This window comes from Nocardia neocaledoniensis, from assembly GCF_003182135.1.
Taxonomy (GTDB): Bacteria; Actinomycetota; Actinomycetes; order Mycobacteriales; family Mycobacteriaceae; genus Nocardia; species Nocardia neocaledoniensis.
Genome location: NZ_QGTL01000010.1, coordinates 170,656 through 224,629, shown reverse-complemented (window position 1 = coordinate 224,629; position 53,974 = coordinate 170,656). Strand labels below are relative to the sequence as shown.

Annotated in this window: 58 protein-coding genes and 1 pseudogene (2 of these 59 running past the window's edge); 35 read left to right on the top strand and 24 right to left on the bottom strand. The window is 70.8% G+C overall.

What is annotated here, in order from left to right; translation table 11 throughout:
- From DFR69_RS24960 to DFR69_RS24940, 5 genes are all read left to right on the top strand, one after another.
- Positions 1 to 640, top strand: the 3' end of a protein-coding gene (locus DFR69_RS24960; protein WP_110040047.1) for a styrene monooxygenase/indole monooxygenase family protein. Its footprint begins 746 nt before the window's first position; only the last 640 of its 1,386 coding nucleotides appear in the window; its start codon lies beyond the left edge, outside the window; the stop codon is at positions 638 to 640.
- Positions 641 to 835: 195 nt separating this feature from the next.
- Positions 836 to 1,366 carry a VOC family protein gene (locus DFR69_RS24955; protein WP_110040046.1) on the top strand — a complete coding sequence of 177 codons (531 nt, stop codon included), beginning with the start codon at positions 836 to 838 and terminating at the stop codon, positions 1,364 to 1,366.
- Positions 1,367 to 1,423: 57 nt separating this feature from the next.
- Positions 1,424 to 2,047: a class I SAM-dependent methyltransferase gene (locus DFR69_RS24950; RefSeq protein ID WP_110040112.1), complete on the top strand. Its 624-nt coding sequence runs from the start codon at positions 1,424 to 1,426 to the stop codon at positions 2,045 to 2,047.
- Positions 2,048 to 2,159: 112 nt separating this feature from the next.
- Positions 2,160 to 4,766: a rifamycin-inactivating phosphotransferase gene (gene rph, locus DFR69_RS24945; protein WP_110040045.1), complete on the top strand. Its 2,607-nt coding sequence runs from the start codon at positions 2,160 to 2,162 to the stop codon at positions 4,764 to 4,766.
- 147 nt (positions 4,767 to 4,913) lie between these two features.
- A complete protein-coding gene (locus tag DFR69_RS24940; protein WP_373867101.1) occupies positions 4,914 to 6,032 on the top strand; it encodes a metallophosphoesterase in 1,119 nt (372 codons plus the stop codon).
- Positions 6,033 to 6,035: 3 nt separating this feature from the next.
- Here the strand turns inward: DFR69_RS24940 and DFR69_RS24935 are convergent, their stop codons facing one another.
- Positions 6,036 to 7,103: an NAD-dependent epimerase/dehydratase family protein gene (locus tag DFR69_RS24935; protein WP_110040044.1), complete on the bottom strand. Its 1,068-nt coding sequence runs from the start codon at positions 7,101 to 7,103 to the stop codon at positions 6,036 to 6,038.
- 120 nt (positions 7,104 to 7,223) lie between these two features.
- Between DFR69_RS24935 and DFR69_RS24930 the strand changes: the two genes are divergently transcribed.
- On the top strand, positions 7,224 to 7,577 hold the full coding sequence (locus DFR69_RS24930; protein ID WP_110040110.1) for a hypothetical protein: 354 nt from the start codon (positions 7,224 to 7,226) through the stop codon (positions 7,575 to 7,577).
- A gap of 222 nt (positions 7,578 to 7,799) precedes the next feature.
- Here DFR69_RS24930 and DFR69_RS24920 read toward each other — a convergent pair whose 3' ends face one another.
- The 3 genes from DFR69_RS24920 to DFR69_RS24910 form a co-directional block, all read right to left on the bottom strand.
- On the bottom strand, positions 7,800 to 9,152 hold the full coding sequence (locus DFR69_RS24920; RefSeq protein WP_110040043.1) for a cytochrome P450: 1,353 nt from the start codon (positions 9,150 to 9,152) through the stop codon (positions 7,800 to 7,802).
- A 68-nt stretch (positions 9,153 to 9,220) separates the two neighbouring features.
- Complete coding sequence (locus DFR69_RS24915; protein WP_110040042.1) at positions 9,221 to 11,002, bottom strand: thiamine pyrophosphate-requiring protein; 1,782 nt, start codon at positions 11,000 to 11,002, stop codon at positions 9,221 to 9,223.
- A 75-nt stretch (positions 11,003 to 11,077) separates the two neighbouring features.
- Entirely contained in the window at positions 11,078 to 11,425 is a 348-nt protein-coding gene (locus DFR69_RS24910; protein WP_110040041.1) for a DUF6766 family protein, read from the bottom strand.
- Between the two features lie 123 nt (positions 11,426 to 11,548).
- Here DFR69_RS24910 and DFR69_RS24905 point away from each other — a divergent pair, with 123 nt between their 5' ends.
- The 6 genes from DFR69_RS24905 to DFR69_RS24885 all read left to right on the top strand — a co-directional run bounded on the left by DFR69_RS24905 (position 11,549) and on the right by DFR69_RS24885 (position 14,919).
- On the top strand, positions 11,549 to 11,779 hold the full coding sequence (locus DFR69_RS24905; protein ID WP_110040040.1) for a hypothetical protein: 231 nt from the start codon (positions 11,549 to 11,551) through the stop codon (positions 11,777 to 11,779).
- A gap of 74 nt (positions 11,780 to 11,853) precedes the next feature.
- The gene (locus DFR69_RS24900; RefSeq protein WP_482805363.1) at positions 11,854 to 12,675 is read left to right on the top strand and encodes a nucleotidyltransferase; all 822 of its coding nucleotides are present in this window, start codon (positions 11,854 to 11,856) and stop codon (positions 12,673 to 12,675) included.
- A 7-nt stretch (positions 12,676 to 12,682) separates the two neighbouring features.
- Positions 12,683 to 13,417 (top strand): metallophosphoesterase family protein, encoded by a 735-nt coding sequence (locus DFR69_RS24895; RefSeq protein ID WP_110040109.1) that lies wholly within the window; start codon positions 12,683 to 12,685, stop codon positions 13,415 to 13,417.
- Between the two features lie 105 nt (positions 13,418 to 13,522).
- On the top strand, positions 13,523 to 13,987 hold the full coding sequence (locus DFR69_RS24890) for an anti-sigma factor antagonist (RefSeq protein ID WP_167456391.1): 465 nt from the start codon (positions 13,523 to 13,525) through the stop codon (positions 13,985 to 13,987).
- Positions 13,980 to 14,156 carry a hypothetical protein gene (locus DFR69_RS34595; RefSeq protein ID WP_167456390.1) on the top strand — a complete coding sequence of 59 codons (177 nt, stop codon included), beginning with the start codon at positions 13,980 to 13,982 and terminating at the stop codon, positions 14,154 to 14,156. Before DFR69_RS24890 ends, DFR69_RS34595 begins: the two co-directional genes overlap by 8 nt.
- Before the next feature lie 76 nt (positions 14,157 to 14,232).
- The gene (locus tag DFR69_RS24885; RefSeq protein WP_110040037.1) at positions 14,233 to 14,919 is read left to right on the top strand and encodes a PAS and ANTAR domain-containing protein; all 687 of its coding nucleotides are present in this window, start codon (positions 14,233 to 14,235) and stop codon (positions 14,917 to 14,919) included.
- A gap of 12 nt (positions 14,920 to 14,931) precedes the next feature.
- On the opposite strand, the gene DFR69_RS24880 is transcribed toward DFR69_RS24885, so the two are convergent.
- From DFR69_RS24880 to DFR69_RS24865, 4 genes are read right to left on the bottom strand one after another with little or no spacing between them, the layout of a single operon-like run.
- Entirely contained in the window at positions 14,932 to 15,711 is a 780-nt protein-coding gene (locus tag DFR69_RS24880) for a GAF domain-containing protein (RefSeq protein WP_110040036.1), read from the bottom strand.
- A complete protein-coding gene (locus DFR69_RS24875; RefSeq protein ID WP_110040035.1) occupies positions 15,708 to 16,484 on the bottom strand; it encodes a GAF and ANTAR domain-containing protein in 777 nt (258 codons plus the stop codon). The genes DFR69_RS24880 and DFR69_RS24875 overlap by 4 nt, the downstream gene beginning before the upstream one ends.
- Before the next feature lie 52 nt (positions 16,485 to 16,536).
- On the bottom strand, positions 16,537 to 16,857 hold the full coding sequence (locus DFR69_RS24870) for a hypothetical protein (RefSeq protein ID WP_110040034.1): 321 nt from the start codon (positions 16,855 to 16,857) through the stop codon (positions 16,537 to 16,539).
- 26 nt (positions 16,858 to 16,883) lie between these two features.
- The gene (locus tag DFR69_RS24865; RefSeq protein ID WP_110040033.1) at positions 16,884 to 18,128 is read right to left on the bottom strand and encodes an oxygenase MpaB family protein; all 1,245 of its coding nucleotides are present in this window, start codon (positions 18,126 to 18,128) and stop codon (positions 16,884 to 16,886) included.
- 257 nt (positions 18,129 to 18,385) lie between these two features.
- Here DFR69_RS24865 and DFR69_RS24860 point away from each other — a divergent pair, with 257 nt between their 5' ends.
- Together DFR69_RS24860 and DFR69_RS24855 are read left to right on the top strand one after the other, a co-directional pair.
- Complete coding sequence (locus DFR69_RS24860; RefSeq protein WP_110040032.1) at positions 18,386 to 19,198, top strand: shikimate 5-dehydrogenase; 813 nt, start codon at positions 18,386 to 18,388, stop codon at positions 19,196 to 19,198.
- Positions 19,199 to 19,249: 51 nt separating this feature from the next.
- A complete protein-coding gene (locus DFR69_RS24855; RefSeq protein ID WP_110040031.1) occupies positions 19,250 to 20,068 on the top strand; it encodes a cyclase family protein in 819 nt (272 codons plus the stop codon).
- 7 nt (positions 20,069 to 20,075) lie between these two features.
- On the opposite strand, the gene DFR69_RS24850 is transcribed toward DFR69_RS24855, so the two are convergent.
- Positions 20,076 to 21,638, bottom strand: coding sequence for an FAD-binding oxidoreductase (locus DFR69_RS24850; RefSeq protein ID WP_110040030.1), 1,563 nt, complete (start codon positions 21,636 to 21,638; stop codon positions 20,076 to 20,078).
- Between the two features lie 160 nt (positions 21,639 to 21,798).
- Positions 21,799 to 22,974 carry an MFS transporter gene (locus DFR69_RS24845; protein ID WP_110040029.1) on the bottom strand — a complete coding sequence of 392 codons (1,176 nt, stop codon included), beginning with the start codon at positions 22,972 to 22,974 and terminating at the stop codon, positions 21,799 to 21,801.
- A 78-nt stretch (positions 22,975 to 23,052) separates the two neighbouring features.
- Between DFR69_RS24845 and DFR69_RS24840 the strand changes: the two genes are divergently transcribed.
- On the top strand, positions 23,053 to 23,496 hold the full coding sequence (locus DFR69_RS24840; protein WP_110040108.1) for a winged helix-turn-helix transcriptional regulator: 444 nt from the start codon (positions 23,053 to 23,055) through the stop codon (positions 23,494 to 23,496).
- A 67-nt stretch (positions 23,497 to 23,563) separates the two neighbouring features.
- Complete coding sequence (locus DFR69_RS24835) at positions 23,564 to 23,920, top strand: hypothetical protein (protein ID WP_110040028.1); 357 nt, start codon at positions 23,564 to 23,566, stop codon at positions 23,918 to 23,920.
- 27 nt (positions 23,921 to 23,947) lie between these two features.
- Here DFR69_RS24835 and DFR69_RS24830 read toward each other — a convergent pair whose 3' ends face one another.
- The 3 genes from DFR69_RS24830 to DFR69_RS24820 form a co-directional block, all read right to left on the bottom strand.
- A complete protein-coding gene (locus DFR69_RS24830; protein WP_110040027.1) occupies positions 23,948 to 25,567 on the bottom strand; it encodes an FAD-dependent monooxygenase in 1,620 nt (539 codons plus the stop codon).
- Positions 25,568 to 25,629: 62 nt separating this feature from the next.
- A complete protein-coding gene (locus DFR69_RS24825) occupies positions 25,630 to 26,283 on the bottom strand; it encodes a LuxR C-terminal-related transcriptional regulator (RefSeq protein ID WP_232998964.1) in 654 nt (217 codons plus the stop codon).
- Positions 26,280 to 27,680, bottom strand: coding sequence for a sensor histidine kinase (locus DFR69_RS24820; protein ID WP_110040026.1), 1,401 nt, complete (start codon positions 27,678 to 27,680; stop codon positions 26,280 to 26,282). The genes DFR69_RS24825 and DFR69_RS24820 overlap by 4 nt, the downstream gene beginning before the upstream one ends.
- A gap of 143 nt (positions 27,681 to 27,823) precedes the next feature.
- Between DFR69_RS24820 and DFR69_RS24815 the strand changes: the two genes are divergently transcribed.
- Positions 27,824 to 28,399, top strand: coding sequence for a hypothetical protein (locus DFR69_RS24815; RefSeq protein ID WP_208644041.1), 576 nt, complete (start codon positions 27,824 to 27,826; stop codon positions 28,397 to 28,399).
- On the opposite strand, the gene DFR69_RS24810 is transcribed toward DFR69_RS24815, so the two are convergent.
- Entirely contained in the window at positions 28,347 to 29,291 is a 945-nt protein-coding gene (locus tag DFR69_RS24810) for a LysR family transcriptional regulator (protein ID WP_110040025.1), read from the bottom strand. The two genes, DFR69_RS24815 and DFR69_RS24810, sit on opposite strands and share 53 nt — an antisense overlap.
- 111 nt (positions 29,292 to 29,402) lie before the next feature.
- On the opposite strand from DFR69_RS24810, the gene fdxA reads away from it, so the two are divergent.
- Together fdxA and DFR69_RS24800 are read left to right on the top strand one after the other, a co-directional pair.
- Positions 29,403 to 29,738 (top strand): ferredoxin, encoded by a 336-nt coding sequence (gene fdxA / locus DFR69_RS24805; RefSeq protein ID WP_110040024.1) that lies wholly within the window; start codon positions 29,403 to 29,405, stop codon positions 29,736 to 29,738.
- A gap of 54 nt (positions 29,739 to 29,792) precedes the next feature.
- Positions 29,793 to 30,398, top strand: coding sequence for a DUF1345 domain-containing protein (locus DFR69_RS24800; RefSeq protein WP_110040023.1), 606 nt, complete (start codon positions 29,793 to 29,795; stop codon positions 30,396 to 30,398).
- Positions 30,399 to 30,408: 10 nt separating this feature from the next.
- On the opposite strand, the gene DFR69_RS24795 is transcribed toward DFR69_RS24800, so the two are convergent.
- Entirely contained in the window at positions 30,409 to 31,203 is a 795-nt protein-coding gene (locus DFR69_RS24795) for a GTP pyrophosphokinase (RefSeq protein WP_425271606.1), read from the bottom strand.
- Positions 31,204 to 31,255: 52 nt separating this feature from the next.
- On the opposite strand from DFR69_RS24795, the gene DFR69_RS24790 reads away from it, so the two are divergent.
- Positions 31,256 to 31,879: a LysE family translocator gene (locus DFR69_RS24790; protein ID WP_110040106.1), complete on the top strand. Its 624-nt coding sequence runs from the start codon at positions 31,256 to 31,258 to the stop codon at positions 31,877 to 31,879.
- 10 nt (positions 31,880 to 31,889) lie between these two features.
- Here the strand turns inward: DFR69_RS24790 and DFR69_RS24785 are convergent, their stop codons facing one another.
- The 3 genes and pseudogenes from DFR69_RS24785 to DFR69_RS24775 all read right to left on the bottom strand — a co-directional run.
- Positions 31,890 to 32,363 carry a hypothetical protein gene (locus DFR69_RS24785; protein ID WP_110040021.1) on the bottom strand — a complete coding sequence of 158 codons (474 nt, stop codon included), beginning with the start codon at positions 32,361 to 32,363 and terminating at the stop codon, positions 31,890 to 31,892.
- A gap of 83 nt (positions 32,364 to 32,446) precedes the next feature.
- Positions 32,447 to 34,159 carry a glycoside hydrolase domain-containing protein gene (locus DFR69_RS24780; RefSeq protein ID WP_110040020.1) on the bottom strand — a complete coding sequence of 571 codons (1,713 nt, stop codon included), beginning with the start codon at positions 34,157 to 34,159 and terminating at the stop codon, positions 32,447 to 32,449.
- A gap of 481 nt (positions 34,160 to 34,640) precedes the next feature.
- Positions 34,641 to 35,621, bottom strand: a pseudogene (locus DFR69_RS24775) (NADH:flavin oxidoreductase/NADH oxidase family protein); the annotation flags it as partial.
- A 178-nt stretch (positions 35,622 to 35,799) separates the two neighbouring features.
- On the opposite strand from DFR69_RS24775, the gene DFR69_RS24770 reads away from it, so the two are divergent.
- Genes DFR69_RS24770 through DFR69_RS24760 form a run of 3 tightly spaced genes read left to right on the top strand, consistent with a single transcriptional unit; the run spans position 35,800 to position 37,684 of the window.
- Positions 35,800 to 36,756, top strand: a complete 957-nt coding sequence (locus DFR69_RS24770) for an acetoacetate decarboxylase family protein (protein WP_110040019.1) — start codon at positions 35,800 to 35,802, stop codon at positions 36,754 to 36,756.
- Complete coding sequence (locus DFR69_RS24765; protein WP_110040018.1) at positions 36,753 to 37,436, top strand: type 1 glutamine amidotransferase domain-containing protein; 684 nt, start codon at positions 36,753 to 36,755, stop codon at positions 37,434 to 37,436. The genes DFR69_RS24770 and DFR69_RS24765 overlap by 4 nt, the downstream gene beginning before the upstream one ends.
- Positions 37,437 to 37,474: 38 nt before the next feature.
- Positions 37,475 to 37,684 carry a hypothetical protein gene (locus tag DFR69_RS24760; RefSeq protein ID WP_110040105.1) on the top strand — a complete coding sequence of 70 codons (210 nt, stop codon included), beginning with the start codon at positions 37,475 to 37,477 and terminating at the stop codon, positions 37,682 to 37,684.
- Between the two features lie 265 nt (positions 37,685 to 37,949).
- Here the strand turns inward: DFR69_RS24760 and DFR69_RS24755 are convergent, their stop codons facing one another.
- On the bottom strand, positions 37,950 to 38,711 hold the full coding sequence (locus DFR69_RS24755; protein ID WP_110040017.1) for a uracil-DNA glycosylase: 762 nt from the start codon (positions 38,709 to 38,711) through the stop codon (positions 37,950 to 37,952).
- A gap of 79 nt (positions 38,712 to 38,790) precedes the next feature.
- Here DFR69_RS24755 and DFR69_RS24750 point away from each other — a divergent pair, with 79 nt between their 5' ends.
- Positions 38,791 to 40,323, top strand: coding sequence for a carboxylesterase/lipase family protein (locus DFR69_RS24750; protein WP_110040016.1), 1,533 nt, complete (start codon positions 38,791 to 38,793; stop codon positions 40,321 to 40,323).
- On the opposite strand, the gene DFR69_RS24745 is transcribed toward DFR69_RS24750, so the two are convergent.
- On the bottom strand, positions 40,205 to 41,677 hold the full coding sequence (locus tag DFR69_RS24745; protein WP_110040015.1) for an NAD(P)/FAD-dependent oxidoreductase: 1,473 nt from the start codon (positions 41,675 to 41,677) through the stop codon (positions 40,205 to 40,207). The two genes, DFR69_RS24750 and DFR69_RS24745, sit on opposite strands and share 119 nt — an antisense overlap.
- 109 nt (positions 41,678 to 41,786) lie before the next feature.
- Positions 41,787 to 42,347 carry a TetR family transcriptional regulator gene (locus tag DFR69_RS24740; protein ID WP_110040014.1) on the bottom strand — a complete coding sequence of 187 codons (561 nt, stop codon included), beginning with the start codon at positions 42,345 to 42,347 and terminating at the stop codon, positions 41,787 to 41,789.
- 93 nt (positions 42,348 to 42,440) lie between these two features.
- On the opposite strand from DFR69_RS24740, the gene DFR69_RS24735 reads away from it, so the two are divergent.
- The 3 genes from DFR69_RS24735 to DFR69_RS24725 are packed head-to-tail and all read left to right on the top strand — an operon-like array spanning position 42,441 to position 44,654.
- A complete protein-coding gene (locus tag DFR69_RS24735) occupies positions 42,441 to 42,911 on the top strand; it encodes a DUF4334 domain-containing protein (RefSeq protein ID WP_110040013.1) in 471 nt (156 codons plus the stop codon).
- A complete protein-coding gene (locus DFR69_RS24730; protein ID WP_110040012.1) occupies positions 42,911 to 43,999 on the top strand; it encodes an NAD(P)-dependent alcohol dehydrogenase in 1,089 nt (362 codons plus the stop codon). Before DFR69_RS24735 ends, DFR69_RS24730 begins: the two co-directional genes overlap by 1 nt.
- Positions 44,000 to 44,027: 28 nt before the next feature.
- Positions 44,028 to 44,654 carry a TetR/AcrR family transcriptional regulator gene (locus DFR69_RS24725; RefSeq protein WP_110040011.1) on the top strand — a complete coding sequence of 209 codons (627 nt, stop codon included), beginning with the start codon at positions 44,028 to 44,030 and terminating at the stop codon, positions 44,652 to 44,654.
- Between the two features lie 6 nt (positions 44,655 to 44,660).
- Here the strand turns inward: DFR69_RS24725 and DFR69_RS24720 are convergent, their stop codons facing one another.
- A complete protein-coding gene (locus tag DFR69_RS24720) occupies positions 44,661 to 45,311 on the bottom strand; it encodes a TetR/AcrR family transcriptional regulator (RefSeq protein WP_110040010.1) in 651 nt (216 codons plus the stop codon).
- A gap of 124 nt (positions 45,312 to 45,435) precedes the next feature.
- Here DFR69_RS24720 and DFR69_RS24715 point away from each other — a divergent pair, with 124 nt between their 5' ends.
- The 4 genes from DFR69_RS24715 (at position 45,436) to DFR69_RS24700 (ending at position 49,476) form a co-directional block, all read left to right on the top strand.
- Entirely contained in the window at positions 45,436 to 46,884 is a 1,449-nt protein-coding gene (locus DFR69_RS24715) for a flavin-containing monooxygenase (protein ID WP_110040009.1), read from the top strand.
- Positions 46,881 to 48,545, top strand: a complete 1,665-nt coding sequence (locus DFR69_RS24710) for a GMC oxidoreductase (protein WP_110040008.1) — start codon at positions 46,881 to 46,883, stop codon at positions 48,543 to 48,545. The genes DFR69_RS24715 and DFR69_RS24710 overlap by 4 nt, the downstream gene beginning before the upstream one ends.
- Positions 48,546 to 48,562: 17 nt before the next feature.
- Complete coding sequence (locus tag DFR69_RS24705; protein WP_110040104.1) at positions 48,563 to 49,096, top strand: DUF4334 domain-containing protein; 534 nt, start codon at positions 48,563 to 48,565, stop codon at positions 49,094 to 49,096.
- 77 nt (positions 49,097 to 49,173) lie between these two features.
- On the top strand, positions 49,174 to 49,476 hold the full coding sequence (locus DFR69_RS24700; protein ID WP_110040007.1) for a hypothetical protein: 303 nt from the start codon (positions 49,174 to 49,176) through the stop codon (positions 49,474 to 49,476).
- Here the strand turns inward: DFR69_RS24700 and DFR69_RS24695 are convergent.
- Positions 49,470 to 50,174: a TetR/AcrR family transcriptional regulator gene (locus DFR69_RS24695; RefSeq protein WP_110040103.1), complete on the bottom strand. Its 705-nt coding sequence runs from the start codon at positions 50,172 to 50,174 to the stop codon at positions 49,470 to 49,472. The genes DFR69_RS24700 and DFR69_RS24695 overlap by 7 nt on opposite strands.
- A 98-nt stretch (positions 50,175 to 50,272) precedes the next feature.
- Here DFR69_RS24695 and DFR69_RS24690 point away from each other — a divergent pair, with 98 nt between their 5' ends.
- The 4 genes from DFR69_RS24690 (at position 50,273) to DFR69_RS24675 (ending at position 53,710) form a co-directional block, all read left to right on the top strand.
- Positions 50,273 to 50,647 (top strand): nitroreductase family deazaflavin-dependent oxidoreductase, encoded by a 375-nt coding sequence (locus DFR69_RS24690; RefSeq protein WP_110040102.1) that lies wholly within the window; start codon positions 50,273 to 50,275, stop codon positions 50,645 to 50,647.
- 42 nt (positions 50,648 to 50,689) lie between these two features.
- Positions 50,690 to 51,937, top strand: a complete 1,248-nt coding sequence (locus DFR69_RS24685) for an MFS transporter (protein ID WP_110040006.1) — start codon at positions 50,690 to 50,692, stop codon at positions 51,935 to 51,937.
- A gap of 7 nt (positions 51,938 to 51,944) precedes the next feature.
- On the top strand, positions 51,945 to 52,139 hold the full coding sequence (locus DFR69_RS24680) for a hypothetical protein (RefSeq protein ID WP_110040005.1): 195 nt from the start codon (positions 51,945 to 51,947) through the stop codon (positions 52,137 to 52,139).
- A gap of 80 nt (positions 52,140 to 52,219) precedes the next feature.
- A complete protein-coding gene (locus DFR69_RS24675) occupies positions 52,220 to 53,710 on the top strand; it encodes a hypothetical protein (RefSeq protein WP_146229416.1) in 1,491 nt (496 codons plus the stop codon).
- 34 nt (positions 53,711 to 53,744) lie between these two features.
- Here the strand turns inward: DFR69_RS24675 and DFR69_RS24670 are convergent, their stop codons facing one another.
- Positions 53,745 to 53,974, bottom strand: the 3' end of a protein-coding gene (locus DFR69_RS24670) for a CPBP family glutamic-type intramembrane protease (RefSeq protein ID WP_110040003.1). Its footprint extends 427 nt past the window's final position; only the last 230 of its 657 coding nucleotides appear in the window; the start codon falls outside the window, past its right edge; the stop codon is at positions 53,745 to 53,747.

Here is a 53,974-nt window from a genome sequence, read left to right as displayed (position 1 = left end):
CGCCACCGCGGACTCGGCGGCCTCGGCCCACCGGGTGGTCACCGAGCTCTACCGCGACTACGCGGATTGGGATCTGCCGGAAGTGCTGGCCACCACGGTGATCGAGGACGACCCGCACTCGTGGCTGACCGGTGCCGTCCGCCCGGTGGTGCGCGCGGGCGTCGGCCGCACGGCGAGCGGTCATCCCGTCGCTTCGCTGGGCGATACCTCGGTGGCCTACGACCCGATCGCCGGGCAGGGCGCGCAGAGCGGCCTGATCCAGGCGCAGCGCTTGGTCGCGGCCGCCGCGGTGCACGACGGCCCCTTCGACGAGGCCTGGATCGCGGCGCGCTACGCCGAGTTCCTCGCCGCCCGCGGTGATGCCGCCGCCAAGGTGACCCGCCTGTTCCTCAGTGACCCGGCCTTCGCCGACATCGGCGGCCAGTTCTTCGCCGCCGCCGCGGTCGACGACCGGTTCGCCTCGGCGCTGGTCGGTCTGCTGCACCATCCGCAGTCCTTCCTCGGCATCGAGACCGCCGATCAGGCGGGGGCCTACATCGAGCAGGTCACCGGCGTGCCCGCCGCGGATCTGCTCGCCCGTTTCCAGCCGGCGGGACGGTTCGCGCGCTCCGCGTACGAGGGGGCGCTCACCCGCGCCTGACCCGATCACCCTGCACGGCAAGCGATCTCGCTGGTGGGCGTCGTCCGGGACCCTACGGTCACCGCGGCGGCGTCCACCCGCGGCGGTACGGACACGCAATCGAGGCTCCCACTCCGTGGTCACCGGTGTTCCGCCTCCGACGGCCGCGTGGGAGCGTGACGGGGGAGTGCTGTCGTTCGAGGAAGGTCGCCGTCGATGCGGGGAATCAATCACATCGTGTTGTTCGTGGCGGACCTGCCGCGCAGTATCGGCTTCTACGAGGACGTGCTGGGCTTCGAGCGGCTGCCCGAATCGTTTCCCGGTGGCGCGTTCCTGCGTCATCCCGGCTCGGCCAACGACCACGACCTCGGCCTGTTCCAGGCCGGACGGCCCGCGGCGCCAGGGGGTTCGGTGGGCCTCTACCACGTGGCGTGGGAGGTCGACACGCTCGCGGAACTGGCCGAGGTCCGGAATCGGCTCGCGGCGGCGCACGCGCTGACCGGAGCCGGTGACCACGGCTCGACCAAGGCCCTCTACGCCCGCGATCCCGACGGCATCGAGTTCGAGGTGTGCTGGCTGGTCCCCGACGAACACGTGGAAGACGCGCTGGCCCCCGGCACCGCCCTGACCGCGCCCCTGGACATCGCCGCCCAGATCGATCGCTACGGCGCCACGACCCCGGGCGGCCCGCGCACCGATCCGCAGGTCTGGGCACGCGTCGCGGCGCGGCGGGCGGCGACCTCCTGAGGCCCGCGCGGGCGCCGTGTCATGGTGGGTAGGGTGCCCGGTGACGAGGAGGTGCTGATGGGTACGGGAAACGAGCGGGTCCCCAGTCGCTGGGAAGAGCTCACGGCCGCGGATCCGGCGCATTCGACCTGGTACGTGGAGCGATTCCGGAATCTCGCCGCCCAGGGCGAGGACATCGTCGGCGAGGCTCGGATGGTCGACGCGATGCTCGGGCGCGGCAGCCGGGTGCTCGACGCCGGATGCGGAGCGGGCCGCACGGGCGGCTATCTCGCCGGGGCCGGGCACACCGTCGTCGGCGTCGATGTGGACCCGGTGCTGATCGACGCGGCACGGGCGGATCATCCGGGCCCGACGTGGCTGGTGGGCGACCTCGCCGAACTGGACCTCCCGGCCCGCGGCATCGCCGCCGATTTCGACCTCATCGTGTGCGCGGGCAATGTGATGACCTTCCTCGCGCCCACCACGCGGCGCTTGGTGCTCACGGGCTTCGCCCGGCATCTCAGCCCGCGCGGGCGGGTGGTGATCGGGTTCGGCGCCGAGCGCGGCTACCCGTTCCCGGAATTCCTCGCTGATGCCGAATCATGCGGTCTCGCAGCCGATCTGCTGCTCTCGACCTGGGATCTGCGACCCTTCACCGACGACGCCGACTTCCTGGTCGCGGTGCTGTCGCCCGCGCGCTGAACGCTGCCCTTCCCCCTTCTACTGTATACACGATTCCGGGCCCTCATGAGGCGCCGAATTGTCGTCCATAATCGCTCGCGAAAACCGAAACCACCAGGTGAGGAGTAGCGCGATGGCGTATGTGCTCGACTTCGGCGACATCGACCGGACCCAGGTCGAGACGGTCGGCGGCAAGGGCGCGAACCTCGGGGAACTCGCTCGCGTCGACGGCGTCGCGGTCCCCGACGGGTTCTGCGTGACGACCGAGGCCTTCGCCGCGACGGTGGCCGCCGCGCCGTCGTTCAATGAACTCCTCGACGAACTCTCCGGGCTCGCGCCTGACGACCGCGCGGGGATCGCCGCGCTGAGCGCCCGGCTGCGCCACACCGTCGAAGAACTGCCGGTCCCCGACGCGGTAGCCGCCGAGATCCGCGCCGCGCACGCCCGGCTCGGAGTCGACGACGCCTACGCGGTGCGCTCCAGCGCGACGGCCGAGGACCTGCCGACCGCGTCGTTCGCGGGCCAGCAGGACAGCTACCTGAACGTGGTGGGCGCGGCGTCGATCCTGGATCACGTCCGCCGCTGCTGGGGTTCGTTGTTCACCGAGCGGGCGATCACCTACCGGCTGCGCAACGGCTTCGACAGCGCGAAGATCCGGATGGCGGTGGTCGTTCAGCGGATGGTGTGCGCGCGGACCGCGGGCATCATGGTCACGGCCGACCCGGTGACCTCCGACCGCACGGTCGTGTCCATCGACGCCGGATTCGGGCTGGGGGAGGCGCTCGTCTCCGGGCTGGTGAACGCCGACGTCTACCGGGTGCGCGAGGACACCGTCCTCAGCGCGTCGATCGCCACCAAGAAGCTGGCGGTGCGTCCTGTTCCCGGCGGCGGCACCGAGGTGTGCGAGCTCGCCGACGAGTCCCGTACCGAGCGCGTGCTCACCGACGACGAGGTGCTGCGGCTGGCGCGGCTCGGACGACGGATCGAAGCGCACTTCGGCGCCCCGCAGGACATCGAATGGTGTTGCGACGATACCGGATTCCGCATCGTGCAGAGCAGGCCCATCACCACACTGTTCCCGATCCCCGTCGCCGGGGACACCGCGAACCGGGTCTACGTCTCGGTCGGGCACCAGCAGATGATGACCGACGCGATGAAGCCGCTCGGCCTCTCGGTCTGGCAGCTGACCAGCCCCGCCGTGATGCGGGACGCGGGCGGCCGGCTGTTCGTCGACGTCACCGCGGCCCTGTCCGCTCCGGCGACCCGCGCCGCCGTGGTCGACGGGCTCGGCAAGTCCGACCCGCTGATCGGCGACGCCCTGCGCACCGTCCTCGACCGCGACGGCTTCGTCCCCCTCGCACCACCCGCCGACCCGGCCACCGCACCGGCCGCGCCGACACCGGAACCCGTGCCGACCGATCCGGCGATCGTCGCCGAGCTGATCGCGCACTGCGAGAACTACGTGGCCGAGTTGCGGCGGACGATCGAACCGCTCGCCGGCCCGGAACTGCTGGACTTCATCGAGAACGACATCCAGCAGCTGCGGCGCACCCTGTTCCTTCCGCGCAGCCTCCAGGTGATCAACGCCGCCATCGACGCCACCTGGTGGCTCAACGACCGGCTGGGCGAATGGCTGGGGGAGAAGAACGCCGCCGACGTCCTCACCCAGTCGGTCCCCGGCAACGTGACCTCCGAGATGGGGCTGGCGCTGCTCGATGTCGCCGACGTGATCCGCCCGCTGCCCGCCGTCGTCGCCTACCTGGCCGAAGTCGAGCGGCGCGGCGCCGACACCGATTTCCTCGACGAGCTCGCCCGCCGCCCCGGCGGGAGCACGGCGCGCGCGGCGATCGAGGGCTTTCTCGAGCGGTACGGCATGCGGTGCGTCGGCGAGATCGACATCACCAGGCCCCGCTGGCGCGAACGGCCCGCCACCCTCGTGCCGACCATCCTCGGCAACGTGCGCACCTTCGCCCCCGGTGCCGGACAGCGGCGTTTCGAGGACGGGCTGCGCGCCGCCGAACAGGCGGAACACGAACTCCTGCAGCGTGTCCGGGCCCTGCCCGACGGCGCGCGCAAGGCCGAGGAGACCGCGGCGACGATCGCGCGGGTCCGCACCTTCGCCGGCTATCGGGAGTATCCGAAGTACGCGATGGTGAGCTGCTACTTCATCTACAAGCAGGCCCTGCTCCGCGAGGCCGGGCGCCTCGTCGCTGCGGATGTCCTCGACGATCCCGAGGACATCTACTACCTGCGTTTCGACGAACTCGCCGAGGTGGTGCGCACCCGGCGGGTGCGACCCGGGCTCCTCGACGACCGCAAGGACGCGTTCCGCTCCTATCAGTCGCTCACCGCGCCGCGCGTGCTCACCTCCGACGGCGAAGCGCTCAGCGGCGCGTACCGGCGCGAGGACCTGCCCGCGGGCGCGCTGCCCGGCATGGCCGTCTCGGCCGGGACGGTCGAGGGCCGGGCCCGGGTGCTCACCGACATCGGCCAGGCCGACCTCGCGCCGGGCGACATCCTGGTCACCGCCTACACCGATCCGAGCTGGACTCCGTTGTTCGTGGCGATCGCGGGGCTGGTGACCGAGGTCGGCGGCGTGATGACCCACGGCGCGGTGATCGCCCGCGAATACGGGCTGCCGGCCGTCGTCGGCGTGGAACACGCCACCGCGCTGATCCACGACGGCCAGCGCATCCGGGTGCACGGCACGGAGGGCTACGTGGAGATCCTCGCGGAGTGACCACGATTGCCGGCCGCGGGTGTGGTGCCGGTACCGTCGGGAACCGGCCCGCACGCGGTGCCGAACCCGGACCGCGCGGCCGGAATTCGCGCGAAACCAGGTGTCCGCACCCCGGACGTCGGTCGGTCTCGGAGAAGGAAACCTGTTGTGCTGCAGATGATCATCGTCGGCGCGTTGGCCGCGTCGGCGCACTGGCTGCTGTATCGGCGCCTGGTGATCGCCACCGGTGTGCCCGGCCCCGCCAAGGTCGCGGCGGGGATCGTGCTCGGCCTGCTGTGGGTCGCGGCGGTGATCGCCCTCGGCGCGGGCAGCGTGTACGCGCCAGGCCCGGTCCGGCCGGTGGTGTGGCTGGGCTACACCTGGTTCGTGGTGCTGCTCTATCTGCTGCTCGGGCTGCTGGTGATCGGACTGGTGTTGCTGGTCCTGCGGCTGGCCGGCTCGACACGGCGCACCACCTGGCTCCGGGCGCTGTCCGCCGTGGCGGTGGTGGTCTCTCTCGGCGCGGTCGGTGTGGGCGTGGTGCAGGCCGAGAACGTCCGCGTCGTCGAGACCGAGGGACGCTTCGCCGATCTGCCCCGGCAGTTCGACGGGTTGCGGGTGGCCGTGGTGTCGGACCTGCACGTCGGCGCCGCCCGGGGGCCCGGCCTCACCGCGCGGATCGTCGATCTGGTCAACGCGCAGCACCCCGACCTCATCGTGCTGCCCGGCGATCTGCTGGACGGTGCGGTCGACCTGGTCAGCGGCGACATCGCGCCGCTGGCGGAGTTGCGCGCCGGGTACGGCGTCATCGGCGTCGCGGGCAATCACGAGGGATACGTGGACGAGGTCGGCTCCTGGCTGGACCACTGGGAGACCCTCGGCATCGAGACCCTGCGCAACACCAGGACGGAGCTGTCGATCGACGGCGCCTCGATCGACATCGCCGGCGTCTACGACTACGCGGCCCCTGCGCCGTACGCCCCGGATCTGGACGCCGCGCTCGCCGGCACGGATCCGGCCCGCTTCACGCTGCTGCTCGCCCACCAGCCACGCCAGGCGCCCGCGGCGGGCGAACGCGACGTCGATCTGCAGCTGTCCGGCCACACCCACGGCGGCCAGCTGTGGCCGTTCGTCTATCCGGTGCGCTGGGCCAATCCGACGGTCTCGGGCTGGGACCGATTCGGCGACATGCGCATCTTCACCACGGTCGGCGCCGGGGCGTGGGGGCCGCCGGTCCGGCTCGGTGTGCAGCCGGAGGTCGTGATCCTCACCCTGCGCACCGCCTGAAACTCAGACGCGCAGATCGGCGTCCTCCCGGCTGCCCATCCCCGTGGTGAACTCGTGGACGCGCAGCGGTCCGCCCGCGTGCGGATCCAGCGGCGGGGTGTCCTTGCCCGCCCCCACGCGCAGACCGGCGAGCATGTGCGACAGCGCCTCGTCCGCGCCGAAGCGTGGCGTCCAGCCCAGCTCGGACCGTGCGCGGCCGGTGTCCATCAGCGGCAGGTGCAGCATCGCGTCGAACAGGTCCGGCGAGGCGGGGACCAGGCGCGCGTGCCACGCCGCCGCGAGGCCCGCCCGGACCGGCGCGCGCGGCACCGGCACGGTTCTGGCGTCGAGGACGTCGCCGAGCACGGCCCGATCCACCACCGGCTCGGCGGCCAGATTGAACGGCCCCTTGGCGTCGGTGGTGACGGCCAGCGCGTAGGCCCGGCCCACATCGCGGCTGTGCACGGCCTGGAACCGGAGCCCGCGCGGCACCGGCAGCACCGGCACCAGACCGGGCCGCAGCAACCCGTTCGGCGCGAGCGGGCCGAGGAACAGCCGCCGCTGCTGACTCGCCGACTCCCGCCGGAAGCTGAACGCGGGCCGCATCCGCACGACCCTGCGGTCGGGATGCTCCGCCTCGAACCGGTCGAGAAGCCGTTCGCAGTAGGCCTTTTCGCGCATGTAGCCGGCGGCGGGCCAGCCGTCGGTCGGCCAGCTCTCCGGCACGCGCCGGTCCTCGTCGCACGGTGAGTACGCCCCGACCGAGGAGGCGAAGATCAGCGCGGGCACCTGCGCGGCGGCGACCGCGCGCAGGACACGTTCGGTGCCGCCGACATTGGCCTGCCAGGTGGTGAGCGGCTGATGCGTCGGCTGGAACAGCCACGCCAGGTGCACCACCACGTCGGCGCCGTGGAACAGCGCCTCCAGGTCGTCGGTGCGGATGTCGGCGCGCTCCCACCGCACGCCGGGCGCGGCGTCGACGGGCATCCTGCGCGCCACACCGACGATCTCGTCGATGCCCGATTCCTCCGCCAGCGCCTCCAGCACGCTGGTTCCGATGTTTCCGGTCGCTCCGACGATCACGACACGCATGCCAACCACTCCTCCGCTCGGGTGTCGATCCCTGTCGCCTCGCGCCTACCCGCCCGGGGGTGGGCGAAACCGCTGTTTGGTCCGGGTGGGACCGGAAACCCGGACTGCGAGGTGATGGTGATGGTCGATGATGTGGAGAAGCGCTGGACGAACGGCCGGGCCGGCAGGCAGGCCGCCCGCTACCTGGTCGCGGTCGTCGTGGCGGCTGCGCTGGTGGCCGCCACGACCGCGATCTGGGCAGGCGGCAGGTCGGCCTGCGCGGACGCTCCGACGACACTGTGCGACGGACCGGCGAAGGCCGCCGTCCTGCTGGCTCCGGCCGTGATCCTGCTGCTCGGCGGTCTCGGCGCGTTCGTCCGCACCTACCTGGCCTGGCGGCGCGGTCAGAGCTGGCCGCTGTGGCAGGGCGCGGGCTGGTTCCTGTTCCTGCTGATGACCGTCTATCTCGGCGTCGGCGCCGGCGCGGCCGCCTGAGCGGTCGGCTGCGGCAGCGGCGGATCCGGGTCGGGGATCGGCGGGAACGGATCCGGCGGTGGCGCGGGTTCGGGAGGTCCCGGCGGCACCGGGTCGGGCCGGGGTGCGGGGGGAACGGGGTCGGGGCGGCCCGGTGTCGGCGGAATGGGTTCCGCCGGATCGGGGAGCGTGGGACGGGTGAGACGTGTCGTCATGATCGGCCCTCCTCGGGGATCGCGGTGTTCACGTGACGGTGGGAGTCGGCGCGCGCAGCGGGCTGACCGCGAAGTCGACGCCGAAGTTGTTGTAGGTCAACGGCAACGGCTCACCGGGTGCGAGCCGGGGCGTCGAACGCAGCTCGAAACGGGCGCCGCGCAGCAGGTGCGCCAGCAGCGTGCTCGTGACGAACAGGACGAGGTCACGCCCCGGGCACGCCGCCGGTCCCGCACTGAACGGCACCAGCTGGGGGTACTGCCGCGCGCGACCGTCGACCCAGGCGCTCGGGGTGAACTCGTGGGCGAAGGGCAACTGCTCCTCGTCGCGATGGAAGGCCACCGCCGCGATCAGCACCGCCGTGCCCGCGTCGACGGTGAAACTCCGCGCGCCCTCGCGCCAAACAGTGTCCTCGGTGGTGTCGCGCAGGATCAGCGGGGTGGTCGGCCACAGCCGCACCGACTCGAGCACGCAGGCGCGCAGGTAGGTGAGGGTGGACAACTCGGGGTGCAGCGTCGCCTCGGTGGACGCGGTGGCGAGCTGCTCGGGGTGGGACGCCAGCAGGGCGAGGGTGCGCGTGAGCGCCGTGCCCGCGGCGTCGAAGGCGAACAGCCAGTGCGGCACCTGGCCGAGCGGGTCGGTGGCGGCGACCGATGGCGTGGTGACCAGGGCGCCCAGCAGGCTGTCCTCGGCGGGGGACTCGGCGTAGCGGTAGAGCCGGTCGAAGAACCGCTCGCGCGTGCGCCGGCGCGCCGGCGCCAGGAACGACCAGTTGGCGGCCGACCGCAGCTGCCAGAGCTCGTCGGTGATCTCGTCGTCGTCGCGGGCGTCCGGCCCGAGCGTCAGCCGCCGGACCAATCGCCACCAGGAGGTGGTGAAACGCGCGGCGTCGAGGTGGCCTTCCCGAGCGGCGGCCCGGAGCAGCCGGTCGGCCTCCTCGGCCACGATCTCGGCGAACGGTCCGGCGAGCCGATGCAGCGGACGACCCGTGTCGAGCGCGACCTCGTTCACCGCGCGCCGCTGGGTCCGGATCCGCCCTTCCGGCACCAGCACACCGTGCGGCTGGAACTGCCCGAGGGCGGCCCGTTTCTCCCGGTTCGCCGGATCGAACGGCGAGGGCGCCCCGTCGAGCACGCGGCCGACGTCGGCGGGATCGGTCACGACGAGTACGCGCCGACCCGGCACCACGAGTTCGACCGGGCCGCTGCCGAATTCGCGGCGCAACGCGCGCATCCGGCGCACCGTGCGCGCGTCGGCCTGCGTCCGTTCGAGCAGACCCATCATCCGTCGCCGCCGCGCGATCACGCCCGCGGCGAATCCGGCAGCGCCCAGATCCGCGAGCGTGGCCGCCGCGCGCACCCCTGTCAGCCGATGACCCGACATCCGACCTCCTCTGTTGCTCGGTTCTCGTAGCGGCCATTCCACGGCGTCGCGCGCCCAAACGCCGGGGCTCAGCGGCGCAGCTCCTGGGCTTTGGTCTTCACGCCCTGGACCAGCAGGTGCCAGGCGCCCGGATCACCTTGCAGGACAGCGCGTCCCATGTCCTTGATCTGGTCGTAGGTCGCGTGCGGTGGGATGGGCGGGACCTCCGGGTCGCACCGGATGTCGAGCAGCACCGGCCGGTCGGCGGCCAGTGCGCGGTCCCACGCGAGGCCGATGGCGTCGGAGTCGTCGACCTCGATCGCGTCGAGGCCGAAGCAGGTCGCGGTGGCCGCGTAGGAGATGTCGGGCAGCGTCTGGGATTCCTCGAACTTCGGCGCGCCGCCCATGCCGCGCAGCTCCCAGGTGACCTGGTTGAGGTCGTTGTTGTGGAAGACGCACACGATGAGCCGCTGATCGGGCCACAGGTGCCGGTAGCGGTGGACGGTGATCAGCTCGGCGAGGCCGTTCATCTGCATCGCGCCGTCGCCGACGAGGGCGACGACCGGACGGTCGGGGTGGGCGAACTTCGCGCCGATCGCGTACGGCACCGCCGCGCCCATGGTGGCCAGGGTGCCCGACAGCGAGCCGCGCATGCCCGCGCGCATCCGCAGGCAGCGGGCGTACCAATTGGTGGACGACCCGGAATCCGCGGTGACGATCGCGTCGTCGGGGACGCGCTGGGAGAGCTCCCACACCACCCGCATCGGATTGGCCGGTTCGGCGTCGAGCATGGCCTGGCGTTCGAGGGTCTCCCACCAGTGCCGCACAGTGCCTTCCACGGTCTCGCGCCAGGAGCGGTCCGTGCGGGGCTCGAGCAGGGGGATCAGCGCCGCCAGGGTGGCTTTCGCGTCACCGACCAGGTTCACCTCGGTCGGGTAGCGCATGCCGATCAGCGCACCGTCGAGATCGATCTGCACCGCGCGGGCCTGATCGAGCTCGGGCAGGAACTGGCTGTACGGGAAGTTGGAGCCGACGATGAGCAGCGTGTCGCAGTCGCGCATCAGCTCGTAGCTCGCGCGGGTACCGAGCAGCCCGATCGCGCCGGTGACGAAGGGCAGTTCGTCGGTGAGCACGTCCTTGCCCAGCAACGCCTTGGCGATGCCCGCGCCGGTGAGCTCGGCGACCTGGAGGATCTCCTCGGTGGCGCCGCGCGCGCCCTGCCCCAGCAGGATCGCGACCTTGCTGCCCGCGTTGATCACCTCGGCGGCCCGCTCGATGTCGGCGAGCGCCGGTACCGAGGTGGTCGAGGGGACATCCGGCGGACTCGACGGCACCTCCTTGAATGCGTGCGCCGGCGGCTCGTAGGGCTCCTCCTGCAGGTCGGCGGGGATGATCACCGCGGTGGGCGCGCGGCGGGCCAGGGCGGTCCGCATCGCCCGGTCCAGCGCGTTGGGAAGCTGAGCGGCCACATTGACCTCGACGAGATAGTCCGAGGCCACGTCCTTGAACAGCGCCTGCAGGTCGACCTCCTGCTGATAGCTGCCGCCCATCGCGCTGCGGGCGGTCTGGCCGACCACCGCGACCACCGGCACATGGTCGAGTTTGGCGTCGTAGAGGCCGTTGAGCAGATGGATCGCGCCCGGCCCCGAGGTCGCCATGCACACGCCGACCTGCCCGCTGAACTTCGCGAACCCGGTGGCCTCGAACGCCGACATCTCCTCGTGTCTGCTCTGCACGAACCGCGGCGAGTTGTCGGCGCGCCCGAAGGCCGCGATCAGGCCGTTGATGCCGTCCCCGGGATAGCCGAAGACCTGCTCGACACCCCACTCCCTGAGCCGCCGCAGGACATAGTCGGCCACCTGTGTCGCCATGGTTCCTCCTTCGCCGTCGCACTGTCGTCTCCCGGCGCGCTACCCGCGATCGCCGCGTTCAATCGGGCCGCGCGTTCAGTCGCCCGGTACCTGCGTCCGATGCTCGGGCGGGACGAGATAGCCGCGCAGATCGTCGATCTTGGATTCGATCCGTTCGGAGTTCTCGGCGTCGACCCGGAAGATCCAGTGCTTGGCGCCCAGCAGCAGGACCGCCTGGAAGACGAGCTGGAACCACTCGCTCTGCCAGTTCTCGAACGTGCTCGCGAGAAACTCCGGCCAGTAGCCGGACCAGAGAAACGGCTGACCGAGCTGCTGCTGCGTGTTGCGGTATTCGATGAGCTGGGTGACGAACTGCGCGGCCCACGAGCCGAGGAACAGCAGCATGAGCAGGTAGACAGCTCCCCACCGCCGGAAATGTGCCATACCTGGCCGATACCCCGCAATCGGTCGCCGACACGGCCGCCGCGCCGCCGATTGAGCGGGTGCGAGGCGGGTAGGACCAGCGTGTGGCCGCGTTCGCGGCGACGGACCGAGAGGAGGAGGCAGATGGCCATCGATCAGGAGACCGGGCAGGTCACCGGGACCGCCGACAAGGACTACGACCTGATCTGGTTCACCGAAGCGGCGCTGAGCAACGCGTTGCGGATGGAGGAGTACTGCCGCGACGCCGACCGAGCGGGCGACACCGAACTGGCGGAGTTCTTCCGCCGTGCGCAAGCCGAGAGCCGCAAGGGCGCCGAACAGGCGAAGAAGCTGCTCGCCGCCCGCCTGAGCTGATCGGGCCGCGCCACGTGAGGACCGGGTCCGGCACCCCCTCGCCGGGCCCGGCTCGCCACCATCGGGAGGGAGCCGTGGAGATGACCGCCGATATCGACCAACTGCTGCACACGCTCACCCACGTCGTGAACACCCTGCAGGACAAGGGGATTCGCTTCGCGGTCGGCGGCGGATGCGCGGTGTACGCGCGAGGTGGACCGGAGTCGGAACACGACGTCGACATCTTCGTCCGGCCGCAGGACAGCGCGGCGGCGCGCACGGCGCTGGTCGCGGTGGGGATGCGGCCCGAGGACCCGGTGGAGAACTGGCTGACCAAGGTCTACGACGGGGACATCCTGGTGGACCTGATCTTCCGCACCAACCACCACACCGTCGACGACGCCCTGCTCGACCGCGCCGAGACGATGGGGATCGGTCCCGCGAGCGCGCCCGTCCTCACCGGCACCGACCTGCTGATCGACCGGCTCATGGTCCTCGACGCGCACCGCCTCGACTTCACCCGGCTGCTCGCCACCGCGCGCGCCCTGCGCGAGCAGATCGACTGGCCCGCGGTGCACCGCGAGGTGTCCCATTCGCCCTATGCGCGCGCCTTCCTCGGACTCACCGCCGATTTGGGACTGCACCCTTTCCCCTTCGCCAACGCGCGTGGCGAACCACCCCAGTACGTCGTCGCGAACCTGCGCCGCGCCTTCGCCGAGGATCCCCGCACCGCGACCTCGAGCGTGCGGGTCACGCTGCGCGGCGACGTCATCGTGCTCACGGGCGAGGTGTCCGACGAATCCAGCAGGGGCGCACTGGAAACCGTGCTGCGCGAACGGGTCGGTCAGTACCGGGTGCACAACGACGTCCGGGTGAGCCATCCCGCGGCGCCCGCGGAACCGGAACGGCTGCGGTGAGGTGACCATGCGTATCGCCGCTGTGGGAGACGTCCACCTCGGAGCCGATTCCGGCGGGCGGCTGCGGCCCGCGCTCGCCGATCTGCCCGAACACGCCGATGTGCTGTTGCTGGCCGGCGATCTCACCCGGGTGGGGACGATCGCCGAGGCGAAAGTGGTCGCCGCCGAGTTCGCCGATCTCGGCGTCCCCGTGGTCGCGGTCCTGGGCAACCACGATCATCACAGCGACCGCGCCGGAGAGATCACCCAGTTGCTGGCCGACCACGGCATCATCGTCCTCGAGGGCACGGCGACCGTGCTCACCGTCGACGGCGCCGCCCTCGGCATCGCCGGGACCAAGGGTTTCGGCGGCGGCTTCGCGGGCAAGTGCGCGAGCGCCTTCGGCGAACCGGAGATGCGCCGATTCGCCTCGCACACCGTCGAATTGGCGCACGGACTCGAATCCGCGCTCGCCGGGCTGCGCGCCGATGTCACGGTCGCACTCACCCATTACTCGCCGATCTCGGACACCCTGCACGGGGAACCGCCCGAGATCTACCCCTTCCTCGGGTCGTATCTGCTCGGCGAGGCCATCGATGCCAACGGCGCCGATCTCGCGATCCACGGGCACGCGCACGCGGGCATCGAACGCGGCACGACGCCGGGCGGAATCCGCGTGCGCAATGTCGCGCAGCCGGTGATCGGAACCGAATACGCGGTCTACGACCTGGCGCCGACGGGGCGGTTCGCGCCGAATCGGTGACAAACCGGGCAGAACGTGCTGAAATGGCTGTACCGGCTGTTCTTGAGAACCTAGGGACGGCCGGTGGCAGTGCGAGGCCTGCCGGTGCCGAGGAATCGAGTACTCGTGAACACCCCACTCAGCCACGATCGATCCCGCTCTTCCTCCGGTGCCGAGCCCGACGCCGATGACGTCCGCGCCCGCCTGCGCGCCGAGACCAGTACCGTCCGGCACGGAACACTGCTGCGGGTCCACGGCGAGATAGACGCCTACACCTTCGCGTACTGGCGACGCCTCTTCGACACCGCCCGCCTGGCCGCCCGGGACACCGGCCATCTCCTGGTGGATCTCGACGCCGTCGAGTTCATGTCCTGCCGGGCGATCGCGGAACTCGCGGACAGCGCCGAGCGCTCCCACCGCGAGGGACTCCGGGTGAGCGTCGTCAGTCCCTCCTCGGCGATCGTCCACATCGCCACCGTCGCCGGCCTGGCGCTACCGATCTACCCCGACGTGAACGCGGCGACCATCGAGCACGTGCGGTGCGCCGCGCGGTCCGGCAGCACAGATCTGAGGAATCGCAGTCATGCCTGAGTACGAGGATTTCGAGCAGTCCGACATCGACGCCCCCTTCGTTCGCTGGCCCGAACCCAGTCCACTGCAGGCCTGGTGGGCCGAGATCATGAGCGGCGCCACGCCACGCAGGGCGAACAAGACCGCGATTCCGCACCGTCCGATGGGGCCGCGGCTCCGCTCGGCCTGACGGTGCGCCGCCGGCGGACGAAGACGTCGTCCAAAGGTGACCGGCCGATGGTTCCCCAGGGTGAATAATCGCAGGTATGACAGACCGTGCGCAGACGTCCCGAGCCGAACGTGCTCTCGTGGAGCAAGTCGTGGGAGTGGGAGATTCGCTGCTTGTCGGACGTTTCCGGTATCACTTCGGTTCGCGCCGGTGGGAATGGTCGGACGAGGTGGCCGCGATGCACGGTTACCCTGCGGGCACCGAGCCGACCACCGAGCTGCTGCTCGCCCACAAGCACCCCGAAGACCGTGAGCGCGTCGCAGCCACGATCACCTCGGTCGAGGACGGCGGCGCGTTCTCGAGCAGGCACCGCATCGTCGACACCCACGGCCGGGTGCGCGACGTGCTGGTGGTGTCGGACCTGCTGGTCGACGACGACGGCACGGTGGTCGGCACCGAGGGCTACTACGTCGACGTCTCCGACACCGCGGACGGGTACCGCCGCGAGGCGATCGACAACACCCTGCCCCGGCTGCTGGAGGCCAGGGTCGTCATCGAGCAGGCCAAGGGCGCGTTGATGCTCGCCTACGGCATCACCGCCGACCAGGCCTTCCGGGTACTGCGCTGGCGTTCGCAAGAGACCAACATCAAGCTCAAGACGATCGCCGAACGCGTCGTCGCGGAGCTACCGACCCTGTCGGGTGACGAGGTCAGATTGCGCACCCGCCTCGATCACGTGCTGCTCACCGTGCACCAGAACATCGAGAGCGATCCGCTGCCCTGAGCCTGCCACGCGTCACCGGCCGATGGAGGTCGGTGGCGCCAGGTCCGGAGGCAGATGCAGGGCCGGTTCGGCGCCGGGATCGGCGGGGAAGACCTCCTGCGCGCGCACCACGGCAGCGGCCTGCGCGGTCGGTGTGCGCTGATGAGCCCGCGCCAGCCGGTGCAGTCGCAGTCGCGCGGCATCGACGTCGCGGTCGAAGTACTCGGCGAGAATGCCGACCGCGGTCGCGATCACGGCCGTCCCGTTGAGCACTGTGTCGACGGTGTCGGTGGCCGTCACCCGGCGGCCGCCCTGGCTCGTCGACAGGGCGATCGCGGTGAGGTCGGCCAGGATCTGCCCGAAGTCGTCGGGCCGCCGCGTACCCCACGGTTCGTCGGCGTGCACGACCACCGCGCCCAGGGGCACCGCCATGGCCCTGACCGGGAACGCCCGCACCGATCGCAGGCCCGCTTCCCTGGCCCGCGCACGATACTCGGGCCACCGGTCGTCACCGGCCGAATCGTCGAGGTCGGCGATCATCGCGACGGCACCGTCACGGGCGCTGGCCAGTCCCGGGCCGACCGTGTGAAGGCGAGGATCGGCGGGGGAGTCGTCGCGGGCGGCCGCGGCGACGATGTGCAGACCGGCGTTGCCCGCCGCGCGCCTGCCGTGCAGCACGATCGCAGCGCAGTGCGCGTCGAAACACCGCTGGGCGTGCAGAGCGACCGCGTGCAGCAGGGCCGGAACGTCGAATTCGGTGGCCAGGGTCGCGGTCAGGTCCGCGATGGCGAGCCGGGTCCGCGCGGTGTTCATCCGCCCTGTCCTCCGCGGATGTCGCGCTGATCTCGCAGGGAGAGTCTGCGTGCCACGATGTCGGCGGCCACCTCGCTGATCGGTCTGCCGTTGGCGAAACAGTACGCGCGCAGCCGCGCCAGCCCCTCGTCCGCCGACACCGCGAGCTGCACGGCGACCATGCCGGAGGCGTTGAAGACCAGTGCGCGGGAGAACTCGTCGTCGGCGCCGACGACGAGTCCCGGGTCGTCCAGCGCCGTCGCGACGGCCAGGCGATCGACATCGGATTCCAGGAGGCGGCCGATGGCGGTGGCACACGCCAGCCCGGATTCCTCTTCGGCGGTGCTCAGCCCGCCCGTGGTGAGACGGTGCAATTCGAGCACGCCGAGCGGGCTGCCGTTGCCGGGTATGGGAAAGGCGTAGATCGCGTGGACGCCCAGCGCGACGACCTCGGCGGTGAAGGCGGGCCAGCGCGTCGCGGTCCCCGGCGCGGACATGTCCGGCCACAAGTGGGGCCGGTCGGTGCGGTAGGCGTCCAGACACGGACCCTCGCCGACGACGAATTGCAGTTCGTCGACCTGCTGAGCGGTCGCGTCGGTGGCGTAGACGAGCTCGCGCGCCGAGGACCGCGCGCTGAGCAACGCGACCGCGCAGCCGTCGGTCGCGGTCAGCCGCACCGCCGTGGTGCAGACCAGGCCGACGCCCCCGACCAGCGAACCGCCTGCCTCGGCGCCACCGTGGTGCCGAGGTTCCTCCGGTCTGCGCTGGAACGCGTCTTCCACCGAGTCTCCCATCCTCCCTTCCACGCTACTCGGGGGCGGGACCCGACGGTCGGCAGCGACGCGCTCAGCCGGTGTACTCGCTCGCCGCCTGGTAGCGCGTCGTTCCCGACGAGCACGGGTCGGGCAGGGCCGACAGGGTGGCGAGGTCGCAGATCCCGCTGGTCAGCATGTGCAGGGGCGTGATACCAAGCAGGACGATCACCCCGATGATGTCGCCGTCGCGGGCCAACTGGACGATCGAGTTCGCCGCGGTCGAGCCCAGATCCACTGCGGCGGAACCGGTGTCGGCGACGGGCGCGGGCGCGGGGCCCGCCGTCGCGGTCGGCGCGGTGGCGACGAGTGCCGCCGCCGCGAGGCACGAGGCGAGGCCGAGGGTGTTTCGCATGAGGTCTTTCCTTCGTTCGGAGTGGGTCAGCGGTGCGGTTGGGACATGTCCCGGTTCATGGTCGGGATCTCGATGCTGATCGGCATCCGCAGCTCGGACAGGTAGATCAGCGCCGCCTTGCGCAGGAATTCGTCGAGCAGCCAGTACGGGTCGCCGAGCGGGGGCACGGCGCTGAGCAGTCCTTCGCGCACGGCGATGAACGGTCCCCAGCTGAAGCGCAGCAGCGGATCCCAGACCGGCTCCCGCGGAATGGACAGCCCGTCGGCGATCGTGTCGCCGAGCAGGAAGCGGGTGAACGCGCCGAGGACCGGCTTGCTGAGCAACGCGAAGTCGATGTTGGCGCCGAGACCCAGCAGCCGGTCGGCGAGCTTGGCGCCTTCGGGGGTGGCGGCGATGATGGGGTCGAGGACTTGCGCCGCTTGGGAATTCGCCGAGGCCCACGAGTTCGGGATGTACTCGTCGCGCACCCCGAGCAGGTGCGCGGCGACCTGCCACGAGTGCAGGAACGCCGCCGATTCGTGCGCGGGGATCGGCACCTTCCACGCGGTGAGGTGCTTCATGACCGTGGTGGGCAGGCTGTGCCAGGTGACCATGATGTCGTTCTGGCTGATCGGGACGTCCTCCTCGGCCGAATGGACCCAGTGCGGTGACTGCGGCAGCAGATGCCGCACGGCGGCGTGCACGAGGCGGGTTTTGACGCAGGTGACGACCATTTCCCCGTCGGGACCGTAGGCGTTGTTGCTGCCGATGTCGTAGCCGAGCTTGGCGGTCTTGGAGATGCGGTCCTTGAGGTCGTGGCCGCCCTTGGAGTAGTAGACCGCGCGTGCCTCCTTCGGGATGACGGTGCTCATCATGCCGCTGGCGAAGCCGTAGAGGACCCCGAGGTAGAGCCCGCGCTTCTTGTTGAACTGGATGGCGGTGTCCAGCTGCGCCGGATCGGCCCAGTGCGGCAACCGCCGGGCGTATTCCATGAAATCGCGGAGTTCCGAGGGCAATCCGTCCGGCAGCGCGTGACCGTTCCTGGTCCAGGTCCGCAGCAGTTCGTTCACCCGCGGGACCTCGCCGCGGTCGATCAGGCCGGCGACCACGCCGTCGGCCTCGGGGTCCCAGACAGTCATCGGGTCGGCGCCCGCGCCGGAACCGGCGACCGAGTCCCGGGGTGACCAGCTCCATGGTTCGGCCCGGACCGGGGTGGTGGTCAGTGTGAGGGCACCGAATGCCCCCAGCATTCCGCCGACCTTCAACGCGTCGCGCCTGTTGAGTCCATCCATCGCCGTCGTCTCCTCATTGAGTACGTGACACCTCCGACGCCGGTGAACAGACAGTTCCTGGCCGGTGGCGTGTTGGAATGGAGAGTAACTTAGCATCGATGTTCATCGACGAAAGCGGTTTCCGAAAACGTTATTGACCGGCCTATTCGGGCGAATGAACAGTAACTTAGCGCTCGGTTTGCGGCATCGGTTCACCCGGTTGCCGTGCGGGCCGGGACCGCGTCGGTAGATTCGGGCCGACGACGGAAGGAGCCCCCGTGCCGATCCTGAACAAGGACATGCAGTTGTGCGTCTCGTTCGCGGCGCGGCCGAGCAATATCGGCACGCGCTTCCACAACTACCTCTACGACGAACTCGGGCTGGACTACGTGTACAAGGCCTTCGCCCCGGTCGACATCGAGCAGGCGGTGGCCGGCGTACGCGGCCTGCCGATCCGCGGCGCGTCGGTGTCGATGCCGTTCAAGGAGGCCGTGATTCCCCTCGTCGACCGGATGCACGACAGTGCCACGGCGATCGACTCGGTGAACACGATCGTCAACGACGACGGTGTGCTCACGGCCTACAACACCGACTACCTCGCGGTGGCCTCACTGCTGCGCACGCACGAGGTCGACCCGACCGCGTCGGTCCTGTTGCGTGGGAGCGGCGGCATGGCCAAGGCGGTCCTCGCGGCCTTCGCCGGCGCCGGCTTCCGGGACCTCACGGTGGTCGCGCGCAACGAGACCACCGGCCGTGCCCTCGCGCAACAGTACGGCGCGCGCTGGACTTCCGAGGTCGGCGACCGGCGGGCACGGGTGCTCGTCAATGTCACGCCCCTCGGGATGCAGGGCCCCGACGCCGACGTCCAGTCCTTCGCCGACGTCACGATCGCGGAGGCCGCCACCGTCTTCGACGTGGTCGCCCTGCCCGCCGAAACGCCGCTCATCCTCGCCGCCCGCGCGGCCGGCGTTCCCGTCATCACCGGCGCCGAGGTCATCGCGCTGCAGGCCGCCGAACAATTCGCCCTGTACACCGGCGTAAAGCTCACCCCGGATCAGGTGCGGCGGGCCTCGGAGTTCTCCCGGTCCTGACACGCGCCCGATTCGCGGTGTCCGTCTCGTGCGCTGGGCTATCTTGAGCCGATGTGCTCGCCGGAGATCGTTCGTCTCGCGGGCAGTGCCGGGCCGCGACCGAGCCGCCGCACGCTGCTCGGCTGGGCGGGTGGCGCCGCGCTGGCCGCGGTCGTCCCGGCACGTGCGGCGGCCGCGCCACGGACCGGTGGCGTGGTCGATCTGACGCACACGCTGTCGCCGGGACTGCCGGTGTGGCCGGGCAATCCGCCGATGGCCATGGTGCCGGTGGCCTGGCACGCGGTGGGCGGGTTCGGGCAGTTCGCGCTCGGCTACTGGGAGCACACGGGCACTCATCTCGACGCGCCCGCGCACCGGATCGCCGACGGCGCGACGACCGACGCGCTCGCGGTCGACGACCTCGTCGCGCCGCTCGTCGTCCTCGACATCAGCGCGAAGGCCGCGAACGACGCCGACGCCGTGGTGACGGTCGCCGACATCGACCGGTGGCGGACCGAGCACGGGGAGATCCCAGACCGGGCGTTCGTGGCGATGTACTCCGGGTGGGAGGGGCGGCTCGGTGACCCGTCGACCTTCCTGAACCTGGACGCGCGCGGGGTGCCGCACGCCCCGGGATTCGCGGCCGAGGCCGTGGAGTACCTGGTGACGCAATGTGGCATCGCCGGCGCCGGCGTCGACACCCTGAGCCTGGACTGCGGCGCGGATCCCGACTACGGCGCGCACACCGCCCTGCTCGGCGCCGGTCGCTACGGCGTGGAGATGCTGGCCGCGCTCGCCGCCGTCCCGCCGTCGGGCGCGACTGTCGTCGTCGGCGCGCCCAAACACGCCGGCGGCACCGGGGGACCGTGCCGGGTCCTCGCCCTCACCTGAGAAATGGTCACCAGTCGGATCTGCCGATCGAGAGCTGGTGGGTGAAGACGTTTCCCGGGTCCCACTCCGCCGTGATCCGGCGCAGCCGCGGATAGTTGTCGCGGTAATAGAAGGTGTGCCACGGGATCCCGGAGGTGTTCCACGCGGGATCGGCCAGATCGCCGTCGGGATAGTTGATGTAGCTGCCGCCGTAGGTCTCGTCCGGGATCGGGACGCCGCCGGTGCCGGCGTGCACGTCGCGATACATCTCGCGGGCCCACCGCAGGTACCGGTCGTCGTCGCCGGGTAGCCGCCAGGCGGCGTGGATCAGCATCTTCATGAAGCAGTCCCGGGCAGGCATCGCGGTCGCGCCGGACGCGACGGCGTTGATCGCGCCGCCGAACGGCAGGAACTCGAGCTGGGACTCACCGAGGAATCGGGGATCGACGAGGTAGCGGTAGAAGATGCGCAACTGCTCGGGTGTGTAGGCCCTGCGCAGGTAGGCGGACTTGACCTTCACCCGTACCGAACTCGGGGCTTTGGCGTAGTAGACCCGGCGCACGGTCTCCGGATAGGGCAGCTGGGCGACCGGCAGGGCGATCGCGGGTGGGAACACGCCGTCGGTGACGGCCCGCACGAATGTGTCGAATCGTGCCCGGGCGTCCAGGGTCTCGGCATCGAGGAGGATGAGCAGTTCGGCGGCGGCCGTGCCGGTGGTCCGGATCATCAACGGCGCGTACAGGCCGGCGAACTCGTCGCCGGGGGCGCTGTGCTGTTCGAAGAAGGCCAGGTAGTTGCCGACGAACCGGACGAACGAATCCTCTGTCGCGACGGGCAGGATCACGCGTCCGCTGAGCATCTCGCGCGGCGGTTTCGGCAGGGCGTGCGCGGGGTCGGCGCCCTCGGCGTCAGGGGAGCGGAGCAGGAACCGCGTCACCACACCGACATTGCCGCCACCGCCGCCGGCGTGCGCCCACCACAGATCGTGATCGGGGCCGTCCCGCTTCGCGACAACGACTTTCGCCGCGCCCGCGGCGTCCACGGTGACCACTTCCACCCCGGCGAGATGATCGGCGACGAGTCCGAACCGGCGTGAGAGCGGGCCGTAACCGCCGCCGCAGACGTGGCCACCCATGCCGACGCCGAGACAGATCCCCGCGGGGACGGTGACGCCCCACCGGTGCAGCGCCTCGTACACCGCGCCGAGGTCGGCGCCCGCCGCGACCGAGAACGCGCGATGGTGGTCGTCCCAGTGGACGGCGTCGAGCTCGCCGAGGTCGATGATCGCGCCGGTGCGCGCACTGTCGACGAAGTCGTCGAAACAGTGTCCGCCCGACCGCGCCGCGAGCGGTGAACCCTCGGAGACCGCTGCCGCCACCGCGTCGCGGACCTCTTCTGTTGTGGCCGGCACGTAGATCCGGGCGGGCCGGGCCTGGAAGCGGCGGTTGTATCCGCGACCGGCAAGCGCCGCGAAGTCCGGATCGCCCGCGCGAAGGACGCGCGGTGCGGCCTGGGCCCGTGGCCCGCCGAGCGCGGCGATCGCGCCACCGGCCACGGCGGCGGTGAGCAGGCTGCGACGTGAGAGCGACATGGGAATTCCTTCCGCCCAGCGGCGTTCGCTCGGACACTAGCCCAAGGGCGGTCCGCGATGCGGGACATGCGCGGGCGCGTGGCGTGCATCGCGCGCGAGATGGCATGGACTGCAACGTCGGACTCGCGCGCGGACGGTTCGATCACGGTGGGATCGGAGGTCACCGTGGAGTGGCGAGCGCCGGGAGTGGCGTGCGGGACAGGAGGTGGGTCGCGAGCGCTGCCACGGCGTACACGGCGCCGGTGAGGCAGGAGGCCCACCAGCCCCACGTGGTGTACGCCCATGCCGTGGTGACCGCGCCCAGCGCGGAACCGAGCGAGTAGAACGCCATGTAGGCGCCGATGACACTGCCCGCCCGGTCCGGGTAGGAGCTGGTCAGCAGATGCTGGCTGGTGACGTGAACGGCCTGCACGGCGAAATCGAGGGCGATGACGCCGACGACGAGCAACAGCAGGGTCGGTTCGGTCCGGCCGAGCAGTAGCCACGACGCCGCCAGCAGCACCAGTGACCACCCGGTGGTGGTTCTGGCGTGGCCGGCATCGGCCCAGCGGCCCGCGCGGGTCGCGCCGAGCGCGCCTGCCAGGCCGAACGCGCCGAACAGGCCGATCGCGGCGGCGCTCAGCGACCACGGCGCGGCGCTGAGCGGCAACGCGAGCCCGCTCCAGAGCGTGCCGAAGGAGGCGAAGACGAAGAACGTCACCAGCCCGCGGCCGAGGAAGAGCCGATCGCGGGTCAGCCGGGCCATCGAAGCCAGGATCTCGACGTACCGGCGCTCCGGGCTCCTGGGGTCCGGCCGCAGGAGGCGGCGAGCCGTTGCCGCGAGCGCCACACAGGCCAGGGCGAGCACGATGTAGATCGCCCGCCAGCCGACCGTGTCACTCAGTAGTCCGGCGAGGACCCGGATGCCGAGGATGCCGAGCACCACCCCCGAGGTGACCACGCCGATCGCGCGGCCCCGCTCACCGGGTGCGCTGACCGCCGCGGCGTACGCGACCGTCACCTGCACGACCACCGCGAAGAATCCCGCGATCGCCGACCCCGCCATCGCGGTCACCGCGTTCGGCGCGAGCGCGACCAGCGTCGTCCCGATCGCGGTGAGCAGTAGGTGGCCGACGATCAGCCGGCGCCGATCGAGCAGATCGGCGAGGGGGACCAGCAGGAGCAGTCCGGCGAAGTAGCCGATCTGGCCGGCCGCGACGAGCCACCCCAGCGCGTCCGATGCCAGTCCCAGATCGCCGCCGACCTCGTCGAGCACCGGTTGGATCGCATAGATCGTCGAGACCGCCACGGCGCACACTCCGGCCGCGACCACTCGCTGGGCGGTATCCACCAGCATCCTCCATTGGTAGCAAAACGAAACCATTAGAGCGTATGGCAGAATGGTTTCGAATCGCAACCTATGGAGGTGGGCTCGATGGCGCTCGGCGCGGACCAGGACTGGACCGACCCGCACTGCCCGGTCGCCAGAACGGTCGACCTCATCGGGGATCGGTGGTCGCTGCTGATCGTTCGCGACGCCATGGACGGCGCCGCCTCGTTCACCGAGTTCCGGCAGCGGCTCGGCATCGCGCGCAACATCCTGTCCGATCGGCTGCGCCGCCTGGTCGAGCACGGCATCCTGACCACAAGCACCGCACCGGGCGGCAAACGGCACGCCTACGAACTGACCGCGGCGGGCAAGGACCTGTTCACCACGATCGTGGCCCTGCGCCAGTGGGGCGAGCGCCATGCCTTCGCCCCGACCGAAAAGCATTCGACACTCACCGATCTCGACGGCGTGGCTGTTCCCGAGCTGCGCCCCCGGAGCCGGACGGGCGCGGACCTCGGCGTGGACACCACCCAGGTGTGGAAGGTCTAGTCCCGGCGCCCGGGCGGGGTGCGGCTGGTGACCCGATGTGCTGTGATCGTGTGCGGGAGGGAGTCTGATGCGCCAGGAGGAATCGGGTCGGGGCGCGGATTCGTCGAGGCGGTCCGGTGCGGATCGGTGGCGCCTCGGCGTCGCGGTGGTGGCCGGGGTCGTCGCGGCGGCCGCGGGACTGTTCTGGCTGTCGTGTGCCTACCTCGTCGCGCGGTCGCGATGGTCGAGTGATCCGCTCGCCGATCCGCACGGATACGGGTTGATCTTCGGTTCCGTCTGCGCGCTCCCTGCCGCGGCGATCATCGCTGTCACGGTGCCCCTGGTCCTGCCTCCGGGCCGGAATCGGGTGCGCCTGGTGGGGATTCTGATACCGCTGGTGTTGCTCGTCTCCGGCCTGCTCCTGGTGGCCCTCGTCACGGCCTGAACGTTCACCGGGTCCGTTGGCGCCCCGCTATCCGGTCGTCCGCGCGGTGGCGAAGGTGGCGGTGAGATGGCGGGCGAGCGCCGGGTCGGTCGGGGAACCGACATAGCCGAGATAGCCGTCCGGTCGGACGAGGAACAGGGTGCCGGGCTCGGGCCGGTAGCGGTGGGCGAAATCGCCGTCCCGATCGCAGACGAGCGGCGGGACCGTCGGCACGGGCTCGGTGTCGGGCGCCACGATGAGGTAGGAGTCGAGGTGGCCACCGGCCTCGGTGCGCAGGCGCTCCAATGTCCGCTCCAGATCGGCGATCTCGGCCGTGCTGTCGAGATAGACGAGGGCCGTGTGCCCTGTTCCGGTGAACAGGGTGAACAGGCGGAACGGGAAGGCGACGGCGGCGCGGGTGAGGCCGCGGGCGTCGGGGGCGCGGGTGCCCGCAGGCGGCATGCGCGTCCCGCTGGGCGACGCGGTCACCACGGGACTGTCGCGGTAGTCGATCAGCAGCTGCGCCTCGCGCAGCAGGAACCGTTCGGGATCCGCGTCGTCGTTCCCGAAGCCGTCCTTCGCGTGGCGTACGGTGCGCCCGACGACCTCCTCGCCGACCGGACGGCGCTCGGCGTCGTAGCTGGCGAGCAGGTCCGCGCTGCCCTCGCCCGCGACCGCCAGCGCGAGCTTCCAGGCGAGGTTGTGCGCATCCTGGATGCCGGTGTTCATGCCCTGCGCGCCGGTGGGCGGGTGGATATGGGCGGCGTCGCCCGCGACGAAAACCCTTCCCCGCGAATAGGAGTCGACGATGCGGTGGCTGATCCGGAAGGCCGACGACCAGCGCAACCGCGACGCGGTGACCGGTTCCGGGGACAGCCGGTCCAGCACGGCCTGGATATCGGCCAGATCGGGCCCTGGGCCGGAACGGAAGCCGTGCTCGATGCCGTCCGGACCCGCGGCCACCGCCAGTTCGGGGGGAACCTGCATCGACACCCGGTAGCGGTGGTGGCCGGGCAGCGGGATGCACACCAGCCCGTCGTCGGTGACGCCGTCGGTCTGGTGCGTCGCCCGCACGCCGTAGCCGGGTGGTTGCGACCAGTCGAGCTCCACGTCGCCGAGCATGTACTGCTCGGTGAAGGCGGCGCCCTCGAAGGTCAGGCCGAGCGTCTTGCGGACGGTGCTGTGCGCGCCGTCGCAGCCGACGAGGTAGCGGGCGCGGACGGCCTGCTCACCGCCGGGACCGCGCAGGACGGCATCGACACCGTCCTGGTCCTGGGTGAAACCGACCAGGGTGGTTCCCCGTTCGACGCGGGTCGCCATGGCCGCCAGCCGCTCGGCGAGAATCCGTTCGGTCTCGTACTGGGGAAGTCCGACGAACCCGAACGGCACCTCGGGCGGCAGTGCCAGCTCCAGCCGGCCCGCCGGCGCCCCGTTGACGTAGGTGAGTTGTCCGCGCAACTGGACGGACGCGTCGAGGAACTCCCGCAGCAGCCCCATCGACTCGAAAACCTCCAGCGTGCGGGGCTGGATCCCGACCGCTTTCGCGTAGCGCGGCGGTTCGGGCAGGGCGTCGACGAGCCGGCAGCGCACCCCACGCCGGACCAGCTCGATGGCCGCCACCGATCCGACCGGACCGGCGCCGACGAGGAGGACATCCGTCTCGGCCATACGACATCACCTCGGGCTCGGGAAACCGCGTGAGTGTGTTCGCTGATCGTACGCCCGTCGCCTCACCCACGGAGCCGCAGCACCGCGAGTACCCTGCGGTGACGGGTGTCGGAGGGTGGCAGATCGAGCTTGGTGAAGATGTTGCCGATGTGCTTCTCGACGGCGCGCTCGGTGACGGTGATCGCGGCGGCGATCGCGTTGTTGGTCAGGCCCTGCGCCATCAGTTCCAGGACCTCGCGTTCGCGGGGAGTGAGCCGGGCCAGCGAGTCCTGCTGACGCGAGGCGCCCATCAGCTGGCTCACCACCTCCGGGTCGAGGGCGGTGCCGCCCGTCGCGACCCGGTGCAGCGCGTCGACGAAATCGCCGACATCGGCCACCCGGTCCTTGAGCAGGTAGCCCACCCCGCTCGCGCCCGCCGCGAGAAGTTCTGTCGCGTAGCGGGTTTCGATCCACTGGGAGAACACGAGCACACCGGTGCCGGGAAACTTGCGGCGCAGCTCGATGGCGGCGAGCAGGCCCTCGTCGGTGAAGCTGGGCGGCATCCGCACGTCCACCACCGCGACGTCGGGGCGATGGGTGTCCACCACCTCGCTCAGCGTGGTGGCGTCCCCGACCATCGCCACCACCTCGTGGCCGCGCTCGGTGAGCAGGCCGGCCAGGCCGTCGCGCAGGATCGCGCTGTCCTCGGCGATCACCACCCGCAGCGGCGCGGTCACTGCGGGCCCGCCGTCGGCAGCACCATGGTGACCACGGTCGGACCACCGGCCGGACTGTCCACGGTGAGGGTGCCGTCGACCGCGCGCGCCCTTGCGGCGAGACCGGCCAGTCCGCTGCCACCCGCGGGATCGGTGCCGGGGCGCGGTGCGCCGCCGATCCCGTTGTCGCGCACGGTGATCGCGAGCGATCGCACACTGTCGGGCAGGACGGTCACGGTCGCGTGGGTGGCGCGCGCGTGCTTCACCACGTTCGTGAGGAGTTCGGCGACCGAGAAGTAGGCGATCGCCTCGATCGCGGGACTCGGGCGCCGCAGCAGGTGCACTCGCAGCTCGACGGGAATCGCGCAGCGGGCCGTCAGCGTCTCCAGCGCGGGACCGAGCCCGAGCTCGAGCGCGGGCGGGTGGATGCCGCGGACCAGTTCGCGCAGCTCGGTCAGCGCGTCCTTCGCACCCGCCCTGGCCTCGGCGATGAGGTCGCCGGGATCGCCACCGGCGGCCAGTCGCTCCTCGGCGCGGCCCAGCGCCATCGCGATGGTGACCAGCCGTGCCTGGGTGCCGTCGTGCAGATCGCGTTCGACCCGGCGCAGGGTGGCGGCGGCGTCGTCCACGGCGGCGCGTCTGCTCGCGCGCAGTTCGGCCAGCTGCCGATCCCGCGGCGTCTCCGCGAGCAGCTGCGTGATCAGCATCCGGTGCGGCCAGCAGGCGGCCCGGACCAGCCACGGCAGCGCGAAGCACAGCACGATGCCGACGGCCGACATGGCCAGCACCCGCGGCCAGGTGTCGACGTAGAACGAACCGAACTGGGCGAGACTGTGATGCTCGACCCCGGCGGCGTCCACCTGGACCGGATCGAACAGCACCCAGGGAATCGGGGAGATCGCGGTGAACCCGACCATCGCGATCACGACGAGCACCAGATAGCCCACCACTACGCCGAGCACCGACTGCGCGAGCAGGAACAGGGTCGCGCGCCAGCTCGGCCGGTCGGTGAAGGCGGCGCGCAGGAATCCGAACAGCCCACGCCCCCGGCTGAAGGCCGGTGGCGCCGCGACCTCGACATCGAGCAGGCCCGCACCGAGGGACCGGTAGATCCGGGCCCAGACCCGGCCGCCGAGCAAGATCAGCGCGAGCAGCGGGATGCCGATCAGGAAGATCGACGCGTAGAGGCCGCCACCGAACCCGAAGAACAGGTAGCACACGGCCACGCAGCCGAGCACGAACGACAGCAGCAGGTACGCGAACTCCTTCCACGTCCTGGCCTGGATCGGCGCGCGCAGCGCGGTGGCGAGCACGCCGCCGCCGCGCTGCGCGCCCTGCGGCGGCGGGACGTCGAGCACGGTGGTCGGCGCGTCGGAGCTGTCGATGACGAGCGTCGGCTCGGCAGGTGTGTCCGTCATGACTCCCATGGTTGTCGCGGCGGCCCCGGTTCTCGATGGAGCAGGCCACCGACTCGATGGTGTAGCCAGCCACACCCTTTCTACCCCGCGCACGCTCTGCCGTGCCCGCGGCTCGGCGACGGCGGTACCCTCGGACCCATGGCGTGACAGCTGACCGATCAGCCTTCCCCTCCCTGCCTCGTCCGAGCCCCCGCTCCGAGGCCGCAACCTCGCCAGGAGCGTGGCTCACCATCGGCGACCGCCCGGTCGACGTCCACTATCGTGACCTCGACGTCGTCGAGCACGAGATCGCCGAGGCGAACGAGGGTCGCTTCCACTGGGAGCCCCTGATGTTCCACCTGGCGGGCATCCCGAGCTACCTGCTGCTCGCGGAGCTGTCGGTCAACCGAGTCCTGCGCGGCCGCCTCCCGCGACCGGAATACCCGCACGCTCTGCGCGCGGACCTGACTCTCCGCTACGCCCGCGACGCCTACGCCGCCCATGGCCGGCTGACCGAACTCGCCGGCGCGCTGGCCACCGCGGGAATGTACACGGCCCACGCGGTGCTCGCCTCCCGCGGCGAATGGATCACCAACGAGAAGCGTCTGCTCCACCGAGCCGGCCTCCGCGCCCTGGACACGATCATCACCGACCTGGACCCGAGTCCCGACTCCCTGAGCCGCGCGGTCACCTGGCGGGTCTGTCCCGCCGGGTCGGTCGGGCCGCCTCGATGCGGGTAGCGAGCCCGACCAGGTCGGCGGCGGGACCGGACGGTGGGGTGCGGCGGTGCCAGATGGCACGGAACTTCCTGGTCAGCGTGACGGAATCGGCCAGGGACACCTCGTGCAGTGTCCCGGCGCGGAGCTCGTGCGCGACGATGAGCCTGCTGACCACCGCCGGGGCGGTCCCGCTGCGCGCGGTCGCGAGAATGGCCGCGGCCGAACCGAGTTCGGCGGCCGGCCGGGCCGGCGTGCCGTGGATCTCCAGCGCCGACCACACCGTTTCGCGGGTGCCGGAACCCTTCTCGCGCCACAGCAGCGGCGTCTCCCCGAGCTCTCGCAGGGTGATCGCGCGCCGCCGGGTGGCCCACGGGTGGTCCGGCGCGACGACCACGGCCAGTTCGTCGGCGACGAGCACCCGACTGCCCAGGCCCGCGGGGGAGTGCGGCCCCTCCACGAACCCGAGCTCGGCCGTCCGGTCCCTGATCGCCGCCGTCACCTGCTGGGAGTTGGCGACATCGAGTTCCATCGCGAGCTCGGGCCGCAGCTTGCGCAGCGCCGACAACCACTGGGGAATCCGGTGGTCGGCAATCGTTTTCGACGCCATGACGCGCAGGCTCGCGTGCGTCCGGCGATGCAGGTCCGACACGCCGTCCATCAGCGCGCCGCCGGCGGCCAGTACCGGACGCGCGAGTTCGACCACGGCCGATCCCGCATCGGTCAGCGCCGATCCGGTCGGCCCGCGGTCGAGCAGCCGTAATCCCAAGCGCCGCTCCAGCGCACCGATCCGCATCCCCACCGCGGGCTGGCTGATGCCGTGCCGTCGCGCGGCCGCCCCCAGGCTGCCCAGCTCGGCCACGGAGACCAGCAGATCGAGCACCTCCAGGTCAGGTGTTCCCGGCGGCAAGCTCATAACAAAACCTTAAGAGGTCATGGGAATCGACGGCTACTCGGAGCGCCGCGCGCCGACCACGATGGAGATCGGTCGCGGAGGGCGCGGCACCGAGCAACAGAGGAGAACATCGTGACGTTCGTGGTCGGCGCGGCCTGCGTGGATGTCCTGGACCGGGCGTGCATCGAGGAATGCCCGGTGGACTGCATCTTCGTCGGCGACCGGATGGCCTACATCCAGCCGGACGAGTGCACCGAGTGCGGGGCGTGCGAACCGGCCTGCCCGGTCGAGGCGATCTACTACGTGGACGACATGCCCGAGGGGCAGGAGGCTTTCGTGGCCGAGAACCGTCGCTTCTTCGAGGAACCGCTGCCCGGGCGGACGGAACCGCTCGGACACCCGGGTGGTGCCGCGCGGGTCGGCGAGCTCGGCGTGGACACGCCTTTCGTGGCGGCCTACCGAGCGTGAACGGCCGGGCGCGGTTGCGGGGCGCGCGCCCGGGTTCGTGGTAGGTGTGGCGGTATGAGCCGGAAGGTGCTGGGGGCGATGGAGCTGGGGCTCACCGGCCTCGGTGTGGTCTGGCTGGTGGCGTTCTCGTGGTCCGGGAGCGGGATCGGGCTGCTGCTGGTGTGGAACCTGCTGGCGGTCGCCTACATGGCGGCCGGCTGGGCGCTGCTCTATCGCGACCTGCCCAGCGACCCGTCGGCGGATCTGGACGACTGGGTCGGGCCGAACTGGTACGCGACGACGATGGCGCTGGTGGCCAGCGGGTCGGGGGCGGCGGCGGGGTTCGTCATGATCGCGGCACGGGAGGGCGGCGGCGACGCGCTCGCCGAGGGCGTCGCCGCCGCCACGGTTTTCCTGTCCTGGCTGCTGCTGCACACCGCGTTCGCGCAGGTCTACGCGCGCGCTCACTACGCCGACGGCGGCCTGGAGTTCCCGCACTGCCCGTGGCCGCAGCTCACCGAATTCGTGTACTTCTCGTTCACCGTCGGCACGTCGTTCGCGGTGTCGGATGTGGACGTGGTGAACCGGCCCATGCGGCGGCGCGTCGTCGCGCACAGCGTGCTCAGCTTCTTCTTCAACGCCGCCGTGGTCGCCATCGCGATCGACTGGCTCAAAGGCTGAGCCGGGCCGCTCAGAGCGGCAGGTCGCCCGGGCGCAGGTGTACCGGATGCTCGGCCGTCAGGTTCCGGTAGAGCATGCCGAGGTCGAGGGATTCGGCGGCGCGCGGCTTCGTGTGCGAGCCGCGGTCGACCTGGCGGTGCAGCGCCTCCATCTTCTCGTCGAGCTGGGTCGCCACCTCGGCCGCCTGCGCGAGATCGCTGCGCAGATTCGGCGGCACCTCGCCGCGGTACTTGTAGTAGATCTTGTGCTCGAGGCTGGCCCAGAAGTCCATCGCGATGGTGCGGATCTGGATCTCGACGGGAATCCGCTCGGTGCGGTCGGAACGGAACACCGGGATCGAGACGATCAGGTGCAGGCTCTGATACCCGTTGGGCTTGCGATGGGTGATGTAGTCGCGTTCCTCCAGCACCGTGATGTCGGACTGGCTCGCCAGCATCTGCTTGATCGTCTCGATGTCGGAGATGAAGCTGCACACCACCCTGACCCCCGCGATGTCGAGGACATTCGCCCGGATCGAGGACAGGTTCATCGCGTAGTTCTTGCGCCGCACCTTCTCCAGCACGCTCTCGGGCGACTTGAGGCGCGAACCCACGTGCTCGATGGGGTTGTACTCGTGGGTGTTGTTGAAGTCCTCGCGCAAGATGTTGATCTTGGTCGTGACCTCGTCGATCGCGAACTTGTAGCCGAGCATGAAGTCGACGAACTGTTCCCGCAGCATCCGGATGTCGTCGACGTCGACGTCGATGCGACGTCCGCCGTCGGACGGCCCGTTCTCGATCACGTGATCCAGCTGCCAGGGTTTCATCGAGTCCATTGTGCCTTTCCTCGGCGAGGCCGGGCCCGCCTACCATGGTCGGATGCTCGCCGCGCTCATCTCCTTCACTCTCGCATCCCTCGTCATCGTCATCCTGCCAGGTCCGGACACCTTGGTGGTGGTCCGCAGCCTGGTGCGCGGCGGCAGGCGGGCGGGGATCCGGACCGCGGCCGGCGTGCTGTGCGGACTGGCGGTGTGGGTCGTGGCCGCCGTGGTGGGCCTGTCGGCCCTGCTGCGGGCCAGCGAGGTGGGCTACGAGGCGCTCAAGATCGTGGGCGCCTGCTATCTGGTGTGGATGGGCGTGCAGTCGCTGCGCGCCCTCCGGCGACCGGTCGGTGTCGCATCGGACACGTCGTCGGTGGCACCGCTGGATCGCGCGGGCAACTTCGGCGCCGGACTCCTCACCGACATCCTGAACCCCAAGGTCGGCGTGCTCTTCGTCAGCTTCCTGCCCGGCTTCGTGCCCGACGGCTACTCGCCGACCTGGACGACGCTGGCCTTCGGCGCCGTCTACATCGCGCTGACCGCGCTGTACTGCCTCGCCCTCGTCGTCGCCTCCGGCTCGATCTCCACCTGGATGCGGACCGACCGGATCCGCCGCCGCATCGACGCGATGACCGGCCTGGTGCTCGTCGGCTTCGGGGTGCGGCTGGCCACCGAGTCCTGAGCGCGGCCGGTCAGGGCATCTCGACGGTCTCGGCCCTGGCGATCTCACCGATGGCCCGGCCGATCGCCTCGCGGACCGGCATTCCGGTTCGCTCGGCGAGGTGGGCGATCAGGAGCACCGCGGCGGGGTGGACACCGCTCGGTGGCGCGTCCGGCTCGGTCGCGTCGTCGACCCCGAGCGCGCCGGTGAGCGTCGCGATCACCGCGGCGACGTCGAGCCCGGGATGCCAGGGCACCGTCGCCCGCATCACGGCCTCGAGCACCGCGCGCACATCGTCGCCGGTGAGCCCGTCCGGGTGCGCGACCTCGAGGAGCTCCCGCACGATCGCCGCGAGCACCGCGCCGGCCTGATCGGCGGGCAGTTCGGCCACTGCGGCGATCGCCTCGGTGAAGGCGGGTTCGTCGGCGGCGCGCGCCGCGTGGACGGCGGCGTCGACGGCGATCGCGATCGCACGCGCGGACGTGGGCCACTCGGACGGCCACATGGTGCGGGTCTCCTTCCGTGCCGGTACTCGCTACGCCGGCCGGCGCACCGAACGCCGCCAGCGTAGCCGGGTACCCCGACAGGTCAGGCGGGACGGGCCAGCGGCGTATCGGGGTCGCCGGAATTGCGCAGCGCGACAATCTTTTCGGGCACCCAGTAGATGCGGCCGAACTCGAACGCCTGGTAGACGCCGTCGTCGTGGGCGATCTCGTCGGAGGCGGGCCACCCGAGTTCGCCGTTCTCGAATCCGGCTGCCGACCAGCGGGCCCCGATCGCGCCGTGCACCCAGTAGGCGGGCGCGCCTGCCCGGCGATAGACGGTGCCGCCCTGGAAGGCCTGCGCGAGACCGGGGCCGGTGCCGCGCGGATCGGGCAGTTCCGCGTGCTCGGCGATCGGGTAGCCCAAGGGGCCTGCCTCCCAGCCGAGTTCGGCGTACTTGGTCATGATCGCGGTCGGGATGGCGTGCGCGTCGGTGGCCGGATGCCAGTAGACGTAGCCGTGCTCGAACTCGGCGAAGCGGCCGATGCCGTCCGGGGTGGCGAGTTCGCCGTCGGTGCGACGCGCGCCCAGCCACGGCGAGGCCGCCGCCCTGATGTCGATGGCGGTCTGACCGGTGCCCGCGAAATCGTTGACGTGGGCAGCGAACACGTCCCACGGGAAGTTCGGTCCGACGTCGGTGTGGGTGCCGATTCCCAGGGCCTCGGTGACGTATTTGTGGTCGCTGATGCCTTCGCCGACCCGGTAGCCGGGCGGTGCGATCACCTGCGTGGAATAGCCGTGCCGGTGCGCGCTGCGCACGGCCAGGTATGCGGCGATGCGCAGGTCGGCGTCGATCGCGAGCCACTGGTCCCGTGACCAGGCCACCCGGCTCCCCGCGAAACACAAGTTCACCGTGAACGGGTTGGCGGACAGCACCGACCAGGCGGCGAGTTCCTCGGGCACCACGCGGACGACGATGCCGTCGCGCAGGGTGTAGTGGTAGGACACGCCGTTGGCCGGGTTGTTCAGGTAGGCCGCCAGCGATTCCGCGGTGCCGTTGCCCTCCTGGGTGTGCAGCAGGAAATTGGTGATCCGCGCACCGTCGCGGGGGGAGTGCGAGGGACCGAGGCGGTCGAGTTCGGTGAAGGCGGGCACCTGGACCGAGCGGTCCAGACTCCACTGCCCGAAGTCGGGCGCGAGGATGTCGTCGACATCGACGTGTGTGCCGTCGATGACCGGGCCGGGATTGCTCGGCGTGTCGATCACCCGCTGGTACAGCACCGCCCGGGGCTCCCGCTCGGCGCCCGACCAGGCTCGTGTCTGCCACACCCAGCTGAAGTCGCCGCGGCGGCCGACCACCCCGTCCTCGATCGCCCACGCGCACACCCGGGAATGTCCGTAGATGCCCGTCCATTCCGTGCCGAGCACGGAGTTCACCCCGCGGAAGAAGTCGACGGCGGTCGCGTTCCACTGGCTCAGCGAGATGTCCTCGTCGACGGCGAAGAAGATCGGCGCACGGCGTGGCCCACCGACCTCCAGATGCGTGGCGAGCGCCTGCTCGGCCATTCGCCTGCCGCCGTCGAAGCCGGTCGTCCAGTCGGACGGGGTGGGATCGCCTGGCTTGCCGTACTGCCAGATCGAGACGACGTCGAGTCCGGCGGCGGCGAGCGCGCGGGCGTACTCGGCGGTGATCGGTTTGGCACCGAAGTTCGCGCCCGGTCTGCTCGGTGACACGTAGGCGAGGACCGCCGAGTGTCCGGCCGCCGCGATCGCGGCGGGATCGATGAGACGAGCTGCGAAATCGACAGCGGTGGACATGGTTGACCCCCTGCATGATTCATATCCGTTGGCATGGTTCACGCTCGCGTCCCGCGACAGCACGGCGGGACGACACTGGCGCCACAGATCGGCGCCGGGGTGACCGAGGATCTCACCCGGCATTTATTCTAGGCGAAACATTCACCCCTGCACCGCGATTCGCGAGCACAGCGCCGCCTCTCGGCGCGATCATGTCACGCGGCACGGCTTCTCAGCCAGGCGCGGTAGCGGCGCAGCGCGCGGCGCTGGAGCCAGAGCTCCGTGGCGAGGCGAGCTTCGGATCGATGCCGGGCCGGGTCCGCCTGCCCGCGCCGAGGCGGCGCAGTTGCCGGCGCACGCGCGCCATGCTCGCGGCGGAGGCGACCGCCTTGTCCGCGATGCGCACGGGCGCCAACTCCACCGCCGCGCCGGTGTCCGCGCGCCAGCGGTTCGGCAGGTCGGGGTCGACGGCGAGCGCGCTGCCCATACCGACGAGGTCGATCCCGCCGGCGAGGACCTGCTCGGCCACCGGAAGCCGGGCGACACCGCCGGTCAGCATGAGCGGCAGCGGGCTGGACGCGGCGAGTTCCTCGGCGAGACCGAGGAAATAGGCCTCCCGCGATCGTGTGCGCTCGTCGCCGGACTGTCCGGTCATGGCCGGTGCCTCGTAGCTGCCTCCCGACAACTCGACGAGGTCGACACCGAGGGGCGCCAGCAGGGCGATCACGGCCGCGGCGTCGTCTGCGTCGAAGCCACCACGCTGGAAGTCTGCCGAGTTCAGCTTGACGGCCACCGCGAAGCCCGGGGCGACCGTGGCCCGCACGGCGCCGACGATGTCGAGCAGGAGCCTGGCCCGGTTCGCCAGGGTGCCACCCCACTGATCGGTGCGCCGATTGGCGAGCGGGGAGAGAAATTGGGAGAGCAGATACCCGTGCGCGGCGTGGATCTCGACACCGTCGAAGCCGGCCTCCTCGGCCCGGCGCGCGGTCTCGGCGAAGCGCGTCACGGTCTCCTCGATCTGGCCCGCGGTCATCTCGACCGGCTCGGCGAAGCGGCCGCTGTTCTTGCCGACGTCGACCCGGACGGCCGACGGGCCCCAGGCGACGCCGGGCATGTTCGCGCCCACCTGCCTGCCCGGATGATTGATCTGCATCCACACCCGCGCGCCCCCGCTCTTCGCGGCGTCGGCCCACCGCCGGAACGGCTCGAGCGGAGACCGCGCGTCGAGGACGACACCGCCGGGCCCGGTCAGCGCCTCGGCGTGGACCATGACATTGCCCGTGATGATCAGGCCGACCCCGCCCCGGCTCCAGCGCCGGTAGAGCCGGAACAGAGCCTCGTCCGGGAGCTGCCCGTACGCGGCCATGTTCTCCTCCATGGCGGCCTTGGCCAGCCGGTTCGGGAGCACCGCGCCGTGGGGGAGCGTGAACGGCGCGAAGACCGGCGAATCCGTCGTGGGTGACGTGGGGGCTGTCGAAGGCATCAGAACTCCTCTGCGCGGTATGTTTACGTTGCTTACATGAACCTAGGAAGTGGTGTAAGCGGTGTCAACTTCAGGAAAGGGTGGCCGTTGTCACTGCGGAGCGAGGGTGTGTTGACAGTGCTTACATGTAGCCCTAGCATCGGTGGATGTAAGCAACGTAAACATTAGGAGATGTGCCATGGCACGCACCTCGCACCACACGGTCACCGTCGATCTGGGCGGGCATTCGGTCGAGGTCCCGCAGGGCGGCCTGTACGACCGGTTCCGGATGGCAACCGATCTGGACGTCGTCGCGGCCGACCCGCGGGTGAGCGGCGTCGACTTCTTCCGGCGGCTGCCGAAGGTGCGGGTCGACTCGCCGATCGGCCCGACCTGGTCGCCGAACTTCTACTACCGCGTCTCCACCGCCCGGCTGACGATGATCGCGCCGGCGCGGGCGATCCGGTCGCGACTCCCGCGCGCCCTCGATCCGCTCGAACTCGTGCCCGGCCTCGGCCTCGTCTCGCTGATGTTCTTCCGCTACGACGTGTGCGACATCGACTTCTACACCGAAGCCGCCGTCGGCATCGCCGTCCGGCCGGCGCGGCACGGCGGACTCGGTGTCGCCGACCTGCTGTCCGGTCTACAGAACGACCACCTGCACTCCTATGTCCTGTCGCTGCCCGTCACCACCGACATCGCCCAGGTGCGCGGCCACGACGGCTACGGATTCCCGAAATGGGTCACCGACATCGACGTCGACATCGACCACCGGCGGGCGACCGCGCGCGTCGCCGGCGACGACGGTGGCACCGATGTCGCCTTCGCTGCGCCGACGCCGCGACACCGGGGGCACGTCTCGGGTGAACGCGTCGCGAGCCTGACCTCCTACACGCGGATCGACGGCGCCTGGCACTCGACGCTGAGCCAGACCAACGTCCTTTCGGCGGGCACCACCCGGCTGCCGCGGGGAATCCGGCTCGAGCTCGGGGCGGGCCGGCTCTCCGACGACCTCCGGGCACTGAGACCGATCAGGACCATCCAGCTCGACGTCATGACCGAGGGGCAGAACGCGCTGCACATGCCGGTCCCCACCTCGGTACGGGCGCACACTGAGATCAAGGAGTCGCGACGGACGAAGGAGAACCACGCATGACCAAGCGCATCTTGCACGTCGTCACCAACGTCGGTCACTATGACGACCCGTCCCATCCGACCGGCCTGTGGCTGTCCGAGCTGACCCATGCCTGGCAGGTGTTCGAGGAGAAGGGTTTCGAGCAGACGCTCGTCAGCCCGGCGGGCGGCCCGGTGCCGCTCGAGCCCCGGTCGCTGAAGTTCCCCAGCTACGACAAGACCGCGAAGGCGTGGCGGGCGGATCCGGCCAAGATGGCGCTGCTGCAGCAGACCGCGAGTCCCGAGGAGATCGATGCGGCCGACTACGACGCCATCTACTTCACCGGCGGGCACGCGGTCATGTACGACTTTCCCGACAGCGTGGGGCTGCAGCGCCTCACGCGGGAGATCTACGAGCGCGGCGGCATCGTCTCCTCGGTCTGCCACGGCTACTGCGGCCTGCTCAACACGACGCTCTCCGACGGTTCCCATCTCGTGGCAGGCCGCAACCTCACCGGGTTCGCCTGGCTGGAGGAGGTTCTCGCCAGGGTCGACAAGCTCGTGCCCTACAACGCCGAAGCGGAGATGAAGAAGCGTGGCGCGAACTACGAGAAGGCGAAACTGCCGTTCGTCTCCTATGTCGTGGTCGACGGGAACCTGGTGACCGGACAGAATCCCGGCTCGGCCGAGGAGACCGCGAAGAAGGTCGCCGCCCTGCTCTGATCCGGCGCGCGGTGCCCCACATGGACTACGGTGGCGGCGTGGGGAATTCCGAGTTCGCGCCGGGTGACGTCGTCTACTTTCCGGCGGGACCGTTCAGTGGTGTCTGCGCCGTCGTCCGCGAGGTCGATCCGCATCGCACCACCCTGCGCCTGGAGTTCAGTGAGGGCGCCGTCCATCGCGAGGGTGGCGTCCTCCACGAGCGCCGTCACACCCTCACCGTCGCCTTCGACGAGGTCGCCCTCGTCTGACGTGCTCCAAAGTTTGGCGACGGGGGAGGGGAGCATCCAGGTGTGATGCCGTCGTGCGGTGGGGGAGTGATGCGCGGTGGATCGTGGGATTGCTTGGTGGGGAACGGTTCTCGCTGTTTCGAGCGACGAGCAGGCCATTAGGTGGCGCCGAGGGCCCGATGGTTGAGCCACCAAAAACAGAAGGATACTGCGATATGCGCATCTAACTATATAAAATCACCAACCTACATCACTCCATACCCGCATGTCCCGTCTACAGAACAGCTCAGGACGGCAGGGGCGGGGCTGCGTGGGTGAGATTGATGGCGGTGCGGAAGATGTCTTCGAGCATCGTGGGCGTCAGGCGGCCGGTGAACGTGTTGTGGGGACTCACGTGGTAGCAGCCGAGCACCGTGAGCGTGCGGCCGTCGGGATGGTTCAGGGTGAGCTGGGCGCCGTGACCGAAGCGGGGGCGCGGCCGGGGGATCACCCACCCGCCCTGGGCGAGGACCGTGAACAGGGCCTGCCAGCCGAAGCCGCCGAGGACCACGATCACCCGGACGGTCGGCGCGAGGAGTTCCAGCTCGCGGGTGAGGTAGGCGGCGCAGCGAAGACGCTCGGAGCTGGTCGGCTTGTTCTCGGGCGGGGCGCAGTGCACGGGCGCGGTGAGCCGGGTGTTGCGCAGCTCGATGCCGTCGTCGACGCTCACCGGATGCGCGCCCGTCGCCAGGCCGACCGCGTGCAGGGCGGCGAACAGGACGTCGCCGCTGCGGTCCCCGGTGAACATGCGCCCGGTCCGGTTGCCGCCGTTGGCCGCGGGCGCCAGGCCGACCACGAGGATCTCGGCGTCGTCGGGTCCGAAGCCGGGGACCGGGCGGGCCCAGTACTCCTCGTCCCGGAAGGCCGCGCGCTTGATCCGGGCGGCCTCCTCGCGCCAGGCGACCAGCCGCGGGCAGGCGCGGCAGGTACTGATCAGAGCGTCGAGTTCGGCGATGCTCTGCGTGGTTCCAGCAGCGAGCGGGGCGTTTTCCGGATCGGCGCCGACCATCGGGCCAGTCTAGTCGGGGGTTGATGGTGGTCGGCCGAACCGCCTGCGCGGTACCGCTGGTACCACGTACCGTGGAGTCATGGTGTCCACCGAGATCGTGACCGCCGACGGAGTCGTGCGCGGTCGAGCCGGCCGTCGAGTCATCCGCTGGCGTGCTGTTCCCTACGCCGCCCCGCCCGTCGGGGACCTGCGTTTCCGTGCGCCGCAACCCGTCACGCCGTGGACGGGGGTGCGGTCGGCGACGGAGTTCGGCGCCGCCGCTGTCCAGCACCCCAGCGGCGCCCGCACCGGCGCGCGGACGTGGCAGCCGACGGGGGAGGACTGCCTGACGCTGAATGTCACGGCGCCCGCGGCGCCTGCGACGGGTCCGCGGCCCGTCCTGGTGTTCATCCACGGCGGCGGGTACCTCATCGGCGCGGCCAGCATGTACTCCGGCGCGCGGCTGGCGGCGCGCGGTGACGTGATCGTGGTGTCGGTGACCTACCGGCTCGGTGCGCTCGGCTACGTCGACTTCAGTGAGTTCTCCACGCCGGAAAGGCCTGTCGAGTCGAATCTGGGTCTGCGCGACCAGGTGGCGGCGCTCGAGTGGGTGCAGCGCAACATCGCCGCGTTCGGTGGCGATCCGGGGAATGTGACGGTCTTCGGCGAATCGGCGGGCGCGCACGCGGTGGTCACGCTGCTGGCCACGCCCGCCGCGAAGGGGCTGTTCCATCGCGCGATCGCGCAGAGCGCGCCTGCGGATTGGACGGCGGGGCCCGAGGAGGCCCGTCGGTTCGCGCGTGCCTGTCTGGAGCGGCTCGGTGCCGATCCGGCCGACGGGGCACGGGCGCTGCGCACGGCGAAGGCGAGTGATCTGTGCCGGGCGGCGGACCGCGCACTGGGCCGCGCGCTGCGTGAGCTGCCCGGCAGTTTCCCGTACTCGCCGGTGGTCGACGGTGACTTCCTGCCCGAGGCGCCGATGGAGGTGATCGCGGCGGGCCGCGCGCATCCGGTGCCGCTGATCATCGGTACAAACCGGGACGAGGCGACGCTGTTCCAGCGCTTCGCGAAGTCGGTCCCGCACACGCCGGAGCAGCTGAGCGTGGCGTTCGGTCGTTGCGATCCGGGTGTCGAACAGCGGGTGATCCGCGCCTACCCGGGCTATCCGTCGCCGCGGACCGCGGTGCGGATCGGCGGTGACTTCATGTTCTGGCGGCCCACCCTGGCCGTGCTGGACGGGCACAGCCGGTGCGCGCCGACCTACGCCTACCGTTTCGACTTCGCGCCGCGCGCGGTGCGGCTGGCGGGGTTCGGTGCGACGCACGCGCTCGAGCTGCTTCCGGTCTTCGGCTGGGTGGACGGTCCGCTGGGTCGCGCGATGACGGCCGCGGGCGGTCGCCGCGCGTTCCGTTCGGTGCAGGATCAGGTCCAGGAGAACTGGCTGAGTTTCGCGCGCACGGGTTCGCCGTTGCCGTCGTGGCCGCCCTACACGGTCGAGCGGCGGGCGACGCGCATCATCGATGTTCCGCCGCGGGTACTGATCGATCCCGACGCGGCGCAGCGGCAAGCGTGGCAGGGAGTGCGGATCGCGGCACCGGAGGGTCCGATCGATCAGCGGAGCGCCGGGGCGTGAGGACGGGCGGAGTGTTGCCGCGCAGGGCGGTTCGCGTCGCGTGGATGTTGCGGGCGCCGATGCGCAGTTCCAGGGCCAGGTCGCGCAGGACGGCGCGGGTGTCGGGCTGATGCCGCAGCGCGCCCGCGACGAGGCGTAGCGCGCGTGCGGGGGTGTGGAGTTCGGCGGGGCGACGGGTCCTGGAGAAGATACCGGTGGTGACGCGGGCGAGTTCCGGGTCGTCGGCGGCGCGGCGGTAGAGCTCGATTTCCAAGGGCCGCATGGCTTCTCCGCGCGCGAGCCGGTTGGTCCAGTGGAACATGGCACGGCATTCGTCGACCCGGCGTCGTTCCCAGGCGCGCAGTGCGCGGTCGAGTCGTTCGGGTTCGTGGAGGACCTCGGTGACGGCTTCGCCGAGGAGCCTGCCGTAGCGGAGGGCGTCGCGGATGCCCTGGGCGGTGACGGGGTCTTTGAAGTGGCCGGCGTCGCCGGGGAGGGCCCAGCCGGGGCCGGCGGAGCGGCGGAAGTAGGAGGACAGGCCGGTCGCGGCGCGGACCCGGCCGACGCGTTCGCAGTCGCGGAGCCGGTCGGCCAGGGCCGGAATGCGCTGGAGGGCTTCGGTGTAGCGGCGTTCGGCGGCGCTGGGGCCGCAGCGGCCCGGGACGGCCGGTGGTTGGACGAGGCTGAGGACGAGTCCGTCGTCGCAGGGGAAGGCGGTGCCCAGGTCGGCGCCGACGCGCCATTGCGCCGCGGTGTCGCGGGGACGGCCCGGGGTGTCGCGCCAGTAGGCGTAGTAGCAGTCGCGTCCGCTGGGCACGGTGAGCAGTGGTGGTTGCGCGCCGACGGTCTGGGCGACGGTGCTGTCGCGGCCGTCGGCACCGATGACGAGGGCAGCGCTGATCTCGACGGTGGCGCCGGCGCCGTCGGTGTATCGGACTCCGGCGCAGCGGTTCCCGGCGCGCAGGACCGAGGTGACACGGCTGCGCTGCCTGATCTCGGCGCCCGCCGCACGCGCGGTGCGGACGAGGACGTCGTCGAGGCCGGTGCGCCGGACGCAGAGGGCGTGGTCGATGCCGTCGACGGTGGGGAAGGTGGTGTCGATGCCGTATCCGGCGCCCGCGGCGTAGGCGTTGGTCAGGGGTGGTGCGCCGAGGGCGAGCACGTCGGCGAGGGCGCCGAGGTGCTGGAGTTCGGCGAGACCCGCCGGCCAGAGCAGGTGCGTGGAGAGGGTGTCGGAGGGCAGGGGTGCGGCGTCGAGGACCACGACGCGGTGTCCGGCCCGTGCCAGCGTGATGGCGCTCGCCGCGCCGGCGCAGCGGGCGCCGACGATGACGACGTCGGCCGATTCGGCCGCCGCGGCGGGGGAGTCGGGCATGGATACCGCCTGGTTCGTCGGGTCTCGGACAACTGACCAAGATCATCATCCGGTGGCCGGGGAACACTGTCAACGGCGCCGGGGGACAGCGGAATCGCCTCGGCGGTGCTCAGGGGCTGACGATGCGAGCGGCCGCGGCGACGGTCGCGGCACGGCGCCGGGTGAGCTGGTCGTGTTCGCCCTTGGCGGCCGCGTAGTGGGCGTGCATGGCGGTGGTGCGGACCAGGTCGGTGAGCATGCGCAGCAGGATCGAGGGCGCGATGTCGGTGGTGATCAGGCCCGCGCGCTGGCCGCGGGCGAGTTCGGCGAGTTTCGCGTCGATGGTGGGGCGCAGCTCGCCGGCGAGGACGTCGGTGGGTTCGAGGTCGGACCAGGCCTGCAGGCGGGCGTCGTCGGGGTGGGCGATGAAGTGGTCGAACAGGCGGCCGACGTAGCCGGGGATGTCGTCGGCGTTCATGGCGGTCTCGGCGGCGGTCTCGGTGATCCAGCGCGCGCTGACGGCGGCGTAGAGCTCGTGCTTGCCGGGGAAGTAGGCGTAGAGGCGGTCCTTGCTCGCGTTGGCTGCCTCGGCGATGCGGTTGATCCGGGCGCCCGCGACACCGTAGGCGGCGAATTCGGCCTTGGCGGCCGCGAGTATGCGTTCCCTGGTCGCCTCTCCCGCCGCTCGCATGGCAGCATCGTACCCCTTGCCGAACCATCTGGTTCGGAACTAGGGTCCGTTCTGGAACCGGCAGGTTCTCGAATCGGCGAGATGAGGAACACGATGGGCGCGGACAAACCCCGCTGGCAGCAACTCCGGGAACAGGCCGATGGCGTGTCCACCGCCGAACTGGACCAGCTGTGGACCCGGCTGCGCCCGGCGCGCAGCGAGGACATCCTCGGGCAGTGGCGCGGCGCCGCGTTCCAGACCGGCCACCCGCTGTGCCGTGCGCTGCCGGCGAGCCGGTGGTACGGCAAGAACTTCGTCGCGGTCGACGACGCGAAGCCGCTGATCTGCCGGGCCGAGGACGGCTCCCTGTTCTCGAACGTCGAACTGGGACAGGGCGAGGCGACGCTGTGGAACATCGAGTTCCGCGGTGAGGTCACCGCGACCATGGTCTACGACGGTCGCGCGGTGTTCGACCATTTCAAGTGGCTCGACGACCGCACCCTGATGGGCATCATGAACGGCCGCGCGGAGCTGGTGCTCTCGCGGGGCGAGCATTTCTACTTCCTGCTGGAACGGGACGCCTGATGCGGACCACGGCGGTGCTGTCGCGGGATCCGGCGGCGGCCTTCTCCGTCGAGCCCGTCGAGATCGACGAGCCGCGTGCGGGGGAGATCCTGGTGCGGATCGCGGCGGCGGGGATCTGTCACACCGATCTGGCGACCCGGCGCGCGGGCGCCGCGGACCGGCCGATTCTGCTCGGTCACGAGGGCGCGGGCGTGGTCGCCGCGGTCGGACCGCAGGTGGTCGGGGTGCGTCCCGGTGACCATGTGGTGCTGACCTTCCGGCACTGCGGCGCCTGCGCGAACTGCCTGGCCGGTCGACCGGCCTACTGCCGGGAATCGGTGGCGCTGAACCAGTTCGGGCGTCGCGGGCACGACGCGCCCCGCGTCGCGCACGCGGAGGGTCCGGTGCTGGACGGCTTCTTCGGGCAGTCGAGTTTCGCCGGATACGCGCTGACGACCGCGGACAACACGATCGTGGTCGACCCGGCGATCGATCTGGCGGTGGCCGCGCCCTTCGGCTGCGGCTTCCAGACCGGTGCGGGCGCTGTGCTGAACGTGCTGCGGCCGGAGCCGGGCGCGTGGGTGGCGGTCTACGGGGCGGGAGCGGTCGGGATGGCCGCGGTGCTGGCCGCTCGGACGCTCGACGGCGTGCGGGTCCTCGTCGTGGAGACCTCCGCGGCGCGCCGCGAGCTCGCGCTCGAGCTGGGCGCGGACGCCGCGGTGGATCCGGCCGACGGGCCGACGGTGGCGGCGGTGCGGGAGCTGACCGGTGGCGGTGCGACGCACGCGCTGGACACCACCGGTATCCCGTCGGTGCTGGCGGACGCGCTCGCGGCGCTGGCGACCGGGGCGACCGTGGTCGCGGTGGGACTCGGTCGCGGCACGCCGCCGATCGACGTGAGCGAGATCGTGTTGCACGGCAAGACCATCCGGGGCTGTCTCGAAGGTGACAGTGTGCCCGCCGAGTTCATCCCGCGGCTGCTCGATCTGCATGCCGCCGGACGTTTCCCCGCCGAGCGGCTCATCGGCCGCTACCGGCACACCGAGATCGACACCGCGCTCGCCGACCAGCGGGCCGGGCGGGTCGTCAAACCGGTCCTCACCTGGTGACCGGACGTTCGGAATATCGAGGCAGCGCATGACTCTCCTGCACAGCGACATCGAGGCCGACCTGGCCTCGGCGGGTTCGGCGGTCCCGAGCCGGGCCGAACGGCTCACGACCGCGTTGGACGCGGCGCGCGCGGAGTTCGTCGCGCACGGCTATCACGGCGCGAGCATGGATCAGATCAGTATGCGGGCCGGGATGAGCAAGCCGGTGCTGTACACGCTCTACGCCAACAAGCTGGATCTGTATCTGGCTGTCCTGCAACACCATCTGGATCGGATGGTGGAGGGGATCCGGGCGGCGCTGATCGATGCCACCGGGCAGGAGGACAAGGTCCGCCGCGCGGTGCTGGCCTATTTCGACTTCGTCGACGAGGATCCGGCCGGGCATGTGCTGGTGTTCGAGTCGCCGGTGCCCAGTGAGCCGAGTGTGCGGTGGCGGGCGCGGCACGCGTTCAGCGAGTGCGCGGTGCTGGTGAGCGCGGAGCTGCGGGCGGCGGGCATGGACGACGCGCGAGCATTCACATGTGCGTTCGGGCTGGTGGGGGCGAGCCATCTGGCCGCGCGGCAGTGGTTGGACGCGGGGCGCCCGATCCCGAAGCGGGACGCGGTGGCGACGACGGTCGCGCTGTGCTGGAACGGGTTGTCCGGGATCGGCTGAGGCGGGTCAGGGCCGGACGGCGGTGTCGGCGAGCAGTTCGTCGGCGGGCAGCCGTCCCACCAGGACGGCGAGGGCGCGTTTCCAGCGGGCCACGACCGCGTCGTGGTCGCCGACGGTGCCGGTGAGCATGGCGGTCATGGACAGGCCGGTGAGCAGGTCGAGGGTGAATTCGACGAGCGTTTCGGCGCGGGGGTCGGTGTCGTAGGGCTCGTCGATCATGGCGCGGTAGCGCGTGCGCATCTCGGTGAGGACGCGGCGTTCCTCGTGGATGAGGTTGTCGCGCAGGTCGGTGTCGGTGCGGGCGGCGACCCACAGGTCGAGGGCGGTGTAGAAGGCGGGGCTGGTGAGGTCGCGCCAGGCGAGGTCGACGATGGCCTGGAGCCGGTCGCTGCCGGTGGGCAGGCGCTCGGCGGCCTGGGTGAAGGCGGCCAGGCGCAGGTCGACGACGCGGGTGGTGGCGGCGATGAGCAGTTCGGCGCGGGTGGGGAAGTGGTGCTGGACGGTGCCGCGGGCGAGGCCCGCGCGTTCCTGCACGGCGGTGACGGTGGTGGCGGCGTAGCCGCGTTCGAGCAGGCATTCCGCGGCGTTGGTCAGGATGAGGGCGCGGGTGGTAGCGCGGCGTTCGGCCTGGGTGCGGCGGGTTTGTTGCACGGTCACCTGAGAAATCGTACGCCGTGACGGAAAATGAGACGACTATTGACGCGGCGGCAACAAACCTGCTCCAATGAAGAAACCGTACGCAGCAACTGTTTTTCTGGTCGCTGGAACACGAGAGGATCACATGGCACCCTCGATCGCGATCATCGGCAGTGGTTTCGGCGGCCTGGCCGCCGCGATCGCCCTGAAGAAGCGGGGATTCGACGACATCGTCGTCTTCGAGAAGGCCGACGACGTCGGCGGGGTCTGGCGCGAGAACACCTACCCCGGTGCCGCCTGCGATGTGCCGTCGCCGTTCTACTCGTTCTCCTTCGCGCCGAATCCGCGCTGGCCGCACCGCTTCTCGCGCCAGCCCGCGATCCTGGACTACATCCGCGCCGTCGCCGCCGATTACGACGTGCGCCGCCACATCCGCTTCGGCACCGAGGTCACCGGCGCGGCCTTCGACGACACGTCCGGAAAATGGACTGTTGAGCTCGGAACGGGCGAGTCGGTGGTGGTGGACGTGCTCGTCTCGGCGGTCGGCCAGCTCTCGCGGCCCGCGCTGCCCTCGATCGAAGGACGGGACACCTTCGCGGGCGACAGTTTCCACTCCGCCGAATGGGATCACGAGGTCGACCTGAGCGGTAAGCGGGTCGTGGTGATCGGCACCGGCGCCAGCGCCATCCAGTTCGTGCCCGAGATCCAGCCGCGGGTCGGCGCGCTGACGGTGTTCCAGCGCAGCGCGCCCTACATCATCCCGCGTCCGGATCGCGAGTTCTCCCCGCTGCACCACAAGATCTTCGAACGGCTGCCCGCGACCGAACTGGCCGAACGCGGCACCTGGTACGGCGTGGTCGAGGGGCTCAGCGTGGCCTGGGTCTATGCCAAACCGCTGGCGGCGGCGATCAAGGCGTGGTCGAAGTTCCACATGCGCCGCCAGACCAGGGCCAAGCCGGGCCTGTTCGAGAAGGTCTGGCCCGACTACCAGATCGGGTGCAAGCGGATCCTGTTCTCCGACAACTACCTTCCCGCGCTGGCCGAGCCGAATGTCGAGCTGTGCACCGACCGGATCGCCGCGATCACGCCCACCGGTGTCCGCACCGAGGACGGGCGCGAGCACGAGGCGGACGTGATCATCTGGGGCACCGGGTTCGCGACGACCGAATTCCTCGCTCCCATGACCATCACGGGCGCGGCGGGCCACCCGCTGACGACCGAATGGGAGACCGGTGCGCACGCCTACTACGGGATGACGGTGCCCCGCTTCCCCAACCTGTTCCTGATGTACGGGCCCAACACCAACACCGGCGGCGGCTCGATCATCTACTTCCTCGAGGCCCAGGCCGACTATCTCGCCGACTATGTCGCCCATCTCGCGGCGACCGGATCGGCGCTGACGGTGCGGCCGGAGGTGGAACAGGCCTACGACGCGCGGATCCAGGACGTCCTCGCCGGCAGCGTGTGGAGCAAATGCTCCTCGTGGTATCGGCAGGCCGACGGGCGGATCACCACCAACTGGCCCTTGCTCGGCATCCAGTACAAGAAGCAGGCGCGGTTCGATCCCGCTGACTACGAGGTGATCTCGGCATGAGTGACTACGACTACGACGTGATCGTCATCGGCTCCGGGTTCGGTGGCAGCGTCACCGCGCTGCGCCTGACCGAGAAGGGTTACCGGGTCGGGGTGCTGGAATCGGGGCGCCGCTGGAACGCCGAGGACTACCCGAAGACCAACTGGAACATTCGCAAGTCGATCTGGGCCCCGCGACTGGGCCTGACCGGGCCGCAGCGGATCAGCGCGCTCGGGAAATGCCTGGTGTTCAGCGGCTCCGGTGTCGGCGGCGGGTCGCTGATCTACGGCAACACCCTCTACGAGCCGCTGCCGGAGTTCTACGGCGATCGCGCCTGGGCGCACATCACCGACTGGAAGAGCGAACTCGCGCCCTACTACGACCAGGCCAAACGCATGCTCGGCGTGGTCGAGAACCCGCGGGTCGGCCCCAAGGACGAGGTGCTGCTGCAGGTCGCGCGCGGAATGGACGTCGCCGACACCTTCCACCGCACCCAGGTCGGGGTGTTCTTCAACGAGGGCTCCGAAGGCGAAGAGGTCGACGACCCGTACTTCGGTGGCGCCGGACCGCGGCGCGCGGGCTGCATCCACTGCTCGGAGTGTTTCACCGGGTGCAAGCACAACGCGAAGAACACCACCACGGTCAACTATCTGCACCTGGCGGAAAGCCTCGGCGCGCAGGTGCATCCGCTGACCACGGTCACCTCGGTGGCGCCCGACGGCGCCGGCGGGTACCGGATCGAGACGGTGGCCTCCGATCGCCTGTTCCGCAAGAACCGCCGCACGTTCACCGCGAAGGAGGTGGTGTTCGCGGCAGCCGCGCTCGGCACCCAGAAGCTGCTGCACAAACTGCGCGCCGACGGCACCCTGCCGCGGCTTTCGCCGCGCGTCGGCGCGCTGACCAGGAGCAATTCCGAGGCGATCATCGGCGTCACGAGCAAGTCGCGCAAGGACTTCGCCCAGGGCGTGGCGATCACCTCCTCGATCCATCCCGAGCCGCAGACGCACGTGGAGGTGTGTACCTACGGGTCCGGCCAGAACGCGCTGTTCCTGCAGACGGTCCCGATGGTCGACGGTGGCGCGTTCCGCTTCCTGCGACTGCTGCTGACGATGCTGCTGCATCCGATCCAGTTCCTGCGGTCGCAGAACGCGCACGGCGCCTCGGATCGGTCGGTGATCCTGCTGGTGATGCAGTCGCTGGACAACTCGCTCACCTCGTATCTGAAGGGACGGCGGCTGGTGACCCGGCAGGGCAGCGGGGAGCCGAATCCGACGTGGATTCCGCTGGCACACGACATCGCCCGCGCGTACGCGGCCGACATCGACGGCATCAGCGGCAACATCGCGACCGACATCTTCAACATCCCGGCGACGGCCCACTACATCGGCGGCGCGACCATCGGCGACTCGGCCGAGACCGGGGTCATCGACCCGTATCAGCGGGTGTACGGCCATCCCGGCCTGCACGTGGCCGACGGCAGCGCCATCACGGCCAACCTCGGTGTCAATCCGTCGCTGACCATCACCGCGCAGGCCGAGCGCGCGATGGCGTTCTGGCCCAACAAGGGCGAACCCGATCCGCGGCCCGACCTCGGCGCGGCCTACCAGCGGATCAGTCCCGTCGCGCCCGCGCGCCCCGCGGTGCCGTCGACCGCGCCCGGCGCGCTGCGCCTGCCCGTGTGAACGATCGAGAGGAATCCGTGACCGCCATCGAGGAACTGACCGCGCTCGAACCCGCCTGCGACAGGGCGGCGGCGACGGCCCTGTTCGACAGTCTCGCGCCGGTCTCGGCCGACGAGTTGACCGGCCGCTGGCACGGTCGTGAGCTGGCCACCGGCCACCCCCTGGACGGGCTGCTCGCGGCCTCGGGCTGGTACGGCAAGCAGTTCGACGGCCCCGACAGTGTGCATCCGTTGCTGTTCGGTGATCGCGGGGGCGAGATCTTCGCCGTCGATCCGAAGCGGGTGCCGCTGGGGATCGCCGACAAGTTCCCGCCCTCGGTGGTCGAGCGTGGGCGCGGGCTCATCGGTCTGGTCAAGCCGGTGGTGCGCACCCGCCGGTACCGGGCGCGGTTGCGGTTGGTGGAGCATCGCGGGGTCGTGACGACGGCGATGGTCTATGACCATCTGCCGATCATCGACGTGTTCCGCCGCGTCGACGGCGACACCGTGCTCGGTCTGATGGACTTCCGTGATCTGCCCGAACCGTACTTCTTCGTGCTCGTGCGGGACTGATCGATCGGCACTGGTGTTTCGGCGCGACAAGGGGTACTCCTGAAGGAGGAACCGTTCGCCGAAAGGACGGCAGGGCTATGGACGCCAGTAGTGTTCCGCATGTACACAAGTTCCCCGATACCGAGCGCACCTTCCGGTCGCACGCGGGTGAGTCCATTCAGGATTCGCTCAACTGGCCCGGGTTGTTCCTCATCGGTGTCGGCATCGTCTCGCTCGCCGCGACCCTGACCGCCGCGGCGTCCGGCCATGCCGGATGGGCAGTGATCGCCGGGGTGATCTGCGGGATCTGTCTGCTGTCGGGCGTGACGATCGTGCTCGCCGAACATCGGCGGATCAAGGTGCACGAGGGGCTTCATCTGACCGACCCCGGCGGTCACTGACGGGTCGGTGCGAGACCGGGCGTGGGATCACCCGCCCGGCCGCTGTCGTTCGGCTGGGCGCGGCGGGCCTCGAGGCCGTCCAGGATGAGGTCGAGCCCGTAGCCGAATTCGGCGGTGTGGTCGTAGCCGGGGCGCAGGGCGTGATCGGTGATCATCTCGGTGAGGTGGGGGAATTCGGTCGCGGGCAGGTCGGCGAGGAGCGCGCCGGCGACGTCGGTGACGTCCTCGGGTGTGGTGATCGGCAGGCTCGCCTCCTGCAGGACGTAGCCGCTGATGTAGCTGTCGATGAGCGAGATCGCGTGCGCCGCCATCGGCAGGCTGAAACCGGCGCGGCGCAGGACACCGAGGACGGCGTCGTGGTGGCGCAGGGTGGCCGGTCCGGGGGTGCGGCGCGAGTCCACCAGGCCCAGTGCCCAGGTGTGCCGGGACAGGACCGTGCGGGCCGAGGCGGCGCGCACGCGGAGTGCCGTGCGCCAGTCGGGGTCGTCGGGGGGTAGGTCGATGGCGGTGAAGACCGCGTCGACGACGCCGTCGAGGATCGCGTCCTTGTTGGGGACGTGGTGGTAGAGCGACATGGCCTCGACGCCGAGTTCCTGGGCGACCCGGCGCATGGTGATCGCCGCGACGCCGCCCCGGTCGGCCACCCGGATGGCGGCGTCGAGCACGCGGTCGCGGGTGAGCGGCGGTCGAGCCGGCATGGTCATCTCCTCGGGAACGGCAGCACAGGTGTTGACAACCTTACATACGTAAGCCAGCCTTACATGTGTAAGAACGCCTGGCTGTGAAGGAGATTTCCATGCCGATGCCACTGTGGTGGGGCCACATCAACAAGCGGGTGTTCAATCCGCGTGCGGTCAAAGGCGGGAAGTGGCCGGTGCTCACCCACGTCGGCCGCCGCTCGGGCCGGACCTACCAGACCCCGCTCGACGCCTTTCCCGTCGACGGCGGCTACCTGTTCGTCCTCGTGTACGGCGCCCGCTCGGACTGGGTCCGCAACATCCTGGCCGCGGGCAGTGCCCGGCTGCGGGTCGAGGGCGCCGAGGTGGAACTGACCGCGCCGCGCCTCGTGGACGAGACCGAGGCGTTCGCGGCGATGGCTCCCGACGCGGCACGTCCCCCGAAACTGCTGCGCATCAGCGAGTTCCTGCGCATGGACCACGCCGGGGCATAACGGATTGGACCAACGTCCATCTGTGGCGCAGTGTGGACGCTCATGAGCGAACATCCCGCGCAGCGGCGCACACTCGCCGTCCTGGTCGCGGCCCAGATCCTCAGCGGCGCGGGGCTGGCCGCGGGGATCACCGTCGGCGCCCTGCTGGCCCAGGACATGCTCGGGTCCACCGGGCTGGCCGGACTGCCCAGTGCCCTGTTCACCATCGGGTCGGCGGCCGCGGCGGTCGCCGTCGGCCGGATCTCCCAGCGTGCCGGGCGCCGGGCCGGACTCACCGCCGGCTACCTGACCGGAGCGCTGGGCAGCTTCGGTGTCGTCGTGGCCGCGATGACCGACAGCATCGCGCTGCTGTTCCTCGCGCTGATCGTCTACGGCGCGGGCACCGCGACGAGCCTGCAGGCACGCTACGCCGGCGCCGACCTCGCCGCGCCCGCGCGCCGGGCGCGCGCGATCAGCACCGTGCTCGTCGCCACGACCGTGGGCGCTGTGGTCGGGCCGAATCTGCTGCAGCCGACCGCCGACCTGGCGACCTCGGCCGGAATCCCGTCGCTGGCAGGGCCTTTCGTGCTCTCCGGTGCCGCCTATCTGCTGGCCGGGATCGTCTTGTGGGTGCTGCTGCGCCCGGACCCGCTGGTGCTCGCGCGCGACATCGCCCGCACCGCGGAGCCGGGCGATCCCGTCGAACAATCGGCGGCGAAGACCTGGTCGGCGCCCATCGTGGCGGGGGCGAGCGTGATGGTGGTGACCCAGCTGGTGATGGCGGCGGTCATGACGATGACGCCGATCCACATGCAGGAACACGGGCACGGCGTCGGCGCCGCCGGTTTCGTGATCGCGGTGCACGTCGCGGGCATGTATCTGCCCTCGCTGCTGTCGGGGATGCTGGTCGACCGCTTCGGCGCCGGACTCGTCGCGGTCGCCGCGGCAGCCACGCTCGTCGCGGCCGGGCTGGCGGCGGCCCTTGCACCGCCGGACTCGGTTCCCGCGCTGGCCGCCGCGCTCGGCCTGCTGGGTCTGGGCTGGAACCTCGGCCTGATCGCGGGCACGACGATGATCGCCGACGCCACCCCGCTCGCGACGCGCGCCCGCACCCAGGGCACCGTCGACGTCGGTATCGCCGTCGCGGGCGCGGGCGGCGGACTGGGCTCGGGCGTGATCGTGGCCGCGAGCGACTATCCCGGGCTGGCCTACCTCGGCGCCCTGATCGCCCTGCTCATCGTGCCCGCGCTGGCCTGGCATTCGCGGCGGCGTGTGCTGAGCCGTCCGGTCGACGCTCCTGTGGACCGGTGAGCGTGCGATGATCGGCCGTGTGAAAGTCTCCGCGCACAGCATGCGGCTGCTCGGCCTGTTCGGTGGCGTCGCGATTCTGTTGCTGATCACCAACTGGAGCGCGATGCGCGCCGTCGCGTTCGCGGTCGTCTGGGTGGTGGCGGCCGCGGTGCTGCTCGTGCGGGACCGGCGGCGTTCCGTCGAGGCGCCCGCACCCGACTAGCCCGCGCAATCGTGTGGACTCGGCGCACCGCCCGTCTCTAGGATCGGCGGATCGTGTCCGGGTAGTGGGGGAGAAGTGCCGTGTCAGCCGTACGCCGGGGTTTGAGCTGGGTCGTCTCGTTCGTGCCGCTGGTGTCCTTCGGCGTGTTGACGTGGCCGTTGTTCGCGGTGCTGGCGATCAGGGCGAAGTCGGGCCCGCTGGCGCTGGCCGCGCTGGGCTATCTGGGGCTGTTCGCGCTCGAACTGTGGGCGGTCGGCACCCAGGAGACCGTGTTCGACATCTGCTGGTCGTTGACGATGCTCGGCGGCACCGCGCACGCGATCGTGGTGCGGCGCAAGTGGTTCGGACGGGTCTGGCGGCGGGGCGCGCCGGTCGATACGTCACCGTCGGTGGTGGCCGAGTACGCCACTGCCGCCGTCGCGCCTGCTCGCACCGGGACGATCGCGGACAGCGGCACACCCGGCCACGGGGCGGAGGAGCCGGAGCGGGACGCGGAAGCGGTGCAGCGGCTCCTCGACGAGATCGACGAACTCGTCGAGGAGAGCCTGCGCGAGGGCGAACGCCCCGGGGACTACGACGCGACCTATCCGTCCTGCCCGAACCCGTACTGCGCCGAACCCTGGCACGGACTGCGGATCACCGCGCGCATGGAATCGATGCGCGAGTTCGGCGACCTGGACGACGACTACGACCACCGCACCGACGACAGTCCCGTGCTGTGCGCGGGCTCGGCCGCCGTCGACGCGTGGGAACCGCCGGACCCCACCGACATCGAGGCGTGGTGGGCGTCGCAACACGTTGTCGCACAACAGGTGTCGCTGCCCGACCCCGACCCGATGCAGACGCTCCGTGCGCGGGCGGACACGCTGTGGACGGCACTGGCCCGCCCCGCCGTGCTCATCGTCGTCGCGTCCTGGGTGGCCGCGATGGTATCGATGTTTCAGGCACACGGCCCCTCTCGATGGCTGACGGTGCTCGTCGGGGTGATGGCGCCGATCTGGCTTGGCTGGCTCTACGGCCGTGCCGAGCGGCTCTTCCCCGCCGGCTACGTCCGCGCCGGGCTGCGCGGACGCCCGGCGGTGGTGGTGGCCGTCGTGGTCATGGTGTGCGCGGGATGGCTGCCGATGCGCTGGACGGGCCCGGCACCGGAACCGGCGGCGGCGTACTTCACCCTCGTCACGGCGTGCGCGCTGGCCTGTCTCGCTCACGCGGTCGTCCAGATCGGCCGGATCCGGCCCGCGCGCGACGAGCCGGACGCGATCGACGCGGCCGAGCACGGGGAGAACCTCGTGCTGCTCGGCTTCGGCTGGATGCTGATCGGCCTGCCGATCACGCTGCTGCTCGGCTGGATACTGAGCTACTTCGCGCGCCTGCCCGAGGCCATGTGGGCGGCGGTGGCCGTGCTGGCCGTACTCGTGCTGACCTTCTTCGCCGAGGGAGCCGTGATCAAGATCGTCACCAGGCGCCGCGACGACGTCGACCTGCCGATGATCGCCTTCTTCACGATCGGCGTCGGCGCCCTGCTGATCTGGTCGCTGCTGCGGATCGCGGCGATACCGAGCCCGGCGTGAATCCGTGATCTCCGGCGGCCGTCACGGAGGCCGCCTAGGTGGTCGCCGCGCCGTGGAAGAAGTAGTCGCCCAGGCCGATCGTGAAGACCAGGCAGCCGTAGAGGGCGTGTTCGACCGAGACGGTCAGCAGGGAACGGGTGCGGCGGTAGCGTTCGGCGAACAACCAGCCCGCGGCCGCGCTCAGCACGACCGAGAGCCAGCTGCCGAAGATCAGGTGGGCGAAACCGAAGGCCGCTGCGCTGGCCGCGACCATGCCGGTGCCCG

What these genes read in the sequence shown, in the direction of transcription:
- DFR69_RS24755 (WP_110040017.1), bottom strand. Translation starts at nt 38,711, where the DNA reads ATGGTCGGCGCCGATCCGGAAAACGCCCCGCTCGCTGCTGGAACCACG.
- DFR69_RS24735 (WP_110040013.1), top strand. Translation starts at nt 42,441, where the DNA reads ATGGGCGCGGACAAACCCCGCTGGCAGCAACTCCGGGAACAGGCCGAT.
- DFR69_RS24740 (WP_110040014.1), bottom strand. Translation starts at nt 42,347, where the DNA reads ATGCGAGCGGCGGGAGAGGCGACCAGGGAACGCATACTCGCGGCCGCC.
- DFR69_RS24880 (WP_110040036.1), bottom strand. Translation starts at nt 15,711, where the DNA reads ATGAACACCGCGCGGACCCGGCTCGCCATCGCGGACCTGACCGCGACC.
- DFR69_RS24745 (WP_110040015.1), bottom strand. Translation starts at nt 41,677, where the DNA reads ATGCCCGACTCCCCCGCCGCGGCGGCCGAATCGGCCGACGTCGTCATC.
- DFR69_RS24785 (WP_110040021.1), bottom strand. Translation starts at nt 32,363, where the DNA reads ATGTGGCCGTCCGAGTGGCCCACGTCCGCGCGTGCGATCGCGATCGCC.
- DFR69_RS24770 (WP_110040019.1), top strand. Translation starts at nt 35,800, where the DNA reads ATGGCACGCACCTCGCACCACACGGTCACCGTCGATCTGGGCGGGCAT.
- DFR69_RS24885 (WP_110040037.1), top strand. Translation starts at nt 14,233, where the DNA reads ATGACAGACCGTGCGCAGACGTCCCGAGCCGAACGTGCTCTCGTGGAG.
- DFR69_RS24920 (WP_110040043.1), bottom strand. Translation starts at nt 9,152, where the DNA reads ATGTCGGGTCATCGGCTGACAGGGGTGCGCGCGGCGGCCACGCTCGCG.
- DFR69_RS24955 (WP_110040046.1), top strand. Translation starts at nt 836, where the DNA reads ATGCGGGGAATCAATCACATCGTGTTGTTCGTGGCGGACCTGCCGCGC.
- DFR69_RS24875 (WP_110040035.1), bottom strand. Translation starts at nt 16,484, where the DNA reads ATGGGAGACTCGGTGGAAGACGCGTTCCAGCGCAGACCGGAGGAACCT.
- DFR69_RS24680 (WP_110040005.1), top strand. Translation starts at nt 51,945, where the DNA reads ATGATCGGCCGTGTGAAAGTCTCCGCGCACAGCATGCGGCTGCTCGGC.
- DFR69_RS24950 (WP_110040112.1), top strand. Translation starts at nt 1,424, where the DNA reads ATGGGTACGGGAAACGAGCGGGTCCCCAGTCGCTGGGAAGAGCTCACG.
- DFR69_RS24905 (WP_110040040.1), top strand. Translation starts at nt 11,549, where the DNA reads ATGGCCATCGATCAGGAGACCGGGCAGGTCACCGGGACCGCCGACAAG.
- DFR69_RS24910 (WP_110040041.1), bottom strand. Translation starts at nt 11,425, where the DNA reads ATGGCACATTTCCGGCGGTGGGGAGCTGTCTACCTGCTCATGCTGCTG.
- DFR69_RS24895 (WP_110040109.1), top strand. Translation starts at nt 12,683, where the DNA reads ATGCGTATCGCCGCTGTGGGAGACGTCCACCTCGGAGCCGATTCCGGC.
- DFR69_RS24710 (WP_110040008.1), top strand. Translation starts at nt 46,881, where the DNA reads ATGAGTGACTACGACTACGACGTGATCGTCATCGGCTCCGGGTTCGGT.
- DFR69_RS24820 (WP_110040026.1), bottom strand. Translation starts at nt 27,680, where the DNA reads ATGACGGACACACCTGCCGAGCCGACGCTCGTCATCGACAGCTCCGAC.
- DFR69_RS24765 (WP_110040018.1), top strand. Translation starts at nt 36,753, where the DNA reads ATGACCAAGCGCATCTTGCACGTCGTCACCAACGTCGGTCACTATGAC.
- DFR69_RS24845 (WP_110040029.1), bottom strand. Translation starts at nt 22,974, where the DNA reads ATGCTGGTGGATACCGCCCAGCGAGTGGTCGCGGCCGGAGTGTGCGCC.
- DFR69_RS34595 (WP_167456390.1), top strand. Translation starts at nt 13,980, where the DNA reads ATGCCTGAGTACGAGGATTTCGAGCAGTCCGACATCGACGCCCCCTTC.
- DFR69_RS24935 (WP_110040044.1), bottom strand. Translation starts at nt 7,103, where the DNA reads ATGCGTGTCGTGATCGTCGGAGCGACCGGAAACATCGGAACCAGCGTG.
- DFR69_RS24750 (WP_110040016.1), top strand. Translation starts at nt 38,791, where the DNA reads ATGGTGTCCACCGAGATCGTGACCGCCGACGGAGTCGTGCGCGGTCGA.
- DFR69_RS24915 (WP_110040042.1), bottom strand. Translation starts at nt 11,002, where the DNA reads ATGGCGACACAGGTGGCCGACTATGTCCTGCGGCGGCTCAGGGAGTGG.
- DFR69_RS24790 (WP_110040106.1), top strand. Translation starts at nt 31,256, where the DNA reads ATGCTCGCCGCGCTCATCTCCTTCACTCTCGCATCCCTCGTCATCGTC.
- DFR69_RS24840 (WP_110040108.1), top strand. Translation starts at nt 23,053, where the DNA reads ATGGCGCTCGGCGCGGACCAGGACTGGACCGACCCGCACTGCCCGGTC.
- DFR69_RS24780 (WP_110040020.1), bottom strand. Translation starts at nt 34,159, where the DNA reads ATGTCCACCGCTGTCGATTTCGCAGCTCGTCTCATCGATCCCGCCGCG.
- DFR69_RS24855 (WP_110040031.1), top strand. Translation starts at nt 19,250, where the DNA reads ATGTGCTCGCCGGAGATCGTTCGTCTCGCGGGCAGTGCCGGGCCGCGA.
- DFR69_RS24865 (WP_110040033.1), bottom strand. Translation starts at nt 18,128, where the DNA reads ATGGATGGACTCAACAGGCGCGACGCGTTGAAGGTCGGCGGAATGCTG.
- DFR69_RS24700 (WP_110040007.1), top strand. Translation starts at nt 49,174, where the DNA reads ATGGACGCCAGTAGTGTTCCGCATGTACACAAGTTCCCCGATACCGAG.
- DFR69_RS24695 (WP_110040103.1), bottom strand. Translation starts at nt 50,174, where the DNA reads ATGCCGGCTCGACCGCCGCTCACCCGCGACCGCGTGCTCGACGCCGCC.
- DFR69_RS24810 (WP_110040025.1), bottom strand. Translation starts at nt 29,291, where the DNA reads ATGAGCTTGCCGCCGGGAACACCTGACCTGGAGGTGCTCGATCTGCTG.
- DFR69_RS24725 (WP_110040011.1), top strand. Translation starts at nt 44,028, where the DNA reads ATGACTCTCCTGCACAGCGACATCGAGGCCGACCTGGCCTCGGCGGGT.
- DFR69_RS24835 (WP_110040028.1), top strand. Translation starts at nt 23,564, where the DNA reads ATGCGCCAGGAGGAATCGGGTCGGGGCGCGGATTCGTCGAGGCGGTCC.
- DFR69_RS24715 (WP_110040009.1), top strand. Translation starts at nt 45,436, where the DNA reads ATGGCACCCTCGATCGCGATCATCGGCAGTGGTTTCGGCGGCCTGGCC.
- DFR69_RS24830 (WP_110040027.1), bottom strand. Translation starts at nt 25,567, where the DNA reads ATGGCCGAGACGGATGTCCTCCTCGTCGGCGCCGGTCCGGTCGGATCG.
- DFR69_RS24870 (WP_110040034.1), bottom strand. Translation starts at nt 16,857, where the DNA reads ATGCGAAACACCCTCGGCCTCGCCTCGTGCCTCGCGGCGGCGGCACTC.
- rph (WP_110040045.1), top strand. Translation starts at nt 2,160, where the DNA reads ATGGCGTATGTGCTCGACTTCGGCGACATCGACCGGACCCAGGTCGAG.
- DFR69_RS24850 (WP_110040030.1), bottom strand. Translation starts at nt 21,638, where the DNA reads ATGTCGCTCTCACGTCGCAGCCTGCTCACCGCCGCCGTGGCCGGTGGC.
- DFR69_RS24800 (WP_110040023.1), top strand. Translation starts at nt 29,793, where the DNA reads ATGAGCCGGAAGGTGCTGGGGGCGATGGAGCTGGGGCTCACCGGCCTC.
- DFR69_RS24795 (WP_425271606.1), bottom strand. Translation starts at nt 31,203, where the DNA reads ATGAAACCCTGGCAGCTGGATCACGTGATCGAGAACGGGCCGTCCGAC.
- DFR69_RS24690 (WP_110040102.1), top strand. Translation starts at nt 50,273, where the DNA reads ATGCCGATGCCACTGTGGTGGGGCCACATCAACAAGCGGGTGTTCAAT.
- DFR69_RS24685 (WP_110040006.1), top strand. Translation starts at nt 50,690, where the DNA reads ATGAGCGAACATCCCGCGCAGCGGCGCACACTCGCCGTCCTGGTCGCG.
- DFR69_RS24930 (WP_110040110.1), top strand. Translation starts at nt 7,224, where the DNA reads ATGGTCGATGATGTGGAGAAGCGCTGGACGAACGGCCGGGCCGGCAGG.
- DFR69_RS24730 (WP_110040012.1), top strand. Translation starts at nt 42,911, where the DNA reads ATGCGGACCACGGCGGTGCTGTCGCGGGATCCGGCGGCGGCCTTCTCC.